Genomic DNA, 55656 nt, shown 5'->3' with positions numbered 1-55656 from the left:
GATCTTCGCCGGGTTGGCGGCGATGGCTTGCAGCACCCGTTCGCGCGGCTCCTTCTGCAGGCCCGTGAGGTAGCGCGACAGGCTCGACAGCTCATCCTCGGTGAGGCTGCGCGCCAGGGTCTTGAGGTCGGCGTCCCGCAATTCGAACAGGGTATCGCGTGCGCCGCGATCGATGGCGGCGAGGCGCACGATGGCGAGCTGATCGTCGAGTGCCAGCAGTCGTTGCAGCGAGGCGCGGCTGAGCTGCTCTGGAGTTGTGCGGCGATAGAGGCTGAGCTCGACAACCTTCGGCAGGTTGTCGCCGGCCAGCGCCGACCATTTCAGGCCGGCGTCGATTGAACGCATTTCGCGGGCGATCTCCATGGCCGGCGCGGGCAGCGCGTTGACCGCCGTGCCGAGCGTGCCATCCTCGAGGCGGCGCAAAAGTCCGGCTTCACCCTCGTCGGCGAGAATGAGCGCCACCACCTCGTCCAGCCGCGGCAGCGCAGCCGGAGCGAGCGAATCGAGGAAGGTCTTGAACTTCTCGTTGCGCTCGGCGAGGCCAAGGGCTTCGGCATGGGCGCTACGGAAATCGCGCCAGATCTCGATGATGCGGTCGGCCGTCGTCGCCCCAATTTCCTGGATGTGGCCGGAGATCTGCTCGGAGAAGGTGCGCGCCAGCTCCTCCTTCACCTTGTCCTTGTTCTCCTTCGACTTCATCTCGGTGGCGACGATGGGAAGCACGCCGTTGCGCAGGTCCCAGATATCCTTGGCGATGAGCACCAGGCCGATGCCGCCGGCTACCACGGACACGAGGCGCGCCAACACGCTGCCGACGATGCGCTGGCCGACGCGTGCCGTCATGTTGGCGAGCTGGCGCCGCATCATCAGCACCGCCGCCCCGGCGATGCCGCCGCTCGATTCGCGCAGCACCGCGCCGGGCGACATTTCGGCTGCCCCCTTGCTGGGGTCGATGGCGATGTCCTTGCCCGCGTCACCGATGACCGCGCGCGCGGCCGTCTCGCCGTAGCGGGCGCCGACGAAGGCCTTGAGGCAGGCGAGCGCCGGCTCGGCGGCGTCCGCGGTGGCGAACTCCATCTGCTTGCCGACCTCGCTGCCGACGCCGACGGCGAGCTGCTCGAGGGCGGCCTTGATGGCGTCGGAGCGATAGACGCGCTCGGCGACCGCGGTGGCCAGCTCTTGCGCCTTCTGTTGGCTGGCGAGCGACTGAAGAAGGTTGGCCCAGCTCGTCTCCCTGCGTACTTCCTCGACGGCGAGGTCGACGCGCTTGTCGACGATTTCGTCCATGCCGATGCGGCGCCACTGATCGCCGACCGCGGCGCGGTAGTCGACGTTAGCGATGCCGGCCCGCAAGGCACGCACCGAGATGCCCTGAATAGCCGCTTTGAATGTTGCTTCCTCGCGCGCCTGACAGGCCTCGTACTCGGCCTTGGACAGCGGTTGCGCGGCTGACGGGGCGACCTGTCCCACGGCGATGGCGAAGGCGACGAAATGGGCAATCAGGCTGCGAACGTGGGCGAGCAACGCAGGTAAGTCCTTTGGTCCGCAGCCGCTCCCGTCCGGCGCCTGCACTTAATCATCTAACCACCTCGACTATGGGGTGTCGATTGCGCTGGCAGCGTGGCGTTCGAGGTCAGCTGCGTGCTCTTTCCTGCCGGGGCAGGCATGGCTCTCTGCAGGGCTGCACGGGTGGCGCGAGCGCCTGCTGAGGTTTGCGCGCCGGGAGGGCGTCGGCGTGCACGCCGGCCGATCACAAATTCTTTCACGACTGCACGATTTTTGCCGTCGCTGATGAGTGCAATTGCCCGACGGGTGGTATGTGCATTACTGTTCTACAAAGATCCGAGCGCGCCGCACTGCCGCCTTAAATGTGGCGGCGGCACAACACAAGGTTGAGTGATTAAACATGTTTGCAGCGCAGTAATTCGCAAGAATCGCGAACGAGCGTAGACTTAAGCACATTCTGCTAATTAGGAAACGGCGTTATTTCAAGGCCTTCTACCGCCGTGCAGCAAGAGCGACGAGACCTGAGCATTGCCTGTGTCACGCGTTCCGGCTCACGTCGGGGTGGCAGAGCGCCTGACACGCTTACGCCATCCTTTCGCCCCAACTCATTTCGAGAAAGCGCCCGCCTGACGGCGCCGTCGCCATTGCCGTCGCGCGTCGAAAGGCGGGAAGGCGCAAGGGCCCGGCAGGCACAGGGGCTGAGCATTAGCGCCGGCTGCGGCAAGGTGACCAATCGAACTTCGCAGCCGTTCCGGCCAGTGAGTCAGTTCCACCTCATCTCGTGCTGTGCGGGCACGGGACCTCATCCAAAGCGGCGGCTTCTCCATAAGGGCGTCGAGCCGGCAAACGAGCGGCATCGGCTCCCAACCGAGGAAACGAAAAAGAGAGAGTTTCAGCGACAAGCTCGGGTCAGCGCGGACTGAAGCCTCGCGCGGACCGGAGTCTGTTCGGGATCAATTGACTTCGTCTAGTAAGCGAGCGAGTTCAGTTTCAAAGATGAAAAGCACCGAGAAAATGAAGGCAGCTTGGGGTAGCATTTTTGTTCCCGGGGGGCGCAACGGCGTACTGCTCGTGCACAGCCTTGGCGGCTCGCCTATCGAGCTGAAGTTCGTCGCTCACACGCTGGCCCAACTGGGCTACACGGTCTATTGCCCTCTGCTTCCTGGTCTCGCGGGCGGAACCGACGTTTCCGGTCTGTCGAGCTGGGAGGACTGGTACGCCGCTCTCGAGCGGGCGCACGATGAGCTCACCCAGCAGTGCGACGCGGTCATCGTCGGCGGCATGTCGGCCGGCAGCATGCTGGCGCTGCGCCTCTCCGCGCTGCGCCCCGAGAAGATCCACGGCCTGATGCTGTTCTCGCCGACGTTCTGGCCGAACGGCTGGGCCATTCCGTGGTACTTCAGCCTGTTCCGCCTGGTGAAGCACAAGTGGGCGGCGCGCCTGTTCAAGTTCCGCGCCCGCATGCCCCACGGCATCAAGGACGAGCGGCTGCGCAGCTTCATCCTCGACAGCGTGCAGTCCGAGACGGACTCGATCGAGGATCTGTTCGCGCGCGGCGGCGGCCTCGTGCTCGAGTTCCGTCGCCTAGTGCGCAACGTCAAGCCGCTGCTCGGCCAGATCAAGCAGCATGCGCTGGTGTTCCATCCGCGCAACGACGATCAGAGCGACCTGACGAACACCTTGCGCCTGCAGCGCCGTCTCGCCGGCATCGTCGAGGTGTGCGTGCTCGACGACTGCTATCACATGGTGACGCTCGATCGGCAGCGTCCGATCGTGATGGAGCGCGTCAAGGAGTTCGCCGACCGGCTCACCACGCGGCTCGACAAGCTGCGGGCCGAGGAGGCCGTCGTCACCGCTGCCAACGCGCAGCAGGGCAAGGGCCGCGGCGAAGGTCGCGGGGCGACGACCTGATCGACAAGGCGCACGGCACCGCCTCGACAGATGAAAAGCCCGGCATAATCGCCGGGCTTCTTTATTCTCCCGAGATCGCGTCGTGTGCCCGCTACTGCACGACCTGCGGGCGCACGGCGGGCACCGGGCGAGGCGCTTTCAACTGCGGCAGCGAGTTCGCTTGCGTGGCCTTCTTGGCCACCACCGCGCGCGCCTCACCGGAAGTCGCCCGCACCTCGCGCGGCTGATCGCAGCGCGGTAGATCGGCCGGCGCGCGCCGCCAGGTGAACGACTTGGAGAAGAGCTTCACGCCCTTGTAGCCGGTGAGGATCAGCCGATCGCGGGAAGCGAGCTCGATGGCGGCGTCGAACGCGGCGCCCTGCTCGGGATCGTAGACCCAACCGTTGTCCCAGCCGCCGCTCACGCGCTGCAGGGAGCCGAGGACCGGCAGCCCGCAGATGGGGCGCTTGCGCTTGGAGGGCTCGGGATTGTAGCCGTCGGTCAGCGGCTCACCGCGCCTGTTGTTCGGCTCTTTCAGCCACACGATGAAGCCGCACAGTCGATTGGCGCTGGCGCCGGAATCGCCGCAGGGACGAATTTCCACGGCGCCCTTGCCCGTGTGGTTGATCCAGATGCCCGCTTCGACGGCCGGAGCGGCTTCTGCCGCCCCTCCGACAAATCCGAGCAGCAGCCCGCAAACCGTTGCAGAGGCCCAATTTTTCAGGCCCGTCGGGGGGAGAAGATCATGACGCATGGTGGCATCACCAATATTGTGCCAGAGATTGAGATCGCAAATAGGCTTTGAAAGCGGCGAAAGCTGGTCGGAGGATCAGGGCGCCGCATTGTCTCGGCGGAACAAGGTGTAGAAGACCTTTCCTTGATCGCTCCATCTTACCCCTTTCTTGACCTCTTCGCGTTAACGCACAGTGAGTGCGCTCGGCCACTCACGTTTCTAAATGGAGCGCTTTCGCGTTATACTTAGGCAACTCTTAAGCATGAGTTCGCCTTTTCGAGGCCAAGTTCGCGGGCTACCAGCGGCGAAAGCCGCGCTGTCGGCGTACGGCCGATGCCCTGCCCAACTCAGTGCGGAACCGATCTATGATCCTGACGCTTGCCTTCCGTAATCTGTTCCACGACCGCATTCGTCTGGCGGTTACCCTCGTCGGCATTTTGTTTTCGATCGTCCTGGTCGCTGTACAACTCGGGCTGTATCTCGGCGCGAGCAACATGATCACCGCCAACATCGATCATGCCAAGGCCGACCTGTGGATTACCGTCTACGGAGCCAAGAGCTTCGAGGACGGCGGCATGCTGCTGACCTCGCGCGAGCGGCATCAGGCGCTGGCGACGCCGGGCGTTAAGGCCGTGATCCCGCTGATCGTGCGCTTTGCCGAATGGCGTAAGCCGGAAGGCGGCTCGACGCGCGTTGTCATCGTCGGCACCGATGCCGAGGACGGCGGCCTGGAGCCCTTCAACCTGAAGGAAGGCACCTGGGAGGACATCAAGGCACCGGAGGCCGTTGCCGTCGATCGCACCTACTTCAACGAGCTCGGCATCAAGGGCATCGGCGATACGGCACAGATTGCCAACGGCCGCGTGCGCGTGCGCGCCATCACCGATGGCGTTCGCTCGTTCACCCAGTCGCCATACACGTACACGACGCTCAACCGCGCCCGCAGCCTGTTCGGGGACAGCGACGGCACCACGTTCTATCTCGTGCAGCTGCAGCCGGGCGCCAATGTCGAGAAGGTGCGCCAGGATCTGCAGGGCCGGCTCGAGGGGGCCGAGGTCCTCACCCAGGCCGAGTTCCGCGACCGCAGCCTGAAGCAGTGGCTGTTCCGCACCGGCGCCGGCGTGGCGCTGATTGGCGGCGCCCTCCTCGGCAGCCTCGTTGGCACGGTCATCGTGGCGCAGACCCTGTATTCGAGCACCAAGGACCACCTGAGCGAGTTCGCCACCCTGCGCGCCCTGGGGTCATCGTCGGGATATATTCACCAGGTTATATTGGCGCAGGCCGGCATCAGCGCCGTGGTCGGCTATGCTCTCGGCATTTCGATTGCGCTCACTATTCTGGTGCTCAGCAGGAACACCGCCTTGCCGATGGTGATGACGCCCGGCCTGGCGTTCTGGCTGTTCACACTGACCGTCGGCATGTGCGCCATCTCAGCCCTTTCGGCGATCGTCAAAGTCACCAAGATCGATCCTGCAACGGTATTCAACAAATGAGCCAAGAGCCCGTCCTCGAAGCCATCGACATCGTCAAGGAGTTGGGCTCAGGCGCCGCCAAGGTGCGCGCGGTGAAGGGCGCCAGCCTGACGCTCGTGCCCGGCGAGCTGACGCTGCTCATGGGCCCCTCGGGCAGCGGCAAGACGACCTTGCTGTCGATCCTCGGCTGCATCTTGTCGCCCACCTCCGGCACGCTGCGCGTCGCCGGCGTCGACACTTCCAATCTCAACGCCGAAGAGCTGGCCGATCTGCGTCGCAAGCACATGGGCTTCATCTTCCAGTCCTACAATTTGTTCCCCACGCTCACCGCACTGGAGAACGTACGCATCGCACTCGATGTGCGCGGGCAGAAGGGCTTCGCCGCCGCCAACCGCGCCGAGGAGGTCCTGCGCGATGTCGGCCTCGCCTATCGCTTGAAGAGCTATCCTGGAAATCTCTCGGGCGGCGAGCAGCAGCGCGTGGCGGTTGCCCGCGCCATCGCCTCATCGCCGTCCATCGTGCTCGCCGACGAGCCGACGGCGGCGCTCGACGGCGAGAACGGACATGCGGTGATGGCGCTACTCGCCCGCATCGCCAAGGAGCAGCACCGCAGCGTTCTGGCGGTCACGCACGACCCGCGCACGCTGAGCTACGCCGATCGCGTCGTGCGCATCGAAGACGGACGAATTGTCGGCGAGGAGCGCCGGCCTGAGGGCCTCGATGCCCCGGAAATTGCAGATCTTACAAAGAGACGGAAGGCCCATGCTTAATAAGGTCAATCCCACGGTCATCACCCTCGGTATTGCCGGCATCCTGGCAATCGCCGTCGGCTTTTACGTCAACAGCGTCAGCTGGGGTCCGGTCGCCGAGGAGAAGACCACTCAGGCGACGTCCAGCGACGCAAAGAAGCCAGCCAACGACGTCACGACCGCCGCCATGCGGCCGACGTGGGCCGCCTCGGCTACCGGCCGCGTCGAGCCGAAGAGCGGCGAGGTGCGCATCACTGCCGAGGTTCCGGGTCGCATCGTCGACATTGCGGCCGCCCTCAACGATCAGGTGAAGGCCGGCGATGTGCTCGTACGCCTCGACGACGACGACGCGATCACCAAGGTCGTCGGCGCCAACGCCGAGGAGAAGGTGCGCGTGCGCGAGCGCAACGAGGAAGATGCGCGCGGCTTGCAGCAGGAGCGGCGCAACGCCGAGGATGCGGTCGCATCCGCCGAGCGCGCCGTGTTCGGTGCGCAGCAGGAATATGACGACGCGCTCGATCAGAAGCGCAACGGCAGCGGCACCGATGACGCGGTCGACAAGGCACGCACCAAGCTGGACGATGCCAAGAAGAAGCTCGCCGACCAGCGCGCCAATCTTGCCTCGGTGAACGCCAAGTCCGGCATGCCGCTGCCCACGCGGCTCGAAGCCGCTCTCGCCGTCGCGCGCGCCGAGCTCACCGCCGCCGAGCTCGGCGTCGAGCACACGCGCATTCGCGCGCCGTTCGATGGCACCGTGCTCAACGTTATTGCCAAGGAAGGCGAAGTGGCGACTCCCTCGCCGGAGAATACCCTCGTCGTGTTCGGCGATTTGAGCACCATGAAGGTGCGCGCCGAGGTCGAGGAGCGCGATGCCGCCAAGATTCGCGTCGGCCAGCGCGTCGTGGTGCGTGCCGACGCCTACCCGGATCAGGACTTCGAGGGGCGCGTCACCTCGATCGCCCAGTCGCTGTCACCGCCCAACATCCAATCGCGCGGCCCTCGGCGTCCGAACGACGTCGAGGTGTTGGAGGCGATGGTCGAGCTCGACGGCCTGCCGCCGCTGCTCACCGGCATGCGCGTCGACGTATTCTTCAAGCACGACGCCACGGCTTCGACGAAGTAAGCCGGCCGACATCTTTTCAGAGTATGCGCGGGCGCATCGTGATCGATGCGCCCGCTTCGCTTTGAGGGGCTTGCATACCTGTCGCGAGTGACGGTGTCAGCCGGAGCGAGACCCGGGAACCCGGCGGAAGGCGTGCCGGCTCGCTCGGGTGTCATCCTCGGCTTTAGGCCGAGGACCCAGCCAGCAACCCGCGCCGCCGTAAGAAGGTGACTGTGAGAGCGACACGGGCCCTCCACCGTCATTCGTCCGGGATGCCAAATGCGCGATGCTGGGGGTGGCGCTTCACGTCACTTAGCCTCTCCCGTCATGGCGAAGCCATGCTCCGCATGGACGGGAGAGGTTAGGTGGCACGCCCGTCGCGTGCCGTTTCGACCGAGCTTACTCGGCGGGGGTGGGCGCCGGATGTGCCGGTGCGGCGGGCGTTGATTGCGCCGCGTGCTCCGGGGGCTCGTCGGTCGGCCCGATGAAGCGGCCGAAGATCCACCACACGAGACGGCCAATGTCGTCCATCACCGTGAAGAATGACGGCACGAAGATGAGCGACAGCACGGTGGAGACCAGGAGCCCGCCGATCACCGCGATGGCCATCGGCGAGCGGAACTCGCCGCCATCGCCGAGCGCCATGGCGCTCGGGATCATGCCGGCGACCATGGCCAGCGTCGTCATGACGATGGGACGCGCGCGCTTGCGGCCGGCGTCGATCACCGCCTCGAAGCGCGGAATGCCCTTGGCCACCTCCTCGACGGCGAAGTCGACGAGCATGATAGCGTTCTTGGTGACGATGCCCATGAGCATCAGCAGGCCGATATACACGGGCATGCTGACCGAGTTGTTGGTGGCGAGGAGGGCCAGCACGACGCCGCCGAACGACAGCGGCAGGGACAAAAGGATGGTGACCGGCTGCGCCACGCTGCCGAACAGTAGCACCAGCACGCCGAAGACGATCATTAGGCCGGTGCCCATGGCGGTCATGAAGCCGGTAGCCACCTCGTCCTGGATCTCGGCGTCGCCGGAAGGTTGCAGGCGGACGCTGGCGGGCAGCTTCTGCTCGTCGACGACCTTGAGGAAGGTCTCGCGCGCGCTGCTCATGGCGTAGCGGGATTCGAGGTCGACGCCGATGACGGCGCGACGCTCGCGGTCGTAGCGGTTGATGGAGCTGGGGCCGCGCCCGAACGTGACATCGGCGACGGCGGCGAGCGGTATGGCAATGCCGCTGGAGTTGGTGACGCGCAGGTTCTTGAGGCGCTGCATGTCGGTCCGCGCGTCCTCCTCGATTTGCACGCGGATGGGGACGAGCCGGTCGCCGGCGTTGAACTTGGCGAGGTTGGCGTCGATGTCGCCGATGGTGGCGACGCGGATGGTCTCGGCGATCTGGCTGGGGGCGACGCCGAGGCGTGCCGCGGCGTCGAACTTCGGCACCACGCGCAGCTCCGGACGATCGATCGCCGCATCGGCGGCGACGTTGGTGAAACCGGGTACCTGGCGCAGCGCGCCCTCGAGCTTGCGAACCGCGTCGCCCAGTTCCTCGCCGTCGTGCGAGAGCATGGAGAAGGAGAGCTCGCGCTCGCCGCGCTCGTTCACGTACCAGGCGCGCGTGTCCGGCACCTCGGCGAGCTTGTTGGAGATGATGACCTTGAGCGCCTTCTGTGGCAGATCGCGCTCGCTCTTCGGCAGAAGGTGCACGAACAGCGAGGCCTTGCGGACCTCGAGACTGCCGGTCGGCGTGCTGCCGCCCAGTGCAAACACGCTCTCAACCTCGGGAATGGTCCTGAGGACATCGACCATCTGGTCGGTGGTGACGCGCGTATCCTCGAGCGTTGCGCCGGGCGGCAGCTCGACGGAAACGACGACGCGCGAGGTATCCTCGTCCGGCATGAAGCCGGTGGGCAGCAACGTGGTGGCGTAGATCGAGCCGGCAAACAGGCCGAGGCCAGCGACCAGCGTCAGGTACCTTACCCGCAACGTGGCGCGCAGGAAGCCCACGTAGGCGCGCATGACGAGGCCGTCGCCCTCGTGCTTGGCGGGCACCGGGCGCATGAGGTAGGCGGACATCATCGGCGTTATGAGGCGCGCGACCAGCAGCGAGATCAACACGGCGACAGCGACGGTGAGGCCGAACTGGCGGAAGTACTGGCCGGCGATGCCGCCCATGAAGGAGACGGGCGAGAAGATCGCCACGATGGTGAAGGAGATGGCGATGACGGCGAGGCCGATCTCGTCGGCCGCCTCGATGGAGGCGCGATACGGCGACTTGCCGGTGCGCATATGGCGGACGATGTTCTCGATCTCGACGATGGCGTCGTCGACGAGAATGCCGGTGACCAGTGTGATGCCGAGCAGGCTGACGAGATTGAGCGAGAAGCCCATCAGCTGCATCGCCCAGAATGTCGGGATGGCGGAAAGCGGCAGCGCCACGGCGGCGATGAGCGTCGCCCGCATGTTACGCAGGAAGAGGAGCACGACGAGCACGGCCAGGACGGCGCCCTCGATCAGCGTCTCCATGGCCGAATTGTAGTTGCCGCGCGTGTAGGCGACGGCGTCGTCGATCTTGGTGAGGCGGACGTCCGGATACTGTTCTTGCAGCTCGGCAAGCTTGGCGTTGACCGCGTCCGACACCGAAAGCTCGCTCGCGCCTTTGGAGCGGAATACGGCGAAGGTGACGACGGGCTCGCCGTTGAGACGGGCGAAGGAGCGCTGCTCCTCGGCGTCGTCGATGACGCGTCCGAGGTCGGACAGGCGGACCTGCCGGCCGCCCGGCAGGAGAATCTTCGTTTCGGCGAGGTCATCGACGCGCCGCGCGCCGGCCAGCGTGCGGATCGCCTGCTCCTGGCCACCCACCTCGCCGCGGCCCCCACCGAGATCGACGTTGGTGGCGCGTACCTGGTTGTTGACCTCGGCGGCCGTGATGCCGAGCGCCAGCAGCCGATCTGGATCGAGGAGCACGCGCACCTCGCGGTCGACGCCGCCGAAGCGCTCGACGCGGCCAACGCCTTTGAGGCCCTGCAGCTGGCGCTTGATCACGTCGTCGACGTGCCAGGAGAGCTGCTCGAGCGTCATGCCGGGCGAGGAAGCCGCGAATGTGAGGATCGACTGTCCCTCGACGTCGATGCGCTGCACGATCGGCTCGTTGATGTCGCGCGGCAGCTCGAGGCGGATCTTGTCGATCGCGTCCTTGACGTCGTTGAGGGCGCGGTCCTGGTTGACCTCCAGGCGAAACTCGATGACCGTTTGCGACTGGCCATCGGTAACCGTCGACACGATGTGCTTGACGCCGGTGATGTTGGCGACGGCGTCCTCGACCTCCTTGGTAACCTGGCTTTCGAGCTCGGCCGGCGCGGCACCGGACTGGACGACCGTGATCGAGACCAGCGGAATGTCGATGTTCGGAAAGCGCGTCACCGGCATGGTCACGAAGCTGATGACGCCGAGCAGGGTGAGCACCGCGAACAGCACGATCGCCGGCACTGGCCGGCGGATCGACCAGGCCGAGATGTTGAGACGCATCACTTGGCCTCGCTTATCTTCGAGTCGGGCATGACGGTGCGCACGGCATCGCCGTCGCGCAGGAAGGTGCCGGCGCGCGCGACGACGACATCTCCGTCGCTGAGCCCCTTGCGAACCTCGACTAGACCTCCGGCGATCAGCCCGGTATCGACGTCGCGACGCACGACGCGCCCGTCGCGCACGACCTGCACGAAAGCGCCGCCGGTGTCGAAAATGACAGCCGCCGAAGGCACGGCGAGACCATGGCTTTTGGCGGTCTCGATGGCTCCGCGCGCGAACGTCCCGATGCGCAGACGCGGATCATCGCCGAGGAATACGCGCACGCGGCCGAGGCGGGTCTGCTTGTCCACCTCCGGTGACACCAGACGCACGATGCCGTCGACTTCTCCGACGCCGGCGACGCTGATGCGGGCCTTCTGCCCGGCCGTCACCTTGCTGAGCTCGGTCTCGATCACCTCGGCGTCGAGCTCGACCTCGCTGCGCGCGACAATGCGGAACATCGGCTCGGCGGCGGACGCGGCCATGCCGCCGATGCGCGCCGTGCGGCGGCTGATGAGGCCGTCGGCGGGTGCCGTGACGGCGGTATTGGTGCGCTTCCACGCCAGCTCGCGGCGCTGTGCCTCGACTTGACGCTTCTCGGCCTCGGCGAGCCGCAGCCCATCCTGCGCCGCCTTGAGCTGAGCCGCGGCGCTCTTTGCCGCCGCCTCGCGCTGGTCATAGGTCGTGCCGGAGAGGTAGCCCGATGTCTTGAGCGGCTTGGCGCGCTCGAAGTTGGCTTGCGCCTCGGCAAGGCGGGCAGAGGCCTCGGTGATCTGGCTCTGCGTCTGCGAGATGGCAGCCTCGGCGCGGGCCAGCGAAGCCTCGTTCTGGGCCAGCTGCGCGTCGAGGGATTCCTGCACGAGGATGGCGAGCACGTCGCCCTTCTTGACGCGATCGCCCTCGTCGACTTTCAGCTCGAGCACGCGAAAGCCATCCACCTCGGGGGCGACGAGAATCTCATCGCGCGGCACGAGCGAGCCCGAGACGGCGACCTTCTCGGTGAAGTCGGCATGCGTCGCCTTGGCGACCGATACCGCGGGTGGCGGCGCGGCGGTTTCTTTCTTGTCAGCGGCCTGCTGGCGCGCGGCGTGCCAGTCGCTGAACGCGGTAAGATACGGCACGAGCTGCGGCGCCATGTGCGGGGCGAGGAAGAACCCGGCGCCGGAGATGCCAACCAGCACTGCGAGGGCGAGGAGCAATCTCTTCATTGGCGCTTCTTCTCCGCCTTGTCGGATCCTGCTGCATTTGCCTCCGGCCTGGCGTTGAGCAGCTTGCCAATGAGCGCCATGGCGGCCGGCACCAGCGTCTTGGCGTCGAAGTTGGGGTCGAGCGCGCGGCGCATGAACATGCCGTCGCCGATCATCGTAAACACCTTGGTGAGGGTCGGAATGTCGAGATCAGGGGCAATGCGGCCCTCGGCGGCGAGCCCGGCGAATAGCCTCTCGAAGCTCTCCTCGACGAAGCGATCGACCGAACGATAGATCTCACCGACGCGCGGATTGCGGATCGACTCGAGGCCGATCTCCAGGCACATGGTGCGCTTGTGCGCGGGCTCATCGTGGAAATAATGGTCGCCGAGCTTGGACAGCGCTTGCATGAAGTCCGGCGCCGCCGAGACCTCGGCAAAGCGCTCCGCGAAGTCGGATCGGTCACGCTCGGCAAGACCGGCGATCAGGTCTTCCTTCGAAGGGAAATAGACGTAGAGGGCGCCAGGGCTGACCTGTGCTTCCTTGCAGATGTCCTGCATCGTCGTGCGGTGAAAGCCGGCGCGCGCAAAGCAGATTTCGGCGGCGTCTAGGATGTGCTCGCGGCGGGCGCGCTGGGTGGCTGGCTTGAGCTTTGGCATCGGTGGGTCGGGTTAAGAGCAGCTGACCGGGTGTGTTATGGCGGCACAACACAAAACGAACAACCGTTTTGTTTGCACCCTATCATGGCAGGGTGATGGCGCCATGTCGCGCGCGTTACAGGTGCTCGCCGGGCGCGGCGGGGCTCAGAACTGGGTCAGCCAGTTGACCGTGACGTAGGGGTCGCGGAGCGATTGGGCATCGTCCAGAAAGCGGCCGGCAAAGCCGCCGGCGAGCGAGAACTCGCCCCCATTCCAGGCATAGCGGGCGAACAGGCCGGCACGCGCATCCTCGCCCAGGTCGTTGGCATTGAGGCCCGCTTCGATCCCGAGTGAGGCGTCGGCCCAGACGCGGTAGCCGCTCCGCAGGCGGGCGGCGGAGGTCTGGTGCGCGCTGGTCCAGGAGAGGTCTACCGACGACCACGCCGAGGCGCCCATGTTGATCCAAAACTCGGCGACGAGCTTGGGACCAACCTCCTGGCCCTGAACGGGATTTTCTGGATCGAGCGGTGCTACGTCATGCTCGATGGCGGCGATGCCGACGAACCCCTTGGCAGTCAGCGGGCCGAGCCGCTTGAGGTAGCCGACGAGCGCCTCGGCATAGGCCGTCTCGGCGGTAAAGGTCTGCAGCTGCGTGCGTCGCTCGCCGACGTACGTGTAGCCGCCGTACCCCCCGGCGACGCGCAACCGGATACCCTCGCTGAAGATGTCGCTGTGCGGGGCAACGGTGATCCCGGAGTAGACGAGCCAAACGTGACTGGCGGCGTCGACGCCGGCCCAGATCTCGCGCCAGCCGGGGGCTGGATTGGGCTTGGGATCGGCGTGAGCATCGAGTGGAGGCGCAGAAAGGGCAGCCATGGCGAGGAGCCTCGCCATAAGCCGACACCAGTCCCTTGGAAATGCCCCCGGCATACGCGAACGCGGAACAGACGATAAATCGGGTAAAAATAAACTGTGGATTAACCATAGAAAGAACGATGTACAACTTTAAGTCAATGCAATTCTGGTGCATGCGCGCGTCATGTCCGCGGCGCGCCGCGATGATGAATCTGCGACACGCGCTGATTCGCACCTGTGCATAGCGTCATTTTCTGTCATCCTGCGGACAGCTTCGCTTGCTAAGATTTCATTCGTAAGGTTGCTTCAAACCTTCAACGGAGACGGCCTCTGGCCCCGGCTCCCCCGCCGCAATCAGGCCGTCCACACCTAGGGAGGACGTACCATGGTTGCTCATGCGTCGAATTCGCATGCAAACGGCAAATCCCCTGCTCACAGCGCTTTTCAGATGTACTTCGGCGGCCTCGAGGCTCTTGGTCAGGCTTACGATCCGTTCCTGAAAAGCGTTGCCCGCACTCAGCTGGAGGTGCTCGGCTTCCTTAATCGCCGCGCCCAGGCCTACATGCAAATTCCGGCGCGTGCTGCGCAGTGCCGCACGCCGCAGGACCTCGTCAATGCTGGGGCGCAGTTCTGGCGTACGGCCTATGAGGACTACACGGAGAGCGTTGGCCGCGTCACCAACGCCCTCGCGGCCGTGTCGCTACCGAACTTCGCGGCCATCTCCGAGGAAGCGCTCAACGCGCACGACTACATCGCCTTCCCGGAGACCAAAGAGCACGCCGGCAGCAGCCGTGCGCGCGAGCGCAAGGCGGCGTAGACGATCCGCGACGCGACCAGCCCTTGTTATTAGCCGGCGGCGCACCTTGCGCCGCGGACGAGGTTCGTTTGGCCACCGCCGCGACCTATTTCAACTCAGCCAATGCTTCCTTGAAACCGTTGAGCGAGATCGGAATGCCGATCCCCGCCTCCTCCGCCTGGAAGATGATGAAGATCGCCGTCTTGCCGTTCTTCAGCTGCTCGATCAGCGGATCCTCGACCACCACCTGCGCGTAGCAGGCGAACGTGTGGCAGCGCAAAAACGGCGCATGGCCCACATCCTTGTCATCGATCTTCAGCCCCAGGCCCGGCGGCAGCAGGATGCCGAGCGGTGCGAAGACGCGCAAAACGCGCGTGCCGTTCGAGAACTTCTGGAAGTAGACGGTAAGGCCGATGTTGTCCTTGTCTTCGGCGGTGACGCTCTGCACCAGGGCGCAAACCTCGTTCTTGGCGCCGGGCGGGGGGTCCTTGCAGACGATCTGCCAATCGCCGTGCTGCGACTTGACCGTGCCCTCCTGCGCGCTGACCGGGGCCGCGCAGACGAGTGCAGCGGAGACAACAGCGGCCACCTGGAAAGTTCGGCGGCGTGCGGCGAGCGCGAGCGAGCCCAGTGCGCTGCGGCAAACTGCGCCGACAGCCGAGTAGATATTATGCACGCGCTGCTCCTGAGGTCTGCGCCGGCGTCGGGTCCGACGCGCTGTCGTGGTGTCCCCGGAATCGGGCCAAAGTTTGGACCTGACACAGGTCAGACTCCGCCGATGCGAGACCGAATTTTTGTTGCGCCACAACGCGTGGAAATGCCGCATTAAGCTTGACTTGAGCCATGGAAGTCGATTGTGCTCTTAGTTGAGCAGGGGACATGCGTCCTGCGTTTGGCGGCTTCGGCACCGGCGCGGTTGTTGCGGGCGAACTGGACTAAGAACAGCGCCCGTCGTGGGGAGGGTCTCGGCCAACGAGCCGAGCAGCACTTGGGAGCGGATGAATGTTGAGACGACTGCTTTGCTCGGCACCTGCCGCAGCACTTGCAATGCTGTTGCTGGGGGCTTCGGTTGCGTGGGCCGGCATGGGCCAGCCCTCGCCGGGCGAGATGGGACTTCAGGCCGCCGCTTCGCCGGTCGCCGAGGAAATCCATAAATTCTACGACTTCGTCAACATCATCATCGTAGCGATCGCAGTCTTCGTTTTGCTGCTCCTCATCTACGTGATGTACCGCTTCAATGAGCGGTCGAACCCCACGCCGTCGGCGGTCACCCACAATACGGCGCTCGAGGTCGCATGGACGGTAGTTCCGATCCTCATCCTTGTCGCCATCGCCATCCCCTCCTTCCGCCTCCTGCATCTACAGTATAGCTACCCCAAGGCAGATTTGACGCTGAAGGCGACGGGCTATCAGTGGTACTGGGAGCACGCCTATCCGGAGCTCGGCATCTCGTTCGAGAGCCGCATGCTCGACGACGCCTCGCGCGAGGAGCTGATCGGGCAGAACCTGCCGGCCCCGCGCAATCTGGCCGTCGACAACGAGGTCATCGTGCCGCTGAACAAGACGGTCAACACCCTGGTCACGGCGGCGCCTGACGGCGTCATTCACGACTGGACTATTCCTTCCTTCGGCTCGAAGGTTGACGCAGTCCCCGGCCGCATCACCTCCACCTGGTTCAAGCCGACCGTCGAAGGCATCTTCTACGGCCAGTGCTCGGAGCTGTGCGGCAAGGATCACGCTTTCATGCCGATCGCCGTTCGCGTCGTGAAGGAAGAGGTGTTTGCGGCCTGGACGGATGCCATGAAGCAGGCCAACGAGGTCGGCAAGTCCGCCAGCGGCGAGAAGGACAAAGAAAAGCGCAAGCAGCTCCTGCAGCAGAAGAAGGAGCTGCTCGAGAAGGCCAAGGGCATCGTCCGGCAGGCGGCTCTTGAGCAGGCCGGTGTGCGCCAGTTCGCCAAGACCGAAGGCGCCTCGCAGGCCAAGTGATCACATCGCACGCAATCACGAATGAGATCCGGGTGAGCCCGGCAACAACACACTGACGGACAGGGCGAACGCACAATGGGAAGCACGGCACATACCGCACATGCCAGCCACGACCACACGCCCACTGGGCTGGGGCGCTGGCTGTTCTCGACGAATCACAAGGACATCGGAACGATGTACTTGGCATTCGCCATCATCAGCGGCCTGATCGGCGGCGCCTTGTCGGTAGCGATGCGCCTCGAGCTGCAGGAGCCGGGGCTGCAGTATTTCGCCGACGGCCACATGTACAACGTGTTCGTCACCGGACACGGTCTCATCATGGTGTTCTTCATGGTGATGCCGGCCATGATCGGCGGCTTCGGCAACTGGTTCGTGCCGCTGCAGATTGGCGCGCCGGACATGGCGTTCCCGCGCATGAACAATATCTCGTTCTGGCTGCTGCCGGCGGCGCTGACGCTGCTGCTCATCTCACTATTTGTCGAAGGGCCTCCGGGCGGCCTCGGCGTCGGCGCGGGCTGGACCGTCTATGCGCCACTCTCGACCTCCGGACATCCGGGTCCGGCGATGGATTTTGCCATCCTGTCGCTGCACCTTGCTGGCGCCTCCTCGATCCTCGGCGCGATCAACTTCATCACCACCATCTTCAATATGCGCGCTCCCGGCATGACGCTGCATAAGATGCCGCTGTTCGTGTGGTCGGTGCTGGTGACGGCGTTCCTCCTGCTGCTGTCGCTGCCCGTTCTCGCCGGCGCCATCACGATGCTGCTGACGGACCGCAACTTCGGCACCTCGTTCTTCAATCCGCAGGGTGGCGGCGACCCGCTGCTCTATCAGCACCTGTTCTGGTTCTTCGGGCATCCCGAGGTCTACATTCTGATCCTGCCGGGCTTCGGCATGATCAGCCACATCGTGTCGACCTTCTCGCGTAAGCCGGTGTTCGGCTATCTCGGCATGGCCTACGCCATGGTCGCCATCGGCCTCGTCGGCTTCATCGTGTGGGCCCACCACATGTACGCCGCCGGCATCAGCGTGAACACCCAGGCCTACTTCGTGTTCGCGACCATGGTCATCGCGGTGCCGACGGGCGTGAAGATTTTCTCGTGGATCGCCACCATGTGGGGCGGGTCGATCAGCTTCCGGGTGCCGATGCTTTGGGCGCTCGGCTTCATCTTCCTGTTCACCGTGGGCGGTGTGACGGGGGTCATGCTCTCCAACGCTGGCGTCGACCGCGCACTGCACGACACCTACTATGTCGTCGCGCACTTCCACTACGTGCTGTCGCTCGGCGCCGTGTTCGCCATCTTTGCGGGCTGGTACTACTGGTTCCCGAAGATGTCGGGCTACATGTACAACGAGGCACTCGGCAAGCTGCACTTCTGGCTGACCTTCATCGGCGCCAACGTGCTATTCTTCCCGCAGCACTTCCTCGGCCTGTCGGGCATGCCGCGCCGCTACGTCGACTATCCTGACGCGTTCGCCTTTTGGAATGGCGTCTCGTCGGCCGGAGCCTATTTGACGGCGCTCGGCACCCTGGTGTTCCTCATCGGCGTGCTGCTCGCCTTCATGGGCCGCCGCGTAGCGGCTGAGAATCCTTGGGGCGCCGGCGCAACGACGCTCGAGTGGACGCTGCCTTCTCCGCCGGCATTCCACTCCTACGAGACGCTGCCGCGCATTCAGGCCACCGAGCATCACTGAGGCTGGGCTAAGACACGAATGACAACGGGCGGGGCAAGAGCGTTCCGCCCGTTGCACTGAGGGAGGTGAAATTCTGGGCCGGCCGCTACCCGCGTAGGTGGAGCGCCGGACCGGCAACGCCAAGCAGGACCTCTCAGCCGAGAGGCCGATGCGCGGCGAAGGGTCGAGTGAGATGCAAGGGACGCCGTTAAACAGCGATATCGGCCACCTCGGTCCCGTCAGCGGGTCGAGCGTAGGCGACTTCATCGAGCTTCTGAAGCCGCGCGTCATGTCGCTTGTGGTGTTCACGGCGCTCACCGGCATGGTGGCGGCTCCCGGATCCATTCATCCCGTGCTCGGCATCATCGCGCTGCTCGCCATCGCTATCGGCGCCGGCGCCGCTGGCGCGCTCAACATGTGGTACGACGCCGACATCGACGCGCGCATGGCGCGCACGGCGGCGCGTCCCATTCCGCGCGGCCGGCTGACCCCGGATGAAGCGTTGAGCTTTGGCTCCGTGCTGTCGGTATTCTCGGTTCTGACGCTCGGCGTCCTCGTCAACTGGACGGCCGGCATCCTGCTCGCCATCACCATCGGCTTCTATCTGTTCATCTACACGATGTGGCTGAAGCGCCTGACGCCGCAGAACATCGTCATCGGAGGTGCCGCCGGATCCTTCCCGCCAATGATCGGCTGGGCCGCGGTGACCGGCAACGTCAGCATCGAAAGCGTGCTGCTGTTCCTCATCATCTTCATGTGGACGCCGCCGCACTTCTGGGCCCTCGCGCTCTATCGCTGCCGCGACTACGAGCGCGTCGGTGTTCCCATGCTGCCCGTCGTTTCCGGCGCCGCCGAGACGCGCCGCCAGATCTGGCTCTACTCGCTGGTTCTGGTGCCGCTCGCCATGCTGCCCTCGGCGATTGGTCTCGCTGGCATCGTCTACACCGTCAGCTCCGCAGTGCTCGGCGCTGTGTTCCTCTATTTGGCTTGGCGTGTGCGCAAGATTACCGAGGGCCGCGAGGCCGATGCCGTCGCCAAGCAGCTGTTCGGCTTCTCGATCCTCTATCTTTTCCTGCTGTTCGCGGTGATGCTCGGCGAGCACGCCGTGGCGCGGTTCCTGGCGTGAGGATCGAGCGGTGGCGTTGGTCATGAACGGGATGAGTGACGACGAGAAAGAACGCCAGAGGCGGCAGCGCATGCGCTCGCTTGCCATCGCGTTGGCGCTCGCCGCCTTCGTCGTGCTGTTTTACGTAGCGACCATCGTCCGCCTTGGCGGCAACGTGTTGAACCGGGCGATCTGAGGGCGCTGGAGCTTCGATGACCGCAGGCAACGGCCAGAATGACGGGAAGCAGCCGGCGGCCAGGCGCCATGGCGCCGTGGCAGCGGTTTGCAGCCTGCTCGTGCTGTCGATGGCCGGCCTATCCTTCGCGGCCGTGCCGCTCTACCGCCTCTACTGTCAGGTGACCGGCTACCAGGGCACTACGCAGCGCGCCGACAAGGCCTCCGCCGTCGTTCTCGACCGCACCGTGAAGGTGCACTTCGATGCCAACGTCGCCGCCGAGTTGCCGTGGAAGTTCGAGCCCATGCAGTCGGCGCTCAATGTGAAGGTCGGCGAGAACACGCTCGCCTTCTACAAGGCCACCAACACGTCCGATAAGCCGACGGTCGGCACGTCCGTATTCAACGTCACGCCCGATGCCGTGGGCATGTACTTCACCAAGGTGCAGTGCTTCTGCTTTACCGAGCAGCGCCTGGAGCCGGGCCAATCGATCGAGATGGCGGTGTCCTTCTTCGTCGATCCGGCCTTCGCCACGGACGAGGAAACGCAGCGACTATCCGAGCTGACGCTGTCGTATTCCTTCTATCCGGTGACAGCGCCGAAAAAGGCGGAAGGGCAAGCCGCGGCCGCTACCACGGGCAGAGGCGGATGAAGGTTTGAGCAACAGGCGCTGCACCTCGGGACCGGTCCTCAGGGGCAGCGACAAGGCACTCGCTCCACCGGGGCGCGCAGCCTAACGACGAGGGATCGGGAGCACCAACGGGGACTACGGGAGAGACGAGACAATGGCCGCGACGGACGTCAAACACCACGACTACCACCTTGTGAATCCGAGCCCTTGGCCGGTAGTTGCTTCATTCTTTGTGCTGTTCCTCACAGTCGGGCTCGTCATCTGGATGCGCTCCATGAGCGAGGGACCGGGCCTATTCGGTATCAACGGTCCATGGGTGTTCGCCGTCGGCGCCGCCGGAGTCGTCGCCAGCGCCTTCTTCTGGTGGCGTGACGTCATTCGTGAGGGCCAGCACGGCGATCACACTCCGGTCGTGCAGCTGCACTTCCGCTACGGCATGATCCTGTTCATCGCCTCCGAGGTGATGTTCTTCGTGGCTTGGTTCTGGGCGTACTTCGACGCGGCCCTTTTCCCGGCCGGCGTGCACGACCTGCTGAATAGCACCGACGTAGTCGGCCAGGTGACGCGCGATCAGTTGCTCGGCGGCCACTGGCCTCCGGCACCGGTCGACGGCACCGGCGTGACCATCCCGGCCAGCGGAGCGCCGACACCAGGCATCTTCCAGCACACCTTCGATCCGTGGGGCATTCCGCTGCTCAACACGCTGATCCTGCTCACTTCGGGCGTGACGGTGACGTGGGCGCACCACGCGCTGCTGAAGAACGATCGCCGCGGTCTGGTGCTGGGCCTCATTCTGACCGTGCTGCTGGGCGCCACGTTCACCGGCTTCCAGGCCTACGAGTATATGCACGCCGCCTTCAGCTATGCCGGCCACATCTACGGCTCGACGTTCTTCATGGCGACGGGTTTCCACGGCGCGCACGTGCTGATCGGCACGATCTTCCTGCTCGTATGCCTCATCCGCGCCATCAACGGCGCCTTCACCCCGAAGGCGCACTTTGGCTTCGAGGCGGCGGCCTGGTACTGGCACTTCGTCGACGTGGTCTGGCTGTTCCTGTTCGCCTGCATCTATGTGTGGGGCGCGGGCGCCAACCCCGGCGGCGCCGGCCACTAAGGGCCGCGCACGGTATTGACGGAGCGGGCCGGCGTCGGCCCTTCGTCGCAGCAGCTTCGCCGGGGCGGCCATTGTGCCGCCCCGTGCTATTCTGGCCACCGAGCGCGGGTGTCATGGCGACGCCTGCCGAAGAATTGCAGGAGCAGCGTGTGTCGGAGCAACGGTCGGTCTCGCCCCTCTACGCCGCTGTGCTGGCGCGCTGTCCGTCCTGCGGCAAGGGGCGCTTGTTCAAGAACGTGCTGGAGATGCGCCGCGAGTGTGAGCGCTGCGGTCTCGACTACCGCTTCATCGACACCGGCGACGGGCCGGCGGTGTTTGCCATCTTCATCCTCGGGTTCCTCATCTGCGGCGCCGCGCTCTACGTCGAGTTCACGTACGAGCCACCGGTCTGGGTGCACCTGGTGCTGTGGGGATTGGGGACGCCGCTGATCGCTCTCATCCTGCTGCGCTTCCTCAAGGGGCTGCTCATTGCCCTGCAATACCGCAACAAGGCCGAAGAGGGACGCGTTACGCGTGAATGAGCGAAGGCCAGGTCCGGCAGCGCGAGGATTCGCCTGACATGCTGGGCACGCTCCGGGACAGGCGCTTGCTATGGCCGGGATTGGCGGCTCTCGCCGGGCTCGCCCTGCTGATCTCGCTGGGCAACTGGCAGATGCAGCGGCTGGCGTGGAAAGACGGGCTGATCGCCGCCATCGCCGACCGCGCCCATGCCGAGCCGGTGCCCTTGGCGGCGGCGGAGGAGCGCGCCGCGCGCGGCGAGGATGTCGAATATACGCGCGTCGCCGTCGCGGGCCACTTCGTCAATGATCGCGAGATGCATCTCTACGCTCTTGACGACGTGCACGGACCTGGATTCCACGTCATCACACCGCTGCGTCTCGGCGACGGCAGCATGGTACTCGTCAATCGTGGCTTCGTGCCGAACGACCTGAAGGATCCGGCGCGGCGCGGCGCGGGTCGGCTTTCCGGAGTCGTGAAGGTCACGGGGCTGCTGCGACACCCGGACACCCAGGGAATGTTCGACCCGCCCAACGATGCCGCCCGTAACATCTGGTACTGGCGCGACATCGACGCCATGGCCGCCGCTGCTGCGGGCCCAGAGGCAGCGCGCGTGCATCGCTCCATTATCGACGCAGAGGCAGATCCTGCCGTCCCCGGGGGGTGGCCCAAGGGCGGCACAACGCGGCTTGAGCTGCCCAACCGTCATCTCGAGTACGCGCTGACGTGGTACGGCCTGGCGGCTGCACTTGTGGCTGTATTCGTGGTTTTCGCGGTCGGCCGGTGGCGGCAGCCCATCACCAAATAGCCCCCGATCTGCCAATGTGTTGGGGTTAATCTCAACAAGGCTGTGCGGAGGTCGCGGCGGAGCCGGCCGCTTGCTTGTGGGCCCACTTGCCCGGCACTAGGGTGCGCTGGGCATCCGCTCGTAAGGAGAACAACTCGCGTTGAACTACATCTCGACCAGAGGTGAGGCGCCCCCATTGGGCTTTGAGGACGTCGTGCTGGCCGGGCTTGCCCGCGACGGCGGTCTCTATGTGCCGCAGGCGTGGCCGGCGCTGGCGCCGGAGATGATCGCCTCGTTCGCCGGCATGCCGTTCGCCGACGTCGCCGTGGAGGTAATCTACCCCTTCACCGGCGGGGCCATCGCCCGCGAGGACCTTCGCCGGATGACAGGCGAGGCGTATGCGGGGTTCGGACATCCGGCGGTGACGCCGCTCATCCAGGTCGGGCCGAACCGCTGGATCCTCGAGCTGTTCCACGGTCCGACGCTCGCTTTCAAGGACGTGGCGATGCAGCTCCTGGCGCGCCTGATGGACCGGGTATTGGCCGAGCGCGGGCAGCGGGCAACGATCGTCGGCGCTACATCCGGAGATACCGGCGGTGCCGCGATCGAAGCGTTTCGCGGCTCGCCGCGCGTCGACGTGGCCATCCTCTTTCCGGAGGGGCGCGTCTCCGACGTTCAGCGGCGCATGATGACGACGCCTATCGAGGCGAATGTGCACGCCATCTCCGTGCGCGGCACCTTCGATGACTGCCAGGCGCTCGTGAAGGCGATGTTCAACGATCTCGGCTTCCGCGATCGCGTCTCGCTCGCTGGCGTCAACTCCATCAACTGGGCACGCATTGCCGGACAGGTGACGTACTACTTCGTCGCCGCCGCCGCCCTCGGTGCGCCGCACCGGCCGGTATCGTTCGTCGTGCCGACCGGCAACTTCGGCGACATCTTCGCCGGCTACGTGGCCAAGCGCATGGGCCTGCCGATCGAGCGTCTGGTCATTGCCTCGAACGTCAACGACATCCTGCCGCGCACGCTGCACGGGGGGACCTACGAGATGCGCGAGGTGATCGCCACCACCTCGCCGTCGATGGATATCCAGATCTCCTCCAATTTCGAGCGCTATCTGTTCGAGGCCTCGGGCCGCGATGCGCCGCTCATCCGCGCCAAGATGCGCGCCCTGCGGGAAACGGGGAGCTTCGACCTCGGGTCGCTGGGCGACACCATGCGCCGCGAGTTCGCGGCGGCGGCAGCGAGCGAGGCCGATGTCGCCGAGGCGATCGTGCGCACCAAGGCTCAATGCGGGTATCTGGCCGACCCGCACACGGCATGCGCCATCGTGGCGGCGGAGCGCGCGCTGGATGCGCGCGGCGCTCCACAAGTGGTGCTATCGACCGCTCATCCGGCGAAGTTCCCCGACGCGATGGCCGCAATCACCGGCGAGCGCCCCCTGCTGCCCGAGCGTCTCAAGGACCTGCTCACGGCCAAGGAGCGCTACACCACCATCGACAACGATATCGGTGTCGCCGAGGGGCATGTCGAGGCGCTGACACACGCGGTTTTGGAGCAGCGCGGATGACCGTCGAGCTGACCACTCTTGCGAACGGCTTGCGGGTTGTGACCGACAACATGCCCCACCTCGAGACTGTCTCGCTCGGCCTCTGGGTCGGCACCGGGGCGCGCCACGAGACGGAGCGGGAGCACGGCATATCGCACTTTCTCGAGCACATGGCCTTCAAGGGCACACGGCGGCGTAGCGCGCAGCAGATCGCCGAGGAGATCGAGGCCGTGGGGGGCGAGCTCAACGCCGCCACCAGCATGGAGACGACCGCCTATTTTGCTCGCGTGCTCAAAGGCGACGAGAAGGTGGCGCTCGGCCTCATCGCCGACATCCTGCAGAACTCGGCCTTCGGACGTCCGGAGCTGGAAGGCGAGCGGCAGGTGATTCTGCAGGAGATCGCCGCTACCCGCGATAGTCCCGACGACATCGGCTACGACCTGCTGCACGATGCCGCCTTTCCGCAACAACCTATGGGGCGGCCGATCCTCGGCACGCCGATCAGCGTTGGCAGCTTCACGGCAGGCGATCTGAAGCGGTTCCTCGGACGACGCTATGGTCCTGGCAACATGGTGATTTCCGCCGCTGGCGCCGTCCGCCACGCAAATATCGTTCGCCACGCTGAAGCCCTATTCGGGGGGCTGACTGACCAGCGGCGAACAACGGGGGAACGGCCGGCCAAGTACGTCGGCGGCTTGCGTGTCTCGGAGAAGCCTTTCGAGCAAAGCCATCTTCTGATCGGCTTTCCCAGTCCCTCCTACCGGGACGATGCGTTCTTCGCGGCCCAGGTGTTCTCGGGGCTGTTCGGCGGCGGCATGTCGTCCCGATTATTTCAGGAGGTGCGTGAGAAGCGCGGCCTCTGCTACGCGATCTACTCGACCGCGTGGGGTTTGCGCGACGCGGGACTATTTGGAATTCACGCGGCAACAGGAACGGGATTGATGGGTCAGCTCATCGACGTGATCGGCGCAGAATTGAAGCGTGCTGCCGAGCAGCCTCCGGAGGGAGCGGCGTTGGCGCGATCCAAATCTCAACTCAAGGCCGGTCTGTTGATGAACCTCGAAAGCTCCTCGGCGCGCGCCGAGCAGATGGCGCGTCATGTACTGACGCATAACCGGGTGCTCGCGAACGGGGAGCTGATGGACAGGGTCGATGCTGTGACCGCCGAGAACGTGCGCGACTTTGCCGCCGTGTTGGCACAGAGCGAAGCTTCGATATCGGTCGTCGGCAGCGGCCGGCGCTCGCGCAAGTACGCCGAGCGCGCCGCGGGCATGGTTCGTGTCTAGCGCTTCGGGGGGAAAGGGCCGATGGCATTCCTGCGATCCTCAACCGCACCGGACAGCGCCGTCACCTTGCGCGGTTCCGGCGTGTGGCTGCGGGCGCCGATGATGAGCGACTACGCCCCGTGGGCCGAGCTGCGCGCACTGAGCCGCGATCACCTGACGCCGTGGGAGCCGATATGGCAGCGCGATGAGCTGTCGCGCAGTGCCTACCGTCGGCGCGTGCGCCATTACCAGCGCGAAGCGCGCGAGGACCTCGGCTACGCGTTCCTAATCTTCTCCGACGCCGACGATGAGCTCCTCGGCGGCCTGACGCTGTCCAACGTGCGCCGCGGCGTCACGCAGGCCGCGGTGCTCGGCTACTGGATCGGCAAGCCGTTCGCCGGCCGCGGCTATATGACGGAGGCCGTCCGCGCCGCTGTCGGCTTCGGCTTCGACACGCTGCACCTGCACCGGCTCGAGGCGGCGACGATGCCGAACAACATTCCCTCCATTCGCGTGCTGGAGCGTAACGGCTTCCGGCGTGAGGGTCTTGCCTGCCGGCTCCTGAAAATCAACGGGGTGTGGGAGGACCACGTTCTGCATGCACTGCTGAGCGACGAAGCGCGTCGCGATGCGAGCGCGGAGGTGCGTTCGCCATGAGCGAAATGGGCCAGAGACGAGCATGTTGGTACGGCGCCAATGGCCGCGCCGTGCTCTGTCTCGTCCTCGCCATTTTCGCGATGCTGGCGGCCTTTCCCGATCGCGCCTGGGCCCTGAAGCCGATCGTCATTGAGCCCGACCAGGACCGTGTCGAAGTCACCGCGCTCGGTGAGTTCTACGACGCGCGTGGAGACAGTCTGCAAGTAGAGACGGCACCGGCGGCGGACGGCATGTCGGGTCGCATCTCGGTTACGGCGAAAACGCCCGGGACTAGCCCTAACTGGGTCGTCTTTGCGTTGACCAATCCGACCGACAAGCCGGTCGAGCGCTGGCTGACGGCAGCGCGCTACAGCATCGTCGGCTCGGGTGCCGTGTGGCCGGATCTCGACGCGCAGCGCATCGAGGCGGTGACGCCTTCGATGGGCTATATCCCCGAGCGCATCAAGAGCGACCGCGCCGACATCTTCCGCGTCACCATCGAGCCGGGGCAGACGGTCACTTACGTGGCCGAGCTGTCCTCCGACCGTTTCGCGCGCCTCTACCTTTGGAAGCCGCTGGAGTACGAGCTCTATTCGCGCGACCGGCAGTTGATGAACGGCATCATGCTGGGTCTCACCGGTCTCCTTGCCATCTTCCTGACCGCGATCTTCGCCGCCAACCACAAGGCGATCTTTCCGAGTGCCGCGCTCGTCGCGTGGTGCGTGCTGGCGTATCTGTGCGTCGACTTCGGCTTCTTCCACAAGCTGTTCCAGCTCAAGGCCGAAGACAACGCCGTCTATCGCGCGGCGAGCGAATCGGCGGTCGCCGCCAGCCTCGTCATCTTCATATCCGTGTTCCTGCGCATTGCGTTCTGGCACGGCCTCATACGCATGCTGTTCACGGTGTGGATCATCGCGCAGCTGACGCTGGTTGCCGTGGCGGTGATCGACCCGCGCCTCGCCTCGACGTTCGCGCGCATGTCGTTCCTCATCATTGGCGCCGTCGGCGGCGCCTTTGCGCTGTTCCTCGCGCTGCGCGGCCAGGATCGTGCGCTGTCGCTGATCCCGACGTGGATCCTGTTCCTCATCTGGATCTTCGGCGCGGCCATGGTGCTGACGGGACGCCTGTCCGGCGATGCCGCCGTGCAGGGCCTCGTCGCCGGCCTGGTGCTCATCCTCATCCTCATCGGCTTCACGGTCACGCAGTTCGCCTTCCGCTCGCTGGAGCCGCTGTTCGGCGCGGCGCCGAGCGAATTGCAGCTGCGCGCCCTCGCCGTCGATGGCGCCGGATCGGCGGTGTGGGAGTGGAATGCGCGGCGCGACGAGGTGAAGGTCAGCCCGGCGATCGAAGCTTCGCTCGGCCTCAACGCCGGCGAGTTGTGCACCAAGGTCGACGATTTCATCAAGCACCTGCATCCCACCGACCGCGAACGCTTCCGCATGATCCTGTGGTCGATCCAGGAGCGCACCTGGGCACGCATCCGCACCGACTTCCGCATGCGCCACGCCGACAACAGCTACCGCTGGTTCGAGCTCGAAGCGGCGAGCGTGCCGAACGCCGACGCGCGCGCCATGCGCTGCGTCGGCTTGGTGCGCGACGTGACGGATGCCAAGCGGGCGCACGAGCGGTTGCTGCACGATGCCGTGCACGACAGCCTCACCGGCCTTCCCAACCGCGAGCTGTTGCTCGACCGGCTTGGTGTCGCGGCGAGCCGCGCCAAAAGCGAGAACGGCGTGCGGCCCAGCGTCATCTTCATCGACATCGACAAGTTCAAGAGCGTGAACGTGTCGTTCGGTCTCGTGGTCGGCGACAGCCTGCTGCTGACCGTCGCGCGCCGACTGCAGAGCCATCTCGGCGCGCATGACACGGTCGCCCGCGTGGGTGGCGATCAGTTCGCCATCCTCTTGGTCTCCGAGCAAAGCCCGCAGGATTTGGCTGGCCTCGCCGAGCGCGTGCGGCGCTCGCTGCGGGCGCCGATCAAGATCGCCGGGCAGGAGATCGTGCTCACTGGCTCGATCGGCATCGCCGTTTACGACGGGCAGACCCCGAGCCACCTCGACCTCTACAAGGAGGCCGAGATCGCCATGTATCGCGCCAAGCGCGGGGGCGCCGATCGGATCGAGATCTTCCGCCCCGAGATGCGCTCCGACCGCGACGACCGCGTAACGCTCGAGAGCGATCTGCGCAAGGCGCTGGCCAAGAACCAGATCAAGGTGCTCTACCAGCCGATCATCTACCTGCCGACCGAGGAGCTGGCGGGCTTCGAGGCGCTGGTGCGCTGGGAGCACCCCAAGCGCGGCCTGATGAGCCCCGTCGACTTCATCCCCATTGCCGAGCAGTCGGACCTCATCGTGCGTCTCGGCTCGCACGTGCTCTTACGCGCCGCGCACGAGGCGGCGCGCTGGCAGCGGGAGCTGCCGCGCGAGGAGCGGCCACTGTTCGTTTCCGTCAATATCTCCAGCCGGCAGATCTTCCGCCAGAATCTGATCCAGGAGATCCGTCATATCCTAGGCCGCAATATCGTGCCGAAGGGGTCGCTACGGCTCGAGATCACGGAAAGCCTGGTGATGGAGAATCCGGAGCAGGCGACGGAGATTCTCGAATGGCTGCGCGGCGCCGGCGCCGAGCTGGCGCTCGATGACTTCGGCACCGGCTACTCCTCTCTCGCCTATCTGCAGCGCTTCCCGTTCGACACCATCAAGATCGATCGCGCGCTGGTGCAGGCGAGCGGCGAGAGCGGCGGCGCCGGCTCGGCCATCGTGCGCTCGATCGTGGCGCTCGGCCACGAGCTCGGCAAGAGCGTCGTCGCCGAAGGAGTCGAGACGCCCGAGGACGTCGCCTTCCTGCGCTCGATCAGCTGCCAGTACGCGCAGGGCTTCTACTACGGCGAGCCGATGTCGGATCGCGACGTGCTGCAGCTCTTGAAGATGGTGCGCACGGCCGAGCATAAGCTGCGCCCGCGCGGGCTCTTCAGGGCGAAGGCCAAGGGTAAGGGGCGCGAAAGAAAGGTGGCCGCCAACGGCGCGCCGGCGCGAGCGAATGGTGGTGCGCCGGGCGGGACCCACCCGCAGGCCAATGGGCGCCCGCCGTCGCCGCCTGCCGCGCTGCCAAACAGCACGCTGCGCCCCCGTCAGCGCGCGGTACTGGGGCGCATGACGCCACCCCCGCCGCCTCCGCATGACGGCGCCGTGCTGGCGGCTGACTTTGGGTCCCCACCGCCGCAGATGCTGCAAGAGTTCGGGCCGCAGGACTTGCTCCCGCCACCGCACGGTGAGCCGCACCCGGCGCTGCCACCGCCGCTGCACGACATGCTCCCGCCGCCGTCCGGCGCGGCGCAGGCCAACGGCTTTGATGGCGGTCCGCCCCCGCCGCCGGAGTTCAGCGGAGCACCTCCACCGCCTCCGCAGCTGCTGCTGGAACAATTCGGTCTGCCGCCTCCGCCCGAGCAATATGGCGATGCGCCGCCGACCCACGACGTAGCGGCGTCCTCGGTGCCGCCCGCGCCCGTAGAGAATGGGGCGCACCTGCCATTCGAGGCGCTCGCCGAGTCATTGTCGCTGTCGCCTCCACCGCCATCGCCGATGTCGCTGCCCCCGGTGCACGCGCAGTCCGAGGAGCCCAATCCGCTGGTCGCTGCCATGGCACAGGCAGCGGCGCCGCCAGAACCCGAGCCGCCTCCGTCGGCGCTGTCGTTCGCCCCGTCGCCGCCGGCCCACGCAGCACTCCAGGCTCCGCATGCCCCTGCACGGCGTCCGCCAAACGCAAACGGAACCAATGGCGCAAGGCCGGCTGCGCGCAGGTCGGTGCCGGACTTCTCTGGTCTGCCGCCAGCGATGGCCGAGAGCCTCGCCAAGCTGGCCGGTGTGCCGTGGCCGCCGCGCCCTGAGGGGAATGAGCGCGAGCCAGAGGAGCATGCCGCGGAGTTCGTGCCCGGTACGCCGCCGCGTAGCGAAACCTAGCCGCCTTGCTCTAGTCCGCCGTCAGGCGTGTCCGGCGTCGCTGACCAGATGCGAAGGATCGATGCCGAGCTTGGCCAGGGCGCGCGCGTACTTGGCCTCGATGTTGGGGTCGAAGATCAAGTCGGGGTCGGCGGGGCAATTGAGCCAGCCGTTGGCCTGTATCTCGCTTTCGAGCTGCCCCGGCGACCAGCCTGCATAGCCGAGCGCGAGGATGGCGTGATTTGGCCCGGTGCCAGTGGCGATAGCGCGGAGGATATCGATCGTCGCCGTCAGGCAGACGCCGTTTTCGATGGGCAGCGTCGAGTCGTCGGCGAAGTAGTCAGAGCTGTGCAGCACGAAGCCGCGGCCCGTTTCCACCGGTCCGCCGACGTGAATTGACATTCTGCCGACCTCGTCGGTGATGCCGTCATCGCCATTCGAGGAAACGATGCCGAGGCGCTCGAGGAGATCGGGAAAGGAGATGTGCGAGGCACGCTGATTGATGATCAGGCCCATGGCCCCATCCTCCGAGTGCGCGCACATGTAGATCACCGAGCGCGCAAAGCGTGGATCGGACATCACCGGCATGGCAATGAGAAGTTGTCCGTCGAGGTAGCCTTCGGCGGAGGCGCGACGCGGGCCAGGGCGAGCGATCTTCATGCACTACACTAACTTGTCTGCGGCCAAGGTGTGAAGCCGTCAATTGGAGCCGTGGCGCGCGCCGGCGCTTGTAAATCGGGCGGTCGCAATCATTTGTTCAGGCGGCCATCATTTGCAGCCGCGCGGCGGGGCGCTACAACGCTGGGTGGCCCCGCTGCCAGAAGGGTGTCTTGGGAATAAGCCGATGCGCAGATATCTGACTTTGCTTGCCGGTACCATCGTCGGGCTGGCGATATGGGTGGGCGCGGCAGCGGCCGTTGCGGGGGTGGCGTCCGAATGGGTTGATGGGCACGGCTCGCGCGCGCGATTGATCAGCGGTGGCGGCATCGCCGGAGTCGAGCTGGAATTGGCCGAAGGTTGGAAGACCTACTGGCGCTTTCCCGGCGAAGCCGGCGGCGTGGCGCCGTCCTTCGATTGGTCGAAATCGACGAACCTCGAGAACGCGCAGGTTCTGTATCCCGCACCGAAGCGCTTCACCGACGCCGCCGGCGATACCATCGGTTACAAGGGTAGCGTTGTCTTTCCTGTGCGGCTCAAGGCGAAGGATGCCTCGAAGCCGATCGATGTACGCCTCGCCTTCGGCTATGGCGTTTGCAGGGACATCTGCATCCCCGCGCAAGCCTTGCTGTCGCTAACGGTGCCGCCGGATACGGCCATTTCGGAGGAGCTGATGGATGCGATGGCGCGCGTGCCAGCTCCGCCCGAGGCGCGGCGCGAGGGCGATCCGCTCCTGAAGCGTGTCGTGCCGGAGCTGTCGGGGCCAAGGCCGCGCATCGTTCTAGAGACGGAATTCTCCGGCGGAGCCGATCACATCGACGCATTCATCGAGGCGCCGGAGGGGCTCTACGTGCCGCTGCCGAAGAAGATCGCCGACGATGGCAAGGGTGCGGTAACTTTCGAGGTCGACCTTTCCAACGATGTCGACATCGCCGCGCTGAAGGGCAAGCAGCTCACGGCAACTATCGTTTCCGACAAGGGGCAATCCGAGGCAACCTTTCCACTGCAGTGAGCGAACGCCGGGCCACGCGCTTCGTTATCAGTCGACGCCATCCAAGCACAATGAGGTCAGCCAATGACGATCAAAGTCGGCGACAAGCTGCCGGATACAAGCTTCATGGTCATGACTGGCGACGGGCCGGCCAAGAAGTCGACCAGTGAGATCTTCGCTGGCAAGAAGGTGGCGCTATTCGCCGTGCCTGGGGCGTATACGCCGACCTGCCAGCAACAGCACATGCCGGGCTTCGTATCGCGCGTCGATGAGCTGAAGGGCAAAGGCATCGACACCATCGCCTGCACAGCCGTCAACGACATCTTCGTCATGACGCAATTCGCCAAAGACACGGGCGGCGCCGGCAAGATCTTGATGCTGGCCGACGGCAACGGCGAGTTCGCCAAGAAGATTGGACTCGATATCGACCTGTCCGGCTTCGGCCTCGGTCCGCGCTCCAAGCGCTACGCAATGCTGGTCGATGACGGCGTCGTCAAGGTCTTGAACGTCGAGGACGCGCCGCCGCAGCATGACAAGTCGAGCGCCGCGACGCTGTGCTCGATGATTGACCGCTCGCTCTGAGCGGCCCGGGTCTAGGTCAGGTTTCGTCCGATTTCCCGGCGCCCTTGCGCGGCTTGAACTCGGCCATGGCGAGGCGCGCCAGCTCATCGGCGCGCTCGTTCTCAGCCTGCCCGGCGTGTCCCTTCACCCATCGCCAGTCGATGTCGTGCACGCGCCGCGCTTCATCGAGCCGCTGCCAGAGCTCGGTGTTCTTGACCGGCTTCTTGTCGGCCGTGCGCCAGCCATTCTTCTTCCAGCCGTGGATCCAGCTGGTGATACCGTTCTTTACGTAGACGCTGTCGGTGTGCAGCTCGACGCGGCTCGGGCGCTTGAGCGCCTCGAGAGCGGAGATCGCCGCCATGAGCTCCATGCGGTTGTTGGTGGTCAGCGCCTCGCCGCCGGAAATTTCCTTGCACTGGTCGCCGTAGGTGAGGATGGCGCCCCAGCCGCCGGGCCCTGGATTTCCCGAGCAGGCACCGTCGGTGTAGATGACGACCGGGGGGCGCTCGCTCATTTTACGGTCTCGCTGAGACCGTATTCGGCGATCGAGCGCACGCCCTGGTGGAAGCGCAGGCGGCGCACGTACTCCATGGGATTCTTCGGGCTGACGAGGGCGTCGCTCGGCGTGTTCAGCCAATCGTAGGCGCGCGTCAGCAGAAAGCGCATCGCCGCGCCGCGCGCCAGCGTGGGCATCGCCGCCCGCTCGAGCGGGGTCATCGGCCTTACCTCCTCGTAGCCGCGCAGAAACGCCTGCCCCTTGGTAACGTTGAAGGACATGTCCTTCTCGAAGCACCAGGCGTTGAGGCTGACGGCGACGTCATAGGCGAGCGCATCGTTGCAGGCGAAGTAGAAGTCGATGAGGCCGCTCAAGCGGTCGCCGAGGAAGAAGACGTTATCGGGAAACAGGTCGGCGTGGATTACGCCCTCGGGCAACCCCTGGGGCCAGGCTGCTTCGAGGTACTTCAGTTCGGCTTCCACCAGTGGCGCCAAATCGGGGGAAATCTCGCTTGCGCGCGGGGCGAAGCGCTCATAGAGCGGACGCCAGCTGGCCACCCCGAGGGCATTGGCGCGACGCAACGCAAACCCCTTGCCGCCCAGATGCAGCCTGGCCAGGGCCCGGCCCACGGCCGCACAGTGCGCTGCCGTCGGGCGGCGCACCCAGAAGCCCTCGAGGAAGGTGACGAGCGCCGCCGGCCGGCCGGCCAGCCGGCTGAGATTGTTACCCTCGGCATTGTGTACCGGCGTCGGGCAGGTGACGCCATGCTCGGCGAGGTGCTCCATCAGCCCGAGATAGAACGGCAAGTCGGCCGCCTCGACGCGCTTTTCATACAGCGTCAGGATGAACGGCCCTTTCGTCGTGTGCACGATGTAGTTGGTGTTTTCGACGCCCTCGGCGATGCCCTTGAACGACAGGAGCTCGCCAAGGCCATAGCTGGCGATAAAGCTCGCGAGTTCCTCGTCGCTGACTTCGGTATAGACGGCCATGGGCGTCGCGATCTTTCGGGGGTCAGGAAACGGCAGATGCGGGACGCAACTCGCGCGGAACATTGAAGGCGATGCGCTCGAGTGCGGTGGTCACCGTCTCCAGCTTCACATCGAAGCGCGCCCGGAAGGCGTCGATGACTTCTTCGACAAGCGTTTCGGGCGCCGAGGCGCCGGCCGTGACGCCGACGCTTGCCAGACCCTCGATGTCGGCCCACGGGATGTCGCGCGCCCCTTCGATGAGGCAGGCGCTCGGGCAACCGGCGCGCTGCGCCACTTCGACGAGGCGCAGCGAATTGGAGCTCTGCGGACTGCCGACCACCAGCAGGCAACCGATCTTGCGCGCGATGGCCTTAACGGCGGCCTGACGATTCGTCGTGGCGTAGCAGATGTCCTCCTTGTGCGGGCCGACGATGCTCGGGAACCGGCTGCGCAACACGGCGACAATGGACGCGGTGTCGTCGACCGAAAGTGTGGTCTGCGTCACGAATGCGAGCTTGCTCGCATCCCGCGGCACGAAGTTTTCCGCGTCTGCCGCGGTTTCGATCAGCGTCACGGCCCCCTCGGGCAGCTGGCCCATGGTGCCGACCACTTCTGGATGGCCGGCGTGGCCAATGAGCAGGATTTGCAGCCCTTCCTCATGGTGGCGGGCGGCCTCGATGTGCACCTTGAAGACCAGTGGGCAGGTAGCATCGAGAACGAACATATTGCGGGCTTTGGCGGTCGCCGGGACGGCTTTGGCGACCCCGTGTGCCGAAAAGATCACGGGTTGGTCGGTCTCTGGAATGTCATCCAATTCTTCCACAAAAACGGCACCTTTAGCCCTCAGGGAATCAACGACAAATCGGTTGTGCACAATCTCGTGACGCACATAGACGGGGGCGCCGTATTTGGCCAAAGCCAGCTCGACGATCTGGATGGCCCGGTCCACGCCGGCGCAGAAACCGCGCGGACCCGCAAGGTAAACGGTCAGGGGCGGCCGGATATGGGGCGCTGACGGTGGGAACGCGGCGGACATTGCTTTCTCTGTCTACCCGGCCGCATCGCTGTGCAATGCGCTTGGTCGGGGTTGGTTGGGGGTGCTAGCTTGGTCAGGGACAATACAGGAAGCCTCCGTCGCCGGCCTAGGGTTTTGGCTGTGTCCGGCGTAGAAGAGGGCAACGAGGGGTCGGGCCGGGGCGCTATGAGGCATTCCGCAACCAAAGCTGCGCGCGCTGGCGCGTGCGCGTGCCTCTGCGGGCTGTTAACCGTGTTGACCTCCGGGTGCGGCATTTCCTCCATCACCTCCGGCCTCGGCAACAGCATATTTGGCAGCTCGTCGTCGCAATCGACGCCGCCGCCCGGCGTCAGCGAGGAGCAGCTCCTGTCGGCGGCCAAATCCGACGTTGGCTCCACGGGGTCGCCGGTCGGCGAGATTGCGCATGGATGCCCGCGCCTGAGCATATCGCCGCACGGCAGCCATCTCACCATCTATGAGGATGGCCGTGCCGGCGACGGCCTCGCCATCATGCATCGCGGCGAGATCACCAAGACGGCACGCGAGTGCCAGATCGAGCCGGGGCGCGTCACGGTGCGCTACGGCTTCTCCGGCCGGGTGCTGCTCGGTCCGCGCGGCCACGCCGGCAACGTGAAGCTGCCGATCAACGTGATGGTGACCGACGCCAAGCGTGCGCGGGTGACCGGCGACACGGTGAGCGTCGATGCCACCGTCGCCGTCGACAATCCGATCGGCTACTTCTCGACCGTGCGCACGGTAACCTTCGATATTCCGGAAGGGACGCGTCCGGGCGAGTACGAGGTGTTCGTCGGCTTCGACCAGAACGCCCAGGGCGCCGGTTAGCCGTACTCGCAAGCCATCCCCAAAGTGTCATCCTCGGGCTCGTGCTGGAAGTATGCCTCCGGCATGTCCCGAGGATCCAACCCGACGCTGGCTGCAAGGGCTGAGGCTGCTCTGCGAGCGCGCAACGACTGATCTGGCGCAGAGTTCGCTGAGATATGGGTGCTCGGCACAAGTCCGAGGATGACAATGGTGCGCGCATCATGCGCGAATGCAAAACGCCCCGGAGGACCGGGGCGTTGCTGCTTCGTCGAACCTTGGACCGCCGTTCAGTTCAGCTTATTGCCCAGATCCTTGATGCTCTGCTCGACAAGGCCGGCCGCCGTTGCCACAGCAGACGCCTTCGACTTGAGGATCTTCTCCGCTGCCGCAATGGCGTTGTCGACGGCTGAGGCACGAACCTCGGCTACGGCCTGCGCCTCGGCGCGGGCGATCTTTTCCTCCGCCGATTTGGTGCGCCGCTCCACCGACTCCTGCAGCGCTTTGCGCGTCTGCGCCGTCAGCGCTTCCGCTTCGCGCTTGGCCTGCTCGAGGATTTCCTTTGCTTCGGTCTCGGCCTCGCGGCTCTTGCGCTGATAATCGGCGAGCAAAGATTGCGCCTCATCGCGCAGCCGGCGCGCCTCGTCGAGCTCCTTGCGGATGGCGTCGGCGCGGGCATCGAGCGCTTTACCAATTATGGTCGGGACCCGGTAATAGACGAGCAGCCCGATGAAGGCGAAGAAGGCGATCATCACCCAAAAGACGGGATCGGCCGGATCAAAAAGCATTGTCGTCCTCACTCCGCCGCGGGCTGCAGCACTTTCTTGACCTCGGCGGGGCTCACGTCCTCGCCGAGCAGCTTGTTGACGACGGCGCTGGCCGTCTCGGCAGCAATGTCGTTGACGCTCGACAGGGCCTTGGCCTTGGTCGCGGCAATGCGCGCCTCGGCATCGCCAAGCTTGGCCGACAGCTGGCTTTCCACCTGCGCGCGCTCCCTATCCGTTTCGGCGGTGAGCTTGTCGCGGATGTCCTTGGCCATCGACGAGGCCTTGCCGCGTGCGTCGCTCAAGGCCCGCTCATAAGCCGCGAGCGCGGCGTCAGTGTCGGCCTTGAAACGCTCGGCGGCGTCGAGATCACGCTGCACGCGATCGCGGCGCTCCTCGAGCACCTCGCCGATGCGCGGCAGCGCCACGCGAGCGAGGATGAGGTAGAGGACGACGAAGGTCAGCGCCAGCCAGATGAGCTGGGGCGAGAAGTCAGCCGGATTGAGCTGCGGCAGTCCCCCCGACTTTTCCTCGTGCGTCGCTGCGGCGGCTGCCGCCACGACGAACGCTGAGATAGCTGCGACCATGACTTCCTCCTCGCGCCGGCGCGCCCGATCGCGATCAGCCGAACAGGATGATAAGCGCGATCAAGAGGCCGAACAGTCCCGTCGCCTCGGCGAGCGCGAAGCCGATCAGCACGTTGGTGAACTGGCCCGGGGCGGCTGACGGGTTGCGCAGGGCGCCCGAGACGTAGTTGCCGAAGATGTTGCCGATGCCGACGCCGGCGCCGATCAACGCGCTGCAGGCGAGGCCAGCGCCGATCATCTTTGCTGCTTCCAACTCCATGGTCGTGTCTCCTTGTTAGAATTCAAATCTGTGGGTGTGTTTGGCGCGACGGCTTATCGCCGTCGTCAGTGATGCATGTGAAGAGCGTCGTTCAGGTAGATGCAGGTCAGCACCGTGAAGATGAGCGCCTGCAGGAAGGCGACGACGATCTCCAGACCCGTGAAGGCGACCACGAAGGCGAACGGTGCCCAGCCGCCGAGCACGCCCAGCCCGACGACGAAGCCGGCGAAAACTTTCAGCATGGTGTGCCCCGCCATCATGTTGGCGAACAGACGCACCGAGTGGCTGATGGGGCGGATGAAGTAGGAGATGAGCTCGATCGGCACGATGATCGGCAACAGCCACCAGGGCACGCCGGAAGGCACGAACAGGCGCAAGAATCCCGCGCCGTGGCGCACAAATCCGATGATGGTGACTGTAATCCACACCATGGCCGCAAAGGCGAAGGTGACGATGATGTGGCTCGTCACGGTGAAGGAGTGGGGGATCATCCCGAGCAAATTCAGCGTCAGGATGAACATGAAGATGGTGAACACCCAGGGGAAGTACTTCATGCCTTCCTCGCCCAGGTTCTCGCGCACCATGTTGGCGATGTACTCGTAGCAGAGCTCGGCCATGGACTGAAGGCGCCCCGGCACCAGCGAGCGCGGCCCCATGGCGAGGATGAGGAAGAGCGAGATCAGCACCACCGCGATGACCATGAACAGCGAGGCGTTGGTAAACGACGCGTCAACCCCGAACAGGTCGATCGGGAAGATGCGTTTGATCTGGAACTGCTCCATGGGGCTGTGGTGTGCCGCCCCATCCGCGCCTTCTACAGCCAAGGTCCTATCCCCTACCTGTCGTCCTCGTCATCGTCCGCGACGGACGGCGCCGCGAGCTGCGACGCTGCCATTTCGGCCTGCGCCTTCTGGGCGGCGCGGATCACGTTCAGCAACCCAGCGGCAAATCCCATGATGACAAACAAAACCAGCAGCCACGGCGCCGTGCCGAACTGCCGATCGAGCAGCCACCCGATAAACCCACCGACGCCAACACCGACCAGAAGCTCGGCGACAAAGCGAAAGGCCCTGGCGAATGCCTCGCCACGGGCCCGTGCATCGACCGACTGGGGTGGGGCGCGCCGCGCCTTGACCTGATCGAGCCGCTTGCCGATCGCTTTGGAGCGCTGGCGAAATGCCTCGGCCTCTTCGGGGCTGATCTCGCCACGTCCAGGGCCTGGGCCCTTCCCTGCGGATGACATGGCTAAAACGACCCGATTGCGGTTGCGCGGCACCAAACACGGCGGGTTTTATCAACGGCGCGCACCATAGTGACGGCCCCTAGGGGTGTCAAGAAAGGGCCGGAAACACTGGGGGTATGGCGAAACCGCGCACTCTCGCTGCCTGCAGCCGCCTCAGCCGCCGTGGCGCTTGCGCAGCAGGAAGACGGCTTTCTCGCCGAGAAGGTTTTGCAGCCAGATCGAGCGCCGCATGGACAGCCGTTGCCCCGAGGTGTTGAAGGCCACGGCGTCCTCGACCTCGGCATCGACCAGGGCGACGAGGTCGGCAAAATCCTTGATCGTGCACAGGTGGGCGTCGGGGCTGGCGTACCACGGCTCCGGCAGGTTGCGGGTCTGCGGCATACGCCCGGTGAGCAGTAACTCGGCCCGGATGCGCCAGTGACCAAAGTTCGGGAACGATACGATGGCGCGGCGGCCGATGCGCAAAAGGTTCTCCAGCACCGTCTTGGGGTAGCGCGTCGCCTGGATGGTCAGGCTGAGGATGGCGTAGTCGAAGGCCTGGTCGGGATAGTCGGCGAGATCACGGTCGGCGTCGCCCTGGATCACTGACAGGCCGCGCGTCACGCAGGCGTTTACCCGCTCGCGCGACAGCTCCACCCCGCGCCCGTCGGTCGATTTCGTCTCCGCGAGCAGCTGCAGGAGCGCACCGTCACCGCAGCCGACGTCGAGCACGCGCGAGCCCGGCTCGACCATTTCGGCGATCAGCAAGTGGTCGACGCGATGCGTGCCCGGTGCTGTGGGGGTGATTTTCTGCATGGTGGGCGGCTTTACACCCCGCTCAGGTCGTCGACAAGCCCGTGCCGGGCAGGCTCGACATCAGCCCCAAGCAAGAAGCGAAATCGCCACAACGACCGCGATGCAGGTGAAGACAAAAAATGCCAGCGAGGGCGGCTTTGGCGGCAACAAATGGGCGAGCGGATCGATCCTCATACCTTCAGCCCGCGCTTGACGCCGGCGGCGCTCAGGAACCCGCGCACCGTGGCGAAAAACTCCGGCTCCTCGAGCAAGAAAGCGTCGTGACCGTTATTGGTCTCGATCTCGACGAAGGAGACGTTGGCCGCGACGGCGTTGAGCGCGTGCACAATCTCGCGGCTTTCGCGCGTCGGGTAGAGCCAGTCGCTGGTGAAGGAGACGATGCAGAAGCGCGTCTTGGTGCCGCGAAACGCATTCGCCAAAACGTCGCCGCGCTCGGCCGCGAGGTCGAAATAGTCCATGGCGCGGGTGATGTAGAGGTAGCTGTTGGCGTCGAAGCGGTCGACGAAGGTCGAGCCCTGATGGCGCAGATAGCTTTCCACCTGGAAGTCGGCGTTGAAGGAGAAGGTGACCTTCGAGAGTTCCTGCAGGGCGCGGCCGAACTTGCGGTGCAGCGCGTCCTCCGACAGGTAGGTGATGTGCGCGGCCATGCGCGCCACGGCGAGACCGTTGCGCGGCACCTTGCCGAAGGAGTGATAGTCGCCGCCGCACCAGTCGGGATCGGCCATGACCGCTTGCCGGCCAACCTCGTGGAAGGCGATGTTCTGCGAGGAGTGCCAGGCGGCGGTGGCGACGGGAACGGCGGAGAACACGCGCTCGGAATGGCTCGCCGCCCATTCCAGCACCTGCATGCCGCCCATCGAGCCGCCGATGACGCAGAACAGCTGGTCGATGCCGAGATGGTCGATGAGGCGCACCTGCGCGTTGACCATGTCGCCGATGGTGATGACCGGAAAATTGAGGCCGTATGGCTTGCCGGTGCGCGGATCTACGGAGGCTGGTCCCGTGGAACCCATACAGCCGCCGAGGATGTTGGGGCAGATGACGAAGAAGCGCTCCGTGTCGATCGGCTTGCCGGGCCCGACGAGCGTCGACCACCATCCCGGCTTCTTGGTCACCGGGTGCTCGCTGGCAACGTACTGGTCGCCTGTCAACGCATGGCAGATGAGCACCGCATTCGACTTGGCGGCATTGAGCTCACCATACGTCTCGTAGGCGATGGAAATCGGCGCCAGAAGCTGGTCGCAGGCGAGCTGCAAAGGCTCGCTCTCGGGCAGGTGCAGAACCTTGCTCGACGGGCTGTTGGCCTCGGCAAGTCGCGTCCCCTTGATGCTGTCCAACGTCGTCACGGGAGCCACGTTCATCATTCTTCTCTGACGCCCAGCTTAATCCCCCAGCCTATCCTCTGATATGACAGCTGGAAGGTCGAGGTTAGCTATGCACTGCCCCCTAAAAGTCAATCTTTTCTTTGCTTTCACACTTTGCGCTGTCTATCAGTCGAGGCCGCCGCCCGGCAGCCCCGCGCGGTATCTAGGACGAAGACCAGCGAGATAAGATGATGTCGTCGACCTCGCCCGCACCGCGGCCGGGCATTCTTGAAATCGATCCTTATGTTCCCGGCGAAAGCCGCCTGCCGGCGGGGTTGAAGCCGATCAAGTTGTCGTCCAACGAGACGCCGCTTGGCCCCAGCCCGAAGGCCATCGCAGCGTTTCGCGAGGTGGCGGGAGAGCTCGAGCGCTACCCCGACGGCTCGGCAACCTCGCTGCGCGCGGCCATCGCGGCGCGCTATGGCCTCAACCCGGAGCGCATCGTGTGCGGCGCGGGCTCTGACGAGCTGCTGACCATGCTGGCGCACGCCTATCTCGGGCCGGGCGATGAGGCGATCTTCACCGAGCACGGCTTCCTTCTCTACCGCATTATCGTGCTGTCGAACGGCGCGACGCCCGTGGTGGCGCCCGAGACCAACTACCGGACGGACACCGGCGCCATCCTGGCGCGCGTCACCGAGCGCACCAAGGTCGTGTTTCTCGCCAACCCCAACAATCCCACCGGGACCTACGTTTCGTTCGACGAGGTGCGCTCCTTGCGTGCGCAACTGCCCGCCAGCGTGCTGCTGGTGCTCGACGCCGCCTACGCCGAGTACGTGCGGCGCAACGACTACGAGGCCGGCATCGAGCTCGTCGCCACGACGCAGAACACGGTTATGACGCGCACCTTCTCCAAGATCCACGGGCTCGCCGGTCTGCGCCTCGGCTGGGCGTATTGCCCGCAGGCGGTGGCCGATGTCCTCAACCGCATCCGCGGGCCCTTCAACGTGTCGGTGCCGGCGATGGCGGCCGGTGCTGCGGCGATCGCCGACAAGGCGCACGAGGAGGCCGCGGCTGCGCACAATGAGCGCTGGCTGCCGTGGCTCAGCGCCGAGATCGAGAAACTGGGTCTCAAGGTGACGCCGAGCGTCGCCAACTTCATCCTGGTGCACTTCGCCAAGGATGGTGCGCTGGGCGCCGATGCGGCCGACAAGTACCTCAAGGCGCGCGCCATCATCGTGCGCAAGGTCGGCGCTTACGGGCTCCCCAATTGCCTGCGCATGACCATCGGGAGGGAGGCGGACAACCGCGCCGTCGTAACGGCGCTCGCCGACTTCCTCGGGGGGCGGCCGGCATGACGCAGGCGATGTTCGAGCGCGTGGCGCTGATCGGCGTCGGCCTGATCGGTTCCTCGATCAGCCACGCCATGCGGCGTAGGGGGCTTGCCAAAGAGATCGTCGGCAGCGCCCGCACCAAGGCGACTCTCGCCACGGCGCTGAGCCTCGGCCTCATCGACAAGGGGTACGAGCGAGCCGCCGAGGCGGTGAAGGGCGCCGATCTTGTCATCCTCAGCGTGCCGGTGGGCGCCTGCGGGCCGCTCGCGGCCGAGATCGCGCCGCATCTGAGCGCAGGCGCCATCCTCACCGACGTCGGCTCGGTGAAGGAAGCGGTGGTGCGCGACATCGCTCCGCACGTGCCAGCCGGCGTGCACTTCGTCCCCGGGCATCCGATTGCCGGCACCGAGCAGTCGGGCCCCGAGGCCGGCTTTGCCGAGCTGTTCGATGGCCGCTGGACGATTCTCACCCCGGAGCCAGGCACCGATGCCGTGGCGGTTGAGAAGCTGAAGGCGTTCTGGACGGCGCTCGGCTCGAAGGTCGAGATCATGAACGCGCAGCATCACGACATGGTGCTGGCCATCACCAGCCATCTGCCGCACCTCATCGCCTACAACATCGTCAACACCGCCGAGCACCTGCAACGGGTGACCGAGAAGGAGGTCATCAAGTTCTCGGCCGGCGGCTTCCGCGACTTCACGCGTATCGCGGCCTCTGATCCGACCATGTGGCGCGACGTGTTTCTCAACAACAAGGAGGCGGTCATGGAGATGCTGCGCCGCTTTTCGGACGATCTGGCCGAGCTGAAGCGCGCCATCGAAGCCGCCGACGGCGACACGCTGTTTCGCCGCTTTACCGAGGCGCGCGATATCCGCCGCGGCATCATCGCCGCCGGCCAGGATACGCCGGCGCCCGACTTCGGCCGCGTGCACGGCTCGCAGCCGGCGCCCGAGACGGAAAGCGGGGCGCGCAAGTAGCGATGGCGGCCGCGCACGATCTCTGGATCTTCGCCTACGGCTCCTTGATGTGGCGGCCGGGTTTCGAAGCCGAGGAGGTCGTGCACGCGCGGCTTGTCGGCTGGCGGCGCAGCTTCTGCATCTACTCGCGCTTTCATCGCGGCTCTGCCCGCCGGCCCGGACTGGTGCTGGGGCTCGATCGCGGCGGCACCTGCGAGGGGATCGCCTTCCGCGTACCGGCCGGCAAAGCGCGCGCGACGCTGCGCTATTTGCGCGAGCGCGAGCAGGTGGTGAGCGTCTATCGCGAGGCACTGGTGCCGGTCACCCTGCTGGCTGGCGATCGACCCGAGGTCATGGCGCTAGCGTTCCTCGTCGAGCGCGCCCACCCGAGCTATGCGGGGCAGCTGTCCCTGGCCGAGCAGGCGCACTTCATTCGGGGTGCGGCCGGGCGTTCGGGCAACAACATCGACTATCTGGCGAGCACGCTGGCGCATCTCGCCGAGCTCGGCATTCGCGAGCGCGAGCTCGAGCGGCTGCTGACGCTCGTTGGCAGGCACGCAGCGCGCGGCGAGGATGGCGGGCATGCGCGGGCCAGCGCCGCGGCAATGGTAGGCGTGTTCAGCAGGCAGCCGGCGCGGGCGCGTCGTCTCAAGGTCGAGGATGCGCGGCGCTTCTGCTACCGCACCGTGCTGACGGCGCGCAAAGACTGATGGGGAACGATGCGCGAGAGGAGCCTGGTATCAGTGGGGGCGGGTGCCGGCGAGACGCGCAACGTCGGCCTCGAATTGCCCGGTGCGCAGATCGAACTCAATCAGCTTGCCGAGCTTGGCGTTGTCGGCGAGCAGATGCACGTGGATTTCGTCGGCAGCGAGTTCGGCGCCGCGCTGGCGGATCTCCGCGAGATTGAGCGAGGGTGCGTCGTTGTTGACGCGGCCGACCGACAACGCCTCGGCACGACCATTGGTGCGGCGGCGCACGAGAACGTAGTTGGCAGCCGGCAAGGGTGGGCATTCGAGCAGCTGATAGACGCTGTGGACGTAGCGCTTACCGGAGGCGCCGGTCCAAAAGTGGAAGCGGGTCGATTCGTTTGCCCGGGTCATACGCTCCGCGACGTCTTCCTGGGCGAGGGAACGCTGCGCCCTGTACACGGCGAGCTCAATGATACGCGCAACCATTACTGCTGATCCCTTCGCGGCCTTGCGGCGCGCGTGCTGTTCGACGCTCTTTTCTTTTCGTGCCAGCCTATGCCCCATTGCTTAACGATGCCCCTGGTTTCGAGCCGAATTGTGGCTCCATCTCAGTGTTTTTGCGGCAGAGTGAACGCAACCTTGCAGCGTGTCGCGCGCGCCTGGGTGCGGTTCGCATCGCGTGTGCAACGCCGGCGCCAAGCGTCAGCCGCAGCGCGAGAAACCGCACCTATTGCACACCCAGCAGCCTTCCCGCTGAACGTAATCGGCTGATGAGCAGCGCGGACAGAGTTTGAGCCTCGCTGGACGCTTGCTCGCTCCCCGTCCCTGTGCCGCCGCGTCGTCCTGTCGCTGCGCGGCGCCGAGCGCCAGTTGTGACTCGTCTGCTTGCAGGAAGCCGGTGCGTCGCATGTGCGTCTCGATAACCTCGCCAATCGCTGCGAGCAGGCTCGGCACGTAGCGGCCCGCGACCCAGTGTCCGCCCTGCGGATCGAACACGGCTTTGAGCTCATCGGCGACGAAGGTCACATCGCCGCCGCGGCGGAAGACGGCGCTGATCATGCGCGTCAGCGCCACCGTCCACGCGTAATGCTCGAGGTTGCGCGTGTTGATGAAGATCTCGAACGGACGGCGGCGCCCGTCGCGCTCGATGTCGTTGATGGTCACGTAGATGGCATGGTCGCTGGCCGGCCACTTGAGCTTGTAGGTGTAGCCGGCGAGCACGCCTTCGCGCTCCAGCGGGCGGGCCATGTAGACGACGCCCGACCGCTCCGGTGCCGGGGTAATCTCGGCCAGCCCGGGCCTGGCTGACTTGCCGAGAACAGGTTCCGGTGGCGGCGTAGCGACCGGCTGCAGCACGGCGCCCGTCACCGGGTTCGGACGGTAGGTCGTGCACCCCTTGAGGCCGAGCGCGTACGCCTCGAGGTAGACGTTCTTGAAATCCTCGAAGGAGATGTCCTCGGGGCAATTGATGGTCTTGGAGATGGCGCTGTCGACGAACGGCTGCAGCGCTGCCTGCATGGCGAGGTGCTCGGCGGGCGTCAGGTCGCCGGCGCGCACGAACGTGTCGGGCAGCGGCGTCTTGGTGCCGAACTGCCGCCGGAACTGCGCGTGCGCGTAATCTTCGATGGTCTGCGTGTGGGCCGTGCCGTCGCGGGCGAGCACACGGCGGCTGTAGCGATAGTCGAATACAGGCTCTACGCCGCTCGAGACGTTGCCGGCCAGCAGCGAGATGGTGCCGGTCGGGGCAATCGAGGTGAGGCAGCCGTTGCGTATGCCGTGACGACGGATGGCCTCGCGCACCCCTTTGTCGAGCGCGGCGACGTTGGGGCTGGCGAGGAAGCGCTCGGCATCGAACAGGGGGAAGGCGCCCTTCTCGGCCGCGAGCTCGGCGCTCGCAGCGTAGGCGGCGTTTTGGATGATGCTCATCCACGAGCCGGCGAGCTTGGCCGCCTCCGGCGTGCCGTAGCGGATGCCGGAGAAGATCAGGGCATCGGCCAGCCCGGTGATGCCGAGCCCGATGCGGCGCTTGCTCTGTGCCTCCTTGCGCTGCTCGCTCAGCGGATAGTTGGAGATATCGATGACGTCGTCGAGGAAGCGGACGGCGATCTTCACGCGCTCCTTAAGCTTGCCGACATCGAGCCGCGCCCCGCCGGTGAACGGATGCTCGATGAGGCGCGCCAGGTTGATCGAGCCGAGCAGGCAGGCGCCGAACGGCGGCAACGGCTGCTCTCCGCAGGGGTTCGTCGCGTGGATTTCCTCGCAATAGTTGAGGTTGTTGCGCGCATTGACGCGGTCGATGAACACGACGCCCGGCTCGGCGTAATCGTAGGTGGAGCGCATGATGCGCTCCCACAGCGCGCGGGCGGGAAGTGTACGGTAGACCTTGCCGCCGAACTTGAGATCCCACGCGCGGTCAGCGCGCACAGCGGCGAGGAACTCGTCGGTGACCAGCACCGACAGGTTGAAGTTGCGCAGCCGAGCGGGATCGGCCTTGGCATCGATGAAGGCTTCGATATCGGGGTGATCACAGCGCAAGGTCGCCATCATGGCGCCGCGGCGGCTGCCCGCCGACATGATGGTGCGGCACATGGCATCCCACACTTCCATGAAGCTGACGGGGCCCGAGGCATCGGCCCCGATCGAGGCGACGCGGGCGCCCTTGGGACGTAGCGTGGAGAAGTCGTGGCCGATGCCGCCACCCTGCTGCATGGTCAGCGCAGCGTCTTTCACGCCCGCGAAAATGGCGTCGAGACTGTCCTCGATTTTGCCGAGCACGAAGCAGTTGAAGAGCGTCACGGCGCGTCCCGTACCCGCTCCGGCAAGAATGCGGCCGGCCGGCAGGAAGCCGAGATCGGCGATGGCGTCATGAAAGCGCTTGGCCCACTGCTCGCGCGCCCGCTTGCCCCCCTTCTCGACCGCCGCAGCGGCGCGGGCGACGCGCCAGAAAGTGTCGTCGAGCGACGAATCGATCGGCCTGCCGTCGGGCTCCATCAAGCGATACTTGAGGTCCCAGATCTCCCGCGAAATCGGCGCTGAGAATTCAGTTGCGTCAGACATCGGGCGGTCCTGCATTTCGGCCCACCAATATGGGGCCGGAACGGCCCAAAGTCAATAAAATGTTCTCATTAAGTTCTATATAAGTTCTTAGCGTGCAGCGGCTCGTTACGTCGCCTGGTGGTGTCAGCTCAATGGCAACGACGGTGCCTCGAAACCGTTCTGCACAACTTTGCAGGCGGCGCACTGAATAGCCCCGCTAGACCATTGATAGAATGTGATACAGCCGCATTCGCAGCACCACATTTCGGGTTCGTGCTGCTCGTTGCATTGCGCGTGGTTGCGACGCTTGCGTTCGAAATCCAGATCGATGAGGTTCGACATGGCTAAAGCTTCCACCAAGAGCGCCGGCAAGGCTCGCGCCACCGGTAACTACGTATCGCCGGCCTCCGCCAAGGCGAAGACGGCCGTCATCCAGCGCGGGAGCCAGAAGGCGGCTGCTGGAAAGCCTAAGGCGGCGGCGAAGAAAAAGTAGTTGTCGAATTCAGTTCAGTTTTCCGCATCGGCCGAATATTGCCATGCTGGGAGTGAATGCGTCGCCCAACCGGGCGGCGCTTTTACTTTTTGCGCGCGATACGAACGCGCGCCGAGCCTTGTGCCTCCTGCACAAGTCGCGCAGGACGACTAACTCGTTAATTAATCTATTAAAATTCAATGTGTTGCGGCCGCGTGCTCCGCCCGCTCGATAGCTTGCTGGGGGATCGGCGGCGGGCTGGGCGAGCGTGCCGCTTCGAGGATCAGCCGATCGGAGGCTTCCTCAATCCGCCGCTGCAACTCGGCTTTGAACTTGGCGCGCGGCAGCCCAGAGGGGAGGGGCTCGAGGAGCTCGACGATGATGGTGCCGGGGTAGCGGATCAGCTCGCGCCGCGGCCAATAGAGTCCCGAGTTGAGCGCGATCGGCACGCACGGCAGCTCCAGGCCCTCGTAGAGGGCGACCGAGCCCGGCTTGTAGTCGGGCTCCGCGCCCGGCGGCCGTCGCGTGCCTTCCGGAAAGATGAGTACCTCGCGCCGGGCGGCGGCGCGCACCTGCGCATCGCGCACGAGCTGGCGCAGCGCGGCGGGCCCGCGCTCACGCTTGACGAAGATGTGCTCGAACTTGCGCGAGAACCACCCATAGAAGGGAATGAGGGTCAGCTCCCACTTCATGACCAGCGCCGGATCGGTGAAGATCGGGATCAGAGCGAACGTGTCCCACGCCGACTGGTGCTTGGAGGCGACAAGATACGGCGGTTGCGGCAGTCTCTCACGTCCGCGCACCTCCATACGCGTGCCGCAGAGGACGCGCAGTAGCCATAGCGAGACGATGGCGTGGGCCTTCAGCCCCATCATCGCGTAGCGCCGCGGCCCGAGCAGCAGGAAAGAGCCGCCCACGACGAAAGCCGCCGTGTTGGCGTAGAACAGCAGGGCGAAGACGAGCGAGCGGAGCAGCGTCAGGGACAAGGGTCAAAAAATCCCAGCAGCCGAATGTCCGGCTGGCACTTCGGCGACCGAGCTTTGCTGCGTCGAGCGCAGCAGGCGGGCGACGGTCAGGTGGGCAGCCGTCGGCAGGAACTTGAAATATTCCGATATCAGCGTGCGGGTGACGGAGGCGTTTAGCCACCATCTCGAAGGCGGGAAGTTGTTCGGTACCACGGGATGGGGGATCAGCTGCGTCGAGGGAAGCGCTAGGGACAATTCGGCCAGGCTGCGCGGCATGTGGTAGCTCGCCGTCACCACGATCAGGCTGTCATAGCCGTGCGACGCGGCCCAAGCGCGCGTCTCGTTGGCGTTGCCCGCTGTGTCGAGCGCGGCGTAGCCGACATCCACGCAGCAGTCGAACTTGTCCTCGGGAAGGCCGGAGATTTCGATCAGCGCCTTTTTGCCAGTGCGGCGGAAGACGCCGGAGATGAGCATGCGCTGCGCGCGACCCTCGTCCAAGAGGCGAGCCCCCTCGGCGATGCGCCGCCCCTCGCCGGTCAGCACGACGATGCCGTCAGCGTGCGGATTGTTCTGTGCCGGCAGGCGGGTGACAACGCTGGCGAAGAGAACAAAACCCAGCGCCAGCAACGACACTGCCGCTGCCGTCCCAAGGATTATGATCCGCCGCAAGCTGCTCATCGCAAGGGCCGCCTACGCTTTCCGTCTTCAGTCGCCCGCGCGTCGTTGAGCGTCGGGGCACACTAACCGATTTGATCCCGGTTGCGACAGGTCCTTTGCGGTTCGGGGAGAACGCCGATCGCGCCGGTGGCTTTGCTGCACTTGCGTAAAGCTATGGCTTGGAATTCAGAATACGGAACACCCCGAATCGCGACGTGAGCATACACAAGGCGGAGATCGTAATTACGACCCCGCCGAGCAGCAAATAGCCCGCCATATCGAGGCCGCCGGTTCCGATAAGCCGATGCATCTCGGCGGTCGTCGTCTCGCCGCCGCCCAGCATCTCCATGACCATCGGCATGGCGAAGAACACCGCCATGGCAAACAGCGCGCCGACGATGCCGGCGCGAATGCCGAGCCGCAGGAAGTGGCGCTCGAACTCGCGGGCGATGTAGCGGTCGGTGGCGCCGACGAAGTGCAACACTTCGACGATCTCGCGGTTGGAGGCGAGAGCCGAGCGCGTCGCCGAGACGATGATCGCCGTGGTTGCCGCCCCGACCAGCAGGAGAATGGCGAGGCCGCCGAGCGCGAACGACCGGGTTACCGTCCGGATCTGCTGCTGCCAGCGCCGGTGATCGTCGAGGGAGGCGGAGGGGAACTGCTTGCTCAGCTCCGCCCGCAATTCCTCGATGTTGGGAGGCTGGTTGCGGTCGATCTCGATGGCGATGAGGCGCGGCACCGGCAAAGCGGCGAGCGCGTCGGACTGGCCGAGCCATGGCTCGAGCAGCTTCGACGACGTGTCGAGACTGAGGGCATTGGCGCGCGCGATACCCTTGTGGTTGCGCAGGAAAGCTTCCGCCTCGCGAACCGTCTTGTCGACGTCCATGCCGTCGCGCGGTTCGATCTGTGCCGTCACCTCGCTGGCGATGTCCTTCAGCCAGGCATTGGCGGACTGATTGATCATGTACACGGCGCCGGCCGTCAGGCAGGCGAGGAAGCACATGATCGAAACGACGAGCGTGAGCGAGCGGCCGGTTACCGAATCGGGCGGTACCACCGGGGTGCTCGACGGCTCGCTCTTGGTCTTGCGGCCGCGGGCCGGGGCAAACTTGCGCGCCGGCGTGTCGTCCAGCGGTGCCATCGGTGCGGGATCGTAGGTGTAGCGCTGATGGGGACCGGAGGGCCCCGTCAGCACCGTGTCATAGAGATCGAAGCTGGTCGCGGTCTGCGACCCGCTCTGATCCCGGCGGCCGGTTGGTCTGTCATACGATCCGGACATGGCCGTCGTGCAGCTCCAGCCGCGGCGCCTTGAACTGCCGCATCAGTTGATGATCGTGGGTGGCTATCAGCACCGACGTGCCGAGCCGGTTGAGCTCGATGAATAGGCGCAACAGGCGGCGCGCCATCTGCGGGTCGACGTTGCCGGTGGGCTCGTCGGCTAGCAGCAGCTCCGGCTTGCCGATGACCGCGCGGGCGATGGCGGCTCGCTGCTTCTCTCCACCGGAGAGAATCGAGGGATAGGCGTGCATACGATCGCCGAGACCGACCCACTGCAATAAATCCGTGACATCCTCGCGGTAGTCGGCGAGTCGTTTGCCCACGACGCGCAGGGGAAGCGCGACGTTCTCCCAGGTGGTGAGATGGTCGAGGAGTCGAAAATCCTGGAACACGATACCGATGCGCCGGCGCAGCTGCGCGCGCTTTGAGGTGGAGATGCGGCTCACGTCTTGGTTAAAGAGGTAGATCTGCCCACGTGTAGGATGGCGCGACATGAACAGCAGTCGCAGCAGCGACGATTTGCCAGCGCCCGAGGGTCCGGTCAGGAAGTGGAAGGATCCGGGACGCAGATGGAAATTCACCTCCGACAGAACGTCCGGACCCTGCTCATAGGCGAGTGCGATGTTCGTTAGACGAATCACGAGTTTCGGCCAGCGGTTTGCAGCATGAGGCGCCAGGCTCCCAGATCGGCGAAAAACGCGGGAACCGGCGATCAATCGGGTACGAATGTGGCGGGTTCGTGTGCAGAGGGGCGCGCATACGGGGTAAGCACGTTATGGCGGCATTGCCGAGAGGATGCAATGTCCTGCTATCCTGCTCGAACACGAGGCCAACACGGTTTGGAACAGCGGTCATGAACGAGGCGACGACGAGAGCCGACCCCGAGCTCGAGGTGATTTTCACGCCCGAGGCCATAGCCGGGCGCCTCAACGAGCTCGCCCAAGAGATAGCCGGTGCCCGGCTGGAGAACCTGCTGGTCGTGGCGGTGCTGAAGGGGAGCTTCGTGTTCGCCGCCGACCTGATCCGCGCGCTGCACAGCGTGGGACTGGCGCCGGAGGTCGATTTCATGACGCTGTCCAGCTACAAGAAGGCACGCATCTCGTCCGGCCAGGTATCGATCCTGCGCGATATGGACCTCGACGTGCGCGGTCGCAACGTCCTCATCGTCGATGACGTTCTCGACTCCGGTCGCACGCTCGCGTTTGCCAAGGACCTGCTGGCTGCCCGCGGTGCAACGACGATCCGCACCTGCGTGCTGCTCGATAAGCAGCTGCCGCGAGCGGTCAATCTGGCGCCCGACTATTGCGCGTTTCAGTGTCCCAATGAATTCGTCGTCGGCTACGGCATGGATGTCGCGCACCGCTATCGCGAGCTGCCGTTCGTCGGGCGCGTCGTGCGGCAGTAGCGAGGAGGCGATCGATGGCCAGGATACTGCTTGCCGACGACGACGCGTCCACACGCGATCTCGTGAAGCGCGCACTCGAAGCGGACGGGCATAGCGTGCACGTCACCCAGGATGGCAGCGAGGCCCTCGATTGCGTCGAGGGCGCCGGAGCGCAGAAGTTCGATGTGCTGGTCAGCGACGTGGAGATGCCGCTGCTCGATGGCGTCGCCCTGGCGCAGCGCGCCCTGAAGCAACCGCACATGCGCGTGCTCTTGATGTCGGGCTTCGCCGAGCAGCTCGAGCGCGCCAAGTCACTGAAGAGTTCGCAGGTAGCAGTGCTCTCCAAGCCATTTACGCTCGAGGACGTACGCGTCAGCGTGCGCAAGCTGCTCGGTTAGGCTAGCCGCCGGTGACGCTCATGTGGCGCGCGACGGCAGGACGTCCCGCGTGGCGGTCGATGACGAAGTCGTGACCCTTGGGCTTCAGCCGCATGCCTTCGTCGATCACCGCCTGCAGCGCCGTATCGCTGGAGCTTGCGCGCAGCGGCTCGCGCAGATCGACAGCGTCCTCCTGGCCAAGGCACATGAACAGCGTGCCGGTGCAAGTGAGACGGACGCGATTGCAGCTTTCGCAGAAATTATGCGTCATCGGTGTGATGAAGCCCAAGCGGCCGCCCGTCTCAGCGACACGCACGTAGCGAGCAGGGCCGCCGGTTCGGTGCGGAATGTCCTCTAGCGTCCAGCGGTCGAGCAGGCGGGCGCGCACGATCGACAGTGGCAGATACTGGTCGAGGCGGTCGCCGTCGACTTCTCCCAGAGGCATGGTCTCGATCAGCGTGAGGTCATAGCCGCGGCCGTGGGCGAAGCGGATGAGATCGTCGATCTCGTCCTCGTTGGTGCCCTTGAGCGCCACGGCGTTGATCTTGACCTTGAGGCCGGCGGCGTCCGCGGCGTCGAGACCCTGCATGACGGTCGAGAAGTCGCCCCAGCGGGTGATGGCGCGGAACCGATCCGGACGCAGCGTATCGAGCGAGACGTTGATGCGCTCGACGCCGGCTGCTTTCAGGTCGCGGGCAGAGCGCTGCAGCTGGCTGCCATTGGTGGTGAGCGTGAGCTCGTCGAGGCGCCCGGCATCGAGGTGGCGGGACAGCGCCTGGAACAGCCACAGGATGTTCTTGCGCACCAGCGGCTCGCCGCCGGTGATGCGCAGCTTGCGCACTCCGCGGCTGACGAAGGCGGTGCAGATGCGGTCGAGCTCCTCGAGCGTCAGTAGCTCCCGCCGCGGCAGGAAGCTCATATGCTCGGACATGCAGTAGACACACCGGAAGTCGCAGCGGTCCGTCACCGACACCCTTAGGTAGGTGATCGAGCGGCCGAAGCGGTCGACGAGCGCGGGCAGCGGCTCGGTATGGAGAGGATCACCCACGGTTTGCAAGCGCGCTCCTCACAGTGGTGTGGAATGCCGGGCCGTACATGCCATAGATGGTGTGCGGTTGACCGTAAGCTAGCGACCGCGGCGGGGTGTTCAAGGGTTTTGTCGCGTTCGGCGCTGCGCCAGATCGTGCCGGCATGGCTCGTGGCGTCGATCCGGCCGCAGCGCGCCGTCTCCAATGGAGGGGGCGGCGCGGGACGAAACAGGGATGCGTACGCTCATAGCCGTCCTGCAGTGGCTTGCCGCACGCGCGGGGGCAAATCTCGGCATGGCCGACGCTGGATCGCGGCCGTGGAGCGATCCGACGACTGCCGACCGCGCCGGGCGCTTGGTGCCGGTCCCGGAGGATGGGCTGCAGCCGGAGGTGAGCCGCTCGCTTGCCGAGCACTGGGCGCTGTGGTTGGCCGTCGGGGTCGTGCTCTTGATCGTTGGTGCGGGGTATGTGCGGCGCCGCTGGCGCGCGCGGGGCGCTCATCGCCCCGCCTGGCTCACTTGGCGAGGGCCGCGATGAACGCCGCAATACCCTCGGCATCGTCCAGATCGAAACGCGGCAGGCCGGCCGAATCTGCACGGTAGTTCGCCGCCACGGCGACGATGCGGGTGTCGTGCGGGGCAAGCGGATTTTGCGTCGGCGAGGCCTCGAGCCGCACCTCGATCTTGGGGATCGGCGCGCTCTTGAAGCCTTCGACAATGACGACGTCGGCGCCCGCCACGTGCGGGCTGAGCTCGGCGAGCTCGGGCGGCGCTCCCGCCTGTCGGCGCCCCGACATTTCCCACGCTCCGGGTGCGATGACGATGGTCTTGATGGCGCCGGCGCGTGCGTGGCGCTCGCCGTCAGTCTTGCCGTCGGGTGGGCGCAGCTCGTGGTGCGTGTGCTTGATGGTCATGACCTTCAATCCGCGCCGGACGAGCAGGGGGATGAGGCGCTCGATGAGCGTCGTCTTGCCGGAGTTCTTCCAGCCGACGATACCGATGAACACGGGCGGCCTAGCCACGGGCGGTTTCGGTGGCGAACAGCGCACGCGCCCTTTCCAGGTCGGCCGGTGCATTGACGTTGAAGAACGGATCGATGCTGACGCCTCCGAGGTCGACTGGGGCGAAATCGGCGACGGCACAGCCCTGCGTGTCGGCGAAGCGATGCAGTGCCAGCACGTTCTGTTGCAGCGTCTCGGCCAGCGCGTCGGCGAGTTCGGTGCGCCACAGACCCGCCACGGGGTGACGCTCGCCTTGCGAGGCCGCGATGGCGCAGCGGCTGTTACCGGCGAGCAGCGTCGCCTTGAGGCGGGCGACGAGATCGAGCGGCAGGAACGGACAGTCGATGGGCATGCTGGCGATGAAGCGAGCCTCCGGCGTCTCGCGCCTTGCCCAGGCCATGCCCGCATGCAGCCCGGCGAGGGGGCCTGCGTAGCCTTCGATGCTGTCGGGCACCACCGGCAGGCAGTAGCCGGAGAAGCGTGCCGGATCGCCATTGGCATTGATGACGATGCGGCCGACCTGCGGGCGCATGCGCGCCAGCACGTGCAGCAGCATCGGCTTGCCGCCGATGTCGAGCAATGCCTTCTCGCGACCGCCCATGCGCGATGAGCGGCCGCCGGCCAGCAGCACGCCTGTTACCTCGCCGTCGATTTCACTCGTGCGCATAGGAGCGATTTAGGGGTCCTTGCTGGGCGCGGCAAGCAGCGAAGGCAAGCTGTCGTTGTGACTTGCGTCGCGGCGGGGATATAAAGGCCTCGAGGCTCGCAGACGAAGAGGCATTCGTGACCGACAAAGTGAACCGCCGCAAGTTCCTCAAGACGGCAGCGGCGGGAACTGCCGGCACGGCGATCGCCGCACCCGCTGTTGCGCAGACGAAGCCCGCGATCGAGTGGCGCCTGGTATCGAGCTTTCCCAAGTCGCTCGATACGATCTACGGCGCCGGCGAGACCTTCGCCAAGGCGCTGCTCGAGATGTCGGACGGCAACTTTCGCGTCCGCGTGTTTGCACCGACCGAGATCGTTCCAGGTCTGTCGGCCGCCGACGCGGTGACCAACGGCAGCGTCGAGGCCTGTCACACGGCCTCCTACTACTACTGGGGAAAGGATCCGACCTTCGCCTTCGGCACGGCGCTGCCGTTCGGCCTCAACTACCGCATGCAGAACGCGTGGATGTATCAGGGCGGCGGCATCGATCTGATGAACGAGTTCTACGCCCGCTACAAGATCTATGCGCTCCCAGGCGGCAACACCGGCACGCAGATGGGCGGCTGGTATCGGCGCGAGATCAACTCGCCGGAGGATTGGCGTGGGCTCAAGATGCGCATCGGCGGCCTGGCGGGGGCGGTGATCTCGCGCCTCGGGGCGGTTCCGCAGCAGATCGCCGGCGGCGACATCTACCCGGCGCTGGAGAAGGGAACCATCGACGCCGCCGAGTGGGTCGGCCCCTACGACGACGAGAAGCTCGGCTTCTCCAAGGTCGCCAAGTACTACTACTACCCGGGCTGGTGGGAAGGGCAGGCGATGCTGCACTTCTTCTTCAACCTCGATAAGTGGAACGGCCTGCCCAAGAACTACCAGGCGATGATCCGCGCCGCGGCGTCCATCGCCAATATGAGCATGATGGTGCGCTACGACATCCAGAACCCCGCGGCGCTGCGCCGCCTGGCCATCGGCGGCGCCGAGCCGCGCCCCTTCTCGGAGGCGGTGCTGGACGCGTGCTTCAAGGCTTCCAACGAGGTGTTCGCGGAGATCTGCGCCAAGAACGCCAGCTTCAAGAAGGTCTACGAGGCGACGCTCGCCATCCGCGGTGAGGACTATCTATGGTTCCAGCTCGCCGAGCACACCTACGACACGTACATGATGATCCAGCAGCGCAAGGGGCTGGTGTAGGGAATGGGCAGTCGGCAATTGGCAATAGGCAATAGCGGTCCGCACCGCCCATCGCCTACAGCCCAATGCCTCTTGCACTCGCGGACTGAGCATCCCGAGGGATGAGAAAGAGCGAGGGAGCGCGGGCGCCAAACGACCGCCATCCTGGTAACAATCCGGCAGCCTTTCGGCGCCCGCGTGCGGTGGCTCGCAAAGCCGAGGGTGCTCTTCACGACGGCAACGGGCCTTAGGGTCCCACCCGGCGCTTCACGGGCCGGGCTATCATCGCTCAGGACCTAAAG

Annotated in this window: 56 protein-coding genes (1 of these 56 only partly in view); 28 read left to right on the top strand and 28 right to left on the bottom strand. The window is 65.5% G+C overall.

Annotated elements, in window-relative coordinates:
• Positions 1-1524: the 5' portion of a hypothetical protein gene (locus F9K20_RS15705; protein ID WP_291003800.1), read on the bottom strand. Its footprint begins 273 nt before the window's first position; the window shows 1524 of its 1797 coding nt (coding positions 1-1524); it begins with the start codon at positions 1522-1524; its stop codon lies off the left edge, out of view.
• A gap of 996 nt (positions 1525-2520) precedes the next feature.
• Between F9K20_RS15705 and F9K20_RS15700 the strand changes: the two genes are divergently transcribed.
• Positions 2521-3417 carry an alpha/beta fold hydrolase gene (locus tag F9K20_RS15700; protein WP_291003798.1) on the top strand — a complete coding sequence of 299 codons (897 nt, stop codon included), beginning with the start codon at positions 2521-2523 and terminating at the stop codon, positions 3415-3417.
• Positions 3418-3508: 91 nt separating this feature from the next.
• On the opposite strand, the gene F9K20_RS15695 is transcribed toward F9K20_RS15700, so the two are convergent.
• Positions 3509-4150, bottom strand: coding sequence for a DUF2147 domain-containing protein (locus tag F9K20_RS15695; RefSeq protein WP_291003795.1), 642 nt, complete (start codon positions 4148-4150; stop codon positions 3509-3511).
• Between the two features lie 344 nt (positions 4151-4494).
• Here F9K20_RS15695 and F9K20_RS15690 point away from each other — a divergent pair, with 344 nt between their 5' ends.
• From F9K20_RS15690 to F9K20_RS15680, 3 genes are read left to right on the top strand one after another with little or no spacing between them, the layout of a single operon-like run.
• On the top strand, positions 4495-5622 hold the full coding sequence (locus F9K20_RS15690) for an ABC transporter permease (protein WP_291003793.1): 1128 nt from the start codon (positions 4495-4497) through the stop codon (positions 5620-5622).
• Positions 5619-6371, top strand: coding sequence for an ABC transporter ATP-binding protein (locus F9K20_RS15685; protein ID WP_291003790.1), 753 nt, complete (start codon positions 5619-5621; stop codon positions 6369-6371). Before F9K20_RS15690 ends, F9K20_RS15685 begins: the two co-directional genes overlap by 4 nt.
• The gene (locus F9K20_RS15680; RefSeq protein ID WP_291003787.1) at positions 6364-7473 is read left to right on the top strand and encodes an efflux RND transporter periplasmic adaptor subunit; all 1110 of its coding nucleotides are present in this window, start codon (positions 6364-6366) and stop codon (positions 7471-7473) included. Before F9K20_RS15685 ends, F9K20_RS15680 begins: the two co-directional genes overlap by 8 nt.
• 378 nt (positions 7474-7851) lie before the next feature.
• On the opposite strand, the gene F9K20_RS15675 is transcribed toward F9K20_RS15680, so the two are convergent.
• From F9K20_RS15675 to bcsS, 4 genes are all read right to left on the bottom strand, one after another.
• A complete protein-coding gene (locus tag F9K20_RS15675; protein ID WP_291003784.1) occupies positions 7852-10977 on the bottom strand; it encodes an efflux RND transporter permease subunit in 3126 nt (1041 codons plus the stop codon).
• On the bottom strand, positions 10977-12224 hold the full coding sequence (locus F9K20_RS15670; protein WP_291003781.1) for an efflux RND transporter periplasmic adaptor subunit: 1248 nt from the start codon (positions 12222-12224) through the stop codon (positions 10977-10979). The genes F9K20_RS15675 and F9K20_RS15670 overlap by 1 nt, the downstream gene beginning before the upstream one ends.
• Entirely contained in the window at positions 12221-12862 is a 642-nt protein-coding gene (locus tag F9K20_RS15665; RefSeq protein ID WP_291003778.1) for a TetR/AcrR family transcriptional regulator, read from the bottom strand. The genes F9K20_RS15670 and F9K20_RS15665 overlap by 4 nt, the downstream gene beginning before the upstream one ends.
• A 144-nt stretch (positions 12863-13006) precedes the next feature.
• Positions 13007-13717, bottom strand: a complete 711-nt coding sequence (bcsS, locus tag F9K20_RS15660; protein WP_291003775.1) for a cellulose biosynthesis protein BcsS — start codon at positions 13715-13717, stop codon at positions 13007-13009.
• A gap of 364 nt (positions 13718-14081) precedes the next feature.
• Here bcsS and F9K20_RS15655 point away from each other — a divergent pair, with 364 nt between their 5' ends.
• Positions 14082-14513, top strand: a complete 432-nt coding sequence (locus F9K20_RS15655; protein WP_291003772.1) for a hypothetical protein — start codon at positions 14082-14084, stop codon at positions 14511-14513.
• Positions 14514-14598: 85 nt separating this feature from the next.
• On the opposite strand, the gene F9K20_RS15650 is transcribed toward F9K20_RS15655, so the two are convergent.
• Complete coding sequence (locus F9K20_RS15650) at positions 14599-15081, bottom strand: invasion associated locus B family protein (RefSeq protein ID WP_291003884.1); 483 nt, start codon at positions 15079-15081, stop codon at positions 14599-14601.
• A 413-nt stretch (positions 15082-15494) separates the two neighbouring features.
• On the opposite strand from F9K20_RS15650, the gene coxB reads away from it, so the two are divergent.
• The 12 genes from coxB (at position 15495) to F9K20_RS15590 (ending at position 29871) form a co-directional block, all read left to right on the top strand.
• Positions 15495-16478, top strand: a complete 984-nt coding sequence (gene coxB / locus F9K20_RS15645) for a cytochrome c oxidase subunit II (RefSeq protein WP_291003769.1) — start codon at positions 15495-15497, stop codon at positions 16476-16478.
• Positions 16479-16553: 75 nt separating this feature from the next.
• Positions 16554-18173, top strand: coding sequence for a cytochrome c oxidase subunit I (gene ctaD / locus F9K20_RS15640; protein ID WP_291003766.1), 1620 nt, complete (start codon positions 16554-16556; stop codon positions 18171-18173).
• Between the two features lie 172 nt (positions 18174-18345).
• Positions 18346-19278, top strand: a complete 933-nt coding sequence (locus F9K20_RS15635) for a heme o synthase (protein WP_291003763.1) — start codon at positions 18346-18348, stop codon at positions 19276-19278.
• A 22-nt stretch (positions 19279-19300) separates the two neighbouring features.
• Complete coding sequence (locus F9K20_RS15630) at positions 19301-19453, top strand: hypothetical protein (RefSeq protein WP_291003889.1); 153 nt, start codon at positions 19301-19303, stop codon at positions 19451-19453.
• A gap of 16 nt (positions 19454-19469) precedes the next feature.
• Positions 19470-20084: a cytochrome c oxidase assembly protein gene (locus F9K20_RS15625; RefSeq protein ID WP_291003760.1), complete on the top strand. Its 615-nt coding sequence runs from the start codon at positions 19470-19472 to the stop codon at positions 20082-20084.
• 133 nt (positions 20085-20217) lie between these two features.
• Positions 20218-21177 carry a cytochrome c oxidase subunit 3 gene (locus F9K20_RS15620; protein ID WP_291003757.1) on the top strand — a complete coding sequence of 320 codons (960 nt, stop codon included), beginning with the start codon at positions 20218-20220 and terminating at the stop codon, positions 21175-21177.
• Positions 21178-21290: 113 nt separating this feature from the next.
• Positions 21291-21698 (top strand): DUF983 domain-containing protein, encoded by a 408-nt coding sequence (locus F9K20_RS15615; protein ID WP_291003754.1) that lies wholly within the window; start codon positions 21291-21293, stop codon positions 21696-21698.
• 38 nt (positions 21699-21736) lie between these two features.
• Positions 21737-22483, top strand: a complete 747-nt coding sequence (locus F9K20_RS15610; RefSeq protein ID WP_291003751.1) for an SURF1 family protein — start codon at positions 21737-21739, stop codon at positions 22481-22483.
• A gap of 139 nt (positions 22484-22622) precedes the next feature.
• Positions 22623-24032: a threonine synthase gene (gene thrC / locus F9K20_RS15605; protein ID WP_291003748.1), complete on the top strand. Its 1410-nt coding sequence runs from the start codon at positions 22623-22625 to the stop codon at positions 24030-24032.
• Positions 24029-25297: a pitrilysin family protein gene (locus F9K20_RS15600; protein ID WP_291003745.1), complete on the top strand. Its 1269-nt coding sequence runs from the start codon at positions 24029-24031 to the stop codon at positions 25295-25297. Before thrC ends, F9K20_RS15600 begins: the two co-directional genes overlap by 4 nt.
• A gap of 21 nt (positions 25298-25318) precedes the next feature.
• Positions 25319-25933 (top strand): GNAT family protein, encoded by a 615-nt coding sequence (locus F9K20_RS15595; RefSeq protein WP_291003742.1) that lies wholly within the window; start codon positions 25319-25321, stop codon positions 25931-25933.
• Entirely contained in the window at positions 25930-29871 is a 3942-nt protein-coding gene (locus tag F9K20_RS15590; protein WP_291003739.1) for an EAL domain-containing protein, read from the top strand. The genes F9K20_RS15595 and F9K20_RS15590 overlap by 4 nt, the downstream gene beginning before the upstream one ends.
• A gap of 21 nt (positions 29872-29892) precedes the next feature.
• Here F9K20_RS15590 and F9K20_RS15585 read toward each other — a convergent pair whose 3' ends face one another.
• A complete protein-coding gene (locus F9K20_RS15585; RefSeq protein WP_291003736.1) occupies positions 29893-30510 on the bottom strand; it encodes a YqgE/AlgH family protein in 618 nt (205 codons plus the stop codon).
• A gap of 184 nt (positions 30511-30694) precedes the next feature.
• Between F9K20_RS15585 and F9K20_RS15580 the strand changes: the two genes are divergently transcribed.
• Complete coding sequence (locus tag F9K20_RS15580) at positions 30695-31519, top strand: protein-disulfide reductase DsbD domain-containing protein (protein WP_291003733.1); 825 nt, start codon at positions 30695-30697, stop codon at positions 31517-31519.
• 63 nt (positions 31520-31582) lie between these two features.
• Positions 31583-32080, top strand: a complete 498-nt coding sequence (locus F9K20_RS15575) for a peroxiredoxin (protein ID WP_291003731.1) — start codon at positions 31583-31585, stop codon at positions 32078-32080.
• 16 nt (positions 32081-32096) lie between these two features.
• Here the strand turns inward: F9K20_RS15575 and rnhA are convergent, their stop codons facing one another.
• The 3 genes from rnhA to ispH are packed head-to-tail and all read right to left on the bottom strand — an operon-like array spanning position 32097 to position 34559.
• A complete protein-coding gene (gene rnhA / locus F9K20_RS15570) occupies positions 32097-32573 on the bottom strand; it encodes a ribonuclease HI (protein ID WP_291003729.1) in 477 nt (158 codons plus the stop codon).
• The gene (gene thrB, locus F9K20_RS15565) at positions 32570-33544 is read right to left on the bottom strand and encodes a homoserine kinase (protein ID WP_291003727.1); all 975 of its coding nucleotides are present in this window, start codon (positions 33542-33544) and stop codon (positions 32570-32572) included. Before thrB ends, rnhA begins: the two co-directional genes overlap by 4 nt.
• A gap of 22 nt (positions 33545-33566) precedes the next feature.
• The gene (gene ispH / locus F9K20_RS15560) at positions 33567-34559 is read right to left on the bottom strand and encodes a 4-hydroxy-3-methylbut-2-enyl diphosphate reductase (protein ID WP_291003725.1); all 993 of its coding nucleotides are present in this window, start codon (positions 34557-34559) and stop codon (positions 33567-33569) included.
• A gap of 231 nt (positions 34560-34790) precedes the next feature.
• Here ispH and F9K20_RS15555 point away from each other — a divergent pair, with 231 nt between their 5' ends.
• On the top strand, positions 34791-35381 hold the full coding sequence (locus tag F9K20_RS15555) for a hypothetical protein (protein ID WP_291003723.1): 591 nt from the start codon (positions 34791-34793) through the stop codon (positions 35379-35381).
• Between the two features lie 266 nt (positions 35382-35647).
• On the opposite strand, the gene F9K20_RS15550 is transcribed toward F9K20_RS15555, so the two are convergent.
• From F9K20_RS15550 to F9K20_RS15520, 7 genes are all read right to left on the bottom strand, one after another.
• Positions 35648-36145: a F0F1 ATP synthase subunit B gene (locus tag F9K20_RS15550; protein ID WP_291003720.1), complete on the bottom strand. Its 498-nt coding sequence runs from the start codon at positions 36143-36145 to the stop codon at positions 35648-35650.
• Between the two features lie 8 nt (positions 36146-36153).
• On the bottom strand, positions 36154-36708 hold the full coding sequence (locus tag F9K20_RS15545; RefSeq protein ID WP_291003717.1) for a F0F1 ATP synthase subunit B': 555 nt from the start codon (positions 36706-36708) through the stop codon (positions 36154-36156).
• Between the two features lie 34 nt (positions 36709-36742).
• The gene (locus F9K20_RS15540) at positions 36743-36967 is read right to left on the bottom strand and encodes a F0F1 ATP synthase subunit C (protein WP_291003715.1); all 225 of its coding nucleotides are present in this window, start codon (positions 36965-36967) and stop codon (positions 36743-36745) included.
• Between the two features lie 65 nt (positions 36968-37032).
• On the bottom strand, positions 37033-37749 hold the full coding sequence (locus F9K20_RS15535; RefSeq protein ID WP_291003882.1) for a F0F1 ATP synthase subunit A: 717 nt from the start codon (positions 37747-37749) through the stop codon (positions 37033-37035).
• Between the two features lie 53 nt (positions 37750-37802).
• Complete coding sequence (locus F9K20_RS15530; RefSeq protein WP_291003880.1) at positions 37803-38243, bottom strand: AtpZ/AtpI family protein; 441 nt, start codon at positions 38241-38243, stop codon at positions 37803-37805.
• Positions 38244-38363: 120 nt separating this feature from the next.
• Positions 38364-39005 (bottom strand): methionine biosynthesis protein MetW, encoded by a 642-nt coding sequence (gene metW, locus F9K20_RS15525; RefSeq protein ID WP_291003712.1) that lies wholly within the window; start codon positions 39003-39005, stop codon positions 38364-38366.
• 170 nt (positions 39006-39175) lie between these two features.
• Positions 39176-40366: a homoserine O-acetyltransferase gene (locus F9K20_RS15520; protein WP_291003709.1), complete on the bottom strand. Its 1191-nt coding sequence runs from the start codon at positions 40364-40366 to the stop codon at positions 39176-39178.
• A gap of 191 nt (positions 40367-40557) precedes the next feature.
• On the opposite strand from F9K20_RS15520, the gene hisC reads away from it, so the two are divergent.
• The 3 genes from hisC to F9K20_RS15505 are packed head-to-tail and all read left to right on the top strand — an operon-like array spanning position 40558 to position 43309.
• Positions 40558-41667, top strand: a complete 1110-nt coding sequence (gene hisC / locus F9K20_RS15515; protein WP_291003706.1) for a histidinol-phosphate transaminase — start codon at positions 40558-40560, stop codon at positions 41665-41667.
• Entirely contained in the window at positions 41664-42620 is a 957-nt protein-coding gene (locus F9K20_RS15510; protein ID WP_291003703.1) for a prephenate/arogenate dehydrogenase family protein, read from the top strand. Before hisC ends, F9K20_RS15510 begins: the two co-directional genes overlap by 4 nt.
• Before the next feature lie 2 nt (positions 42621-42622).
• Complete coding sequence (locus F9K20_RS15505) at positions 42623-43309, top strand: gamma-glutamylcyclotransferase (RefSeq protein ID WP_367115789.1); 687 nt, start codon at positions 42623-42625, stop codon at positions 43307-43309.
• 30 nt (positions 43310-43339) lie between these two features.
• On the opposite strand, the gene F9K20_RS15500 is transcribed toward F9K20_RS15505, so the two are convergent.
• The 3 genes from F9K20_RS15500 to F9K20_RS15490 all read right to left on the bottom strand — a co-directional run bounded on the left by F9K20_RS15500 (position 43340) and on the right by F9K20_RS15490 (position 46666).
• Positions 43340-43774 (bottom strand): hypothetical protein, encoded by a 435-nt coding sequence (locus F9K20_RS15500; protein ID WP_291003700.1) that lies wholly within the window; start codon positions 43772-43774, stop codon positions 43340-43342.
• 216 nt (positions 43775-43990) lie between these two features.
• Complete coding sequence (locus tag F9K20_RS15495; RefSeq protein WP_291003697.1) at positions 43991-46345, bottom strand: adenosylcobalamin-dependent ribonucleoside-diphosphate reductase; 2355 nt, start codon at positions 46343-46345, stop codon at positions 43991-43993.
• Positions 46346-46468: 123 nt separating this feature from the next.
• Positions 46469-46666: a hypothetical protein gene (locus F9K20_RS15490; protein ID WP_291003694.1), complete on the bottom strand. Its 198-nt coding sequence runs from the start codon at positions 46664-46666 to the stop codon at positions 46469-46471.
• Between F9K20_RS15490 and F9K20_RS15485 the strand changes: the two genes are divergently transcribed.
• Positions 46665-46817, top strand: a complete 153-nt coding sequence (locus tag F9K20_RS15485) for a hypothetical protein (RefSeq protein WP_291003691.1) — start codon at positions 46665-46667, stop codon at positions 46815-46817. The genes F9K20_RS15490 and F9K20_RS15485 overlap by 2 nt on opposite strands.
• A 176-nt stretch (positions 46818-46993) precedes the next feature.
• On the opposite strand, the gene F9K20_RS15480 is transcribed toward F9K20_RS15485, so the two are convergent.
• The 4 genes from F9K20_RS15480 to ftsE all read right to left on the bottom strand — a co-directional run bounded on the left by F9K20_RS15480 (position 46994) and on the right by ftsE (position 50337).
• Positions 46994-47782 carry a lysophospholipid acyltransferase family protein gene (locus tag F9K20_RS15480; protein ID WP_291003688.1) on the bottom strand — a complete coding sequence of 263 codons (789 nt, stop codon included), beginning with the start codon at positions 47780-47782 and terminating at the stop codon, positions 46994-46996.
• A 3-nt stretch (positions 47783-47785) separates the two neighbouring features.
• Positions 47786-48439 (bottom strand): YdcF family protein, encoded by a 654-nt coding sequence (locus F9K20_RS15475; RefSeq protein ID WP_291003685.1) that lies wholly within the window; start codon positions 48437-48439, stop codon positions 47786-47788.
• A gap of 151 nt (positions 48440-48590) precedes the next feature.
• Positions 48591-49697 (bottom strand): ABC transporter permease, encoded by a 1107-nt coding sequence (locus tag F9K20_RS15470; protein ID WP_291003682.1) that lies wholly within the window; start codon positions 49695-49697, stop codon positions 48591-48593.
• Positions 49681-50337 (bottom strand): cell division ATP-binding protein FtsE, encoded by a 657-nt coding sequence (gene ftsE, locus F9K20_RS15465; protein WP_291003679.1) that lies wholly within the window; start codon positions 50335-50337, stop codon positions 49681-49683. The genes F9K20_RS15470 and ftsE overlap by 17 nt, the downstream gene beginning before the upstream one ends.
• Positions 50338-50549: 212 nt before the next feature.
• Between ftsE and hpt the strand changes: the two genes are divergently transcribed.
• Together hpt and F9K20_RS15455 are read left to right on the top strand one after the other, a co-directional pair.
• Positions 50550-51101, top strand: coding sequence for a hypoxanthine phosphoribosyltransferase (gene hpt / locus F9K20_RS15460; RefSeq protein ID WP_291003676.1), 552 nt, complete (start codon positions 50550-50552; stop codon positions 51099-51101).
• A gap of 14 nt (positions 51102-51115) precedes the next feature.
• Positions 51116-51478, top strand: coding sequence for a response regulator (locus F9K20_RS15455; protein WP_291003673.1), 363 nt, complete (start codon positions 51116-51118; stop codon positions 51476-51478).
• 1 nt (position 51479) lies between these two features.
• Here the strand turns inward: F9K20_RS15455 and moaA are convergent, their stop codons facing one another.
• Entirely contained in the window at positions 51480-52505 is a 1026-nt protein-coding gene (gene moaA / locus F9K20_RS15450; RefSeq protein WP_291003671.1) for a GTP 3',8-cyclase MoaA, read from the bottom strand.
• 214 nt (positions 52506-52719) lie between these two features.
• Here moaA and F9K20_RS15445 point away from each other — a divergent pair, with 214 nt between their 5' ends.
• A complete protein-coding gene (locus F9K20_RS15445) occupies positions 52720-53022 on the top strand; it encodes a hypothetical protein (RefSeq protein ID WP_291003669.1) in 303 nt (100 codons plus the stop codon).
• Here the strand turns inward: F9K20_RS15445 and mobB are convergent.
• Together mobB and mobA are read right to left on the bottom strand one after the other, a co-directional pair.
• Positions 53000-53506, bottom strand: coding sequence for a molybdopterin-guanine dinucleotide biosynthesis protein B (gene mobB / locus F9K20_RS15440; RefSeq protein ID WP_291003666.1), 507 nt, complete (start codon positions 53504-53506; stop codon positions 53000-53002). The genes F9K20_RS15445 and mobB overlap by 23 nt on opposite strands.
• Entirely contained in the window at positions 53499-54152 is a 654-nt protein-coding gene (gene mobA, locus F9K20_RS15435) for a molybdenum cofactor guanylyltransferase MobA (RefSeq protein ID WP_291003663.1), read from the bottom strand. The genes mobB and mobA overlap by 8 nt, the downstream gene beginning before the upstream one ends.
• Positions 54153-54280: 128 nt before the next feature.
• Between mobA and F9K20_RS15430 the strand changes: the two genes are divergently transcribed.
• Positions 54281-55375 carry a TRAP transporter substrate-binding protein gene (locus F9K20_RS15430; RefSeq protein ID WP_291003877.1) on the top strand — a complete coding sequence of 365 codons (1095 nt, stop codon included), beginning with the start codon at positions 54281-54283 and terminating at the stop codon, positions 55373-55375.
• The last annotated feature ends 281 nt before the right edge of the window (positions 55376-55656 follow it).

The organism is Hyphomicrobium sp. (assembly GCF_009026145.1).
In the GTDB taxonomy this organism is placed as follows: Bacteria; Pseudomonadota; Alphaproteobacteria; order Rhizobiales; family Hyphomicrobiaceae; genus Hyphomicrobium_A.
This window is presented reverse-complemented; position numbering and strand designations above follow the sequence as displayed.

Coding starts and splice junctions, on each gene's coding strand:
- F9K20_RS15665 (WP_291003778.1), bottom strand. CDS start 12,862: ATGCCAAAGCTCAAGCCAGCCACCCAGCGCGCCCGCCGCGAGCACATC.
- F9K20_RS15695 (WP_291003795.1), bottom strand. CDS start 4,150: ATGCGTCATGATCTTCTCCCCCCGACGGGCCTGAAAAATTGGGCCTCT.
- F9K20_RS15690 (WP_291003793.1), top strand. CDS start 4,495: ATGATCCTGACGCTTGCCTTCCGTAATCTGTTCCACGACCGCATTCGT.
- F9K20_RS15680 (WP_291003787.1), top strand. CDS start 6,364: ATGCTTAATAAGGTCAATCCCACGGTCATCACCCTCGGTATTGCCGGC.
- F9K20_RS15610 (WP_291003751.1), top strand. CDS start 21,737: ATGCTGGGCACGCTCCGGGACAGGCGCTTGCTATGGCCGGGATTGGCG.
- F9K20_RS15505 (WP_367115789.1), top strand. CDS start 42,623: ATGGCGGCCGCGCACGATCTCTGGATCTTCGCCTACGGCTCCTTGATG.
- F9K20_RS15470 (WP_291003682.1), bottom strand. CDS start 49,697: ATGTCCGGATCGTATGACAGACCAACCGGCCGCCGGGATCAGAGCGGG.
- rnhA (WP_291003729.1), bottom strand. CDS start 32,573: ATGAGCGAGCGCCCCCCGGTCGTCATCTACACCGACGGTGCCTGCTCG.
- F9K20_RS15455 (WP_291003673.1), top strand. CDS start 51,116: ATGGCCAGGATACTGCTTGCCGACGACGACGCGTCCACACGCGATCTC.
- F9K20_RS15490 (WP_291003694.1), bottom strand. CDS start 46,666: ATGTCGAACCTCATCGATCTGGATTTCGAACGCAAGCGTCGCAACCAC.
- F9K20_RS15495 (WP_291003697.1), bottom strand. CDS start 46,345: ATGTCTGACGCAACTGAATTCTCAGCGCCGATTTCGCGGGAGATCTGG.
- F9K20_RS15600 (WP_291003745.1), top strand. CDS start 24,029: ATGACCGTCGAGCTGACCACTCTTGCGAACGGCTTGCGGGTTGTGACC.
- F9K20_RS15625 (WP_291003760.1), top strand. CDS start 19,470: ATGACCGCAGGCAACGGCCAGAATGACGGGAAGCAGCCGGCGGCCAGG.
- F9K20_RS15550 (WP_291003720.1), bottom strand. CDS start 36,145: ATGCTTTTTGATCCGGCCGATCCCGTCTTTTGGGTGATGATCGCCTTC.
- mobA (WP_291003663.1), bottom strand. CDS start 54,152: ATGCGCACGAGTGAAATCGACGGCGAGGTAACAGGCGTGCTGCTGGCC.
- hisC (WP_291003706.1), top strand. CDS start 40,558: ATGATGTCGTCGACCTCGCCCGCACCGCGGCCGGGCATTCTTGAAATC.
- F9K20_RS15685 (WP_291003790.1), top strand. CDS start 5,619: ATGAGCCAAGAGCCCGTCCTCGAAGCCATCGACATCGTCAAGGAGTTG.
- coxB (WP_291003769.1), top strand. CDS start 15,495: ATGTTGAGACGACTGCTTTGCTCGGCACCTGCCGCAGCACTTGCAATG.
- F9K20_RS15615 (WP_291003754.1), top strand. CDS start 21,291: ATGGCGACGCCTGCCGAAGAATTGCAGGAGCAGCGTGTGTCGGAGCAA.
- F9K20_RS15655 (WP_291003772.1), top strand. CDS start 14,082: ATGGTTGCTCATGCGTCGAATTCGCATGCAAACGGCAAATCCCCTGCT.
- F9K20_RS15595 (WP_291003742.1), top strand. CDS start 25,319: ATGGCATTCCTGCGATCCTCAACCGCACCGGACAGCGCCGTCACCTTG.
- F9K20_RS15675 (WP_291003784.1), bottom strand. CDS start 10,977: ATGCGTCTCAACATCTCGGCCTGGTCGATCCGCCGGCCAGTGCCGGCG.
- F9K20_RS15635 (WP_291003763.1), top strand. CDS start 18,346: ATGCAAGGGACGCCGTTAAACAGCGATATCGGCCACCTCGGTCCCGTC.
- F9K20_RS15520 (WP_291003709.1), bottom strand. CDS start 40,366: ATGAACGTGGCTCCCGTGACGACGTTGGACAGCATCAAGGGGACGCGA.
- metW (WP_291003712.1), bottom strand. CDS start 39,005: ATGCAGAAAATCACCCCCACAGCACCGGGCACGCATCGCGTCGACCAC.
- hpt (WP_291003676.1), top strand. CDS start 50,550: ATGAACGAGGCGACGACGAGAGCCGACCCCGAGCTCGAGGTGATTTTC.
- F9K20_RS15535 (WP_291003882.1), bottom strand. CDS start 37,749: ATGGAGCAGTTCCAGATCAAACGCATCTTCCCGATCGACCTGTTCGGG.
- F9K20_RS15670 (WP_291003781.1), bottom strand. CDS start 12,224: ATGAAGAGATTGCTCCTCGCCCTCGCAGTGCTGGTTGGCATCTCCGGC.
- F9K20_RS15575 (WP_291003731.1), top strand. CDS start 31,583: ATGACGATCAAAGTCGGCGACAAGCTGCCGGATACAAGCTTCATGGTC.
- F9K20_RS15540 (WP_291003715.1), bottom strand. CDS start 36,967: ATGGAGTTGGAAGCAGCAAAGATGATCGGCGCTGGCCTCGCCTGCAGC.
- F9K20_RS15500 (WP_291003700.1), bottom strand. CDS start 43,774: ATGGTTGCGCGTATCATTGAGCTCGCCGTGTACAGGGCGCAGCGTTCC.
- F9K20_RS15475 (WP_291003685.1), bottom strand. CDS start 48,439: ATGAGCAGCTTGCGGCGGATCATAATCCTTGGGACGGCAGCGGCAGTG.
- F9K20_RS15545 (WP_291003717.1), bottom strand. CDS start 36,708: ATGGTCGCAGCTATCTCAGCGTTCGTCGTGGCGGCAGCCGCCGCAGCG.
- F9K20_RS15620 (WP_291003757.1), top strand. CDS start 20,218: ATGGCCGCGACGGACGTCAAACACCACGACTACCACCTTGTGAATCCG.
- F9K20_RS15485 (WP_291003691.1), top strand. CDS start 46,665: ATGGCTAAAGCTTCCACCAAGAGCGCCGGCAAGGCTCGCGCCACCGGT.
- ctaD (WP_291003766.1), top strand. CDS start 16,554: ATGGGAAGCACGGCACATACCGCACATGCCAGCCACGACCACACGCCC.
- F9K20_RS15510 (WP_291003703.1), top strand. CDS start 41,664: ATGACGCAGGCGATGTTCGAGCGCGTGGCGCTGATCGGCGTCGGCCTG.
- F9K20_RS15445 (WP_291003669.1), top strand. CDS start 52,720: ATGCGTACGCTCATAGCCGTCCTGCAGTGGCTTGCCGCACGCGCGGGG.
- F9K20_RS15630 (WP_291003889.1), top strand. CDS start 19,301: ATGAACGGGATGAGTGACGACGAGAAAGAACGCCAGAGGCGGCAGCGC.
- ispH (WP_291003725.1), bottom strand. CDS start 34,559: ATGTCCGCCGCGTTCCCACCGTCAGCGCCCCATATCCGGCCGCCCCTG.
- thrB (WP_291003727.1), bottom strand. CDS start 33,544: ATGGCCGTCTATACCGAAGTCAGCGACGAGGAACTCGCGAGCTTTATC.
- F9K20_RS15700 (WP_291003798.1), top strand. CDS start 2,521: ATGAAGGCAGCTTGGGGTAGCATTTTTGTTCCCGGGGGGCGCAACGGC.
- F9K20_RS15590 (WP_291003739.1), top strand. CDS start 25,930: ATGAGCGAAATGGGCCAGAGACGAGCATGTTGGTACGGCGCCAATGGC.
- bcsS (WP_291003775.1), bottom strand. CDS start 13,717: ATGGCTGCCCTTTCTGCGCCTCCACTCGATGCTCACGCCGATCCCAAG.
- F9K20_RS15580 (WP_291003733.1), top strand. CDS start 30,695: ATGCGCAGATATCTGACTTTGCTTGCCGGTACCATCGTCGGGCTGGCG.
- F9K20_RS15585 (WP_291003736.1), bottom strand. CDS start 30,510: ATGAAGATCGCTCGCCCTGGCCCGCGTCGCGCCTCCGCCGAAGGCTAC.